The organism is Thermomonospora echinospora, assembly GCF_900108175.1.
In the GTDB taxonomy this organism is placed as follows: Bacteria; Actinomycetota; Actinomycetes; order Streptosporangiales; family Streptosporangiaceae; genus Thermomonospora; species Thermomonospora echinospora.
In genome coordinates, this window is sequence record NZ_FNVO01000006.1 from 1 (window position 1) to 56,916 (window position 56,916).

Here is a 56,916-nt window from a genome sequence, read left to right on the forward strand (position 1 = left end):
AAACCGTCCGCAACCACGTCTCCAACATCTTCATGAAACTCCACGTCGCCGACCGCGCCCAAGCCATCGTCCTCGCCCGCGAAGCAGGCCTCGGCACGGACTGACGGCGGACACGAACAAGCCCCGGCCGGTGGACCGGGGCTTCGCGGTTCATCGCTCAGGTGCGCACGGACACGGGGGCGGAGCCTCCGCCTCGGGGGCTCCGGGGGGGTCGCCCCCCGGGCAGACCCGAGCGGGGCGGCACGGCGAGCACGCCTCCCCGCCCCGCGTTCAGGCGGACTTCTCCCGCGGCTCGCGCTTGGTGCGCTCGCGTGGGACGAGGGTGGGGTTGACGTGCTCGAGGACGGCCTCGCGGGTGATGACGACGCGGGCCACGTCATGGCGGCTGGGCACCTCGTACATCACCGACAGCAGCACCTCCTCCATGATCGCCCGCAGGCCGCGGGCGCCGGTGCCGCGCAGGATGGCCTGGTCGGCAATCGCCTCCAAGGCGTCGTCGGTGAACTCCAGGTCCACCCCGTCCAGCTCAAACAGCCGATGGTACTGCTTGACCAGCGCGTTCTTCGGCTCGGTGAGGATGGAGATCAGCGCGTCCCGGTCCAGGTTGTGCACGTTGGTGATCACTGGGAGGCGACCCACGAACTCCGGGATCATCCCGAACTTCAGCAGGTCCTCCGGCATGATGTCGGCCAGGATGTCGGAGGCGGCCTCCGCCTCGGCCTTGGAGCGGATCACCGCTCCAAAGCCCATCCCCTGCTTGCCGATCCGGGACTCGACGATCTTCTCCAGCCCGGCGAAGGCGCCACCGCAGATGAACAGCACGTTGGTGGTGTCGATCTGGATGAACTCCTGGTGCGGGTGCTTGCGCCCGCCCTGCGGGGGCACGCTGGCGGTGGTGCCCTCCAGGATCTTCAGCAGCGCCTGCTGGACGCCCTCCCCGGACACGTCCCGGGTGATCGACGGGTTCTCGCTCTTGCGGGCGATCTTGTCGACCTCGTCGATGTAGATGATCCCGGTCTCGGCCTTCTTGACGTCGTAGTCGGCCGCCTGGATCAGCTTCAGCAGGATGTTCTCCACGTCCTCGCCGACATAGCCCGCCTCGGTCAGGGCCGTGGCGTCCGCGATGGCGAACGGGACGTTGAGCAGCTTGGCGAGAGTCTGCGCGAGCAGTGTCTTGCCGGATCCGGTGGGGCCGAGCAGCAGGATGTTGGACTTGGCCAGCTCGACCGCGTCGTCACGGGAGCTGTCCCCGGACTGGATCCGCTTGTAGTGGTTGTAGACGGCCACCGACAACGCCTTCTTGGCCGTCTCCTGCCCGATCACATAGCCGTCGAGAAACTCGTAGATCTCCCGCGGCTTGGGCAGGCTGTCCCACTTGAGGTCGGAGGTCTCCGAGAGCTCCTCCTCGATGATCTCGTTGCAGAGATCAATGCACTCGTCGCAGATGTACACGCCCGGACCCGCGATGAGCTTCTTGACCTGCTTCTGGCTCTTCCCGCAGAACGAGCACTTGAGCAGGTCACCGCCGTCGCCGATGCGTGCCACCCAACCGTCTCCTTTTCGTGGGGCCGCCCGCCTGAGAGCATGCGGCACGGTGTCTTGCCTGGCGGTCGGCGGCGGGCCCGCCCGGCGTCCGCCGGTGGCCGCGGCTGCTGCCGCGCCGGCGTACGGCCGGGCCGCTCGTCACCTCGCGCTCGTACCTATGATCCCTTGTGGCGGCGGGTCCACGGTACGGGCGGCGACCGGTGCCCGCTGGCATCCGCATCGCCGACCACCTCGCTCGCTCGTCGCCTCGCCGGTCATCTGCGTTCCGAAGGCTCTCGACGTCGAATTCGACGTTACCGCCTCCGGAGGACTTGGTGAGCCCCCCGCCCGGAAGTCTCCTGCGAAGCGGCGGTTCCGGGGGTCTCCCGGGCCCGCCCGGAGCCGCCGGGCGGGCCCGGCCCGGTGGGGCCGGCCTGCTCGGCCGCCTTCAGGACGACACTACCTCCGCACGGCGCTTCCTGCTGACGAAGACATCGTCCACCAAACCGTACGACTTGGCATCCTCAGCGGTCAGGATCTTGTCGCGCTCGATGTCCCGGCGGACCTCCTCCAGCGGCTTGTTGCTGTGCCGGGCGAGGATCTCCTCCAGCTGCTCGCGGATCCGCATGATCTCGCGGGCCTGGATCTCGATGTCGCTGGACTGCCCGTAGGTGCCCTCGGTGGCCGGCTGGTGGATCAGGATCCGCGAGTGCGGCAGCGCCGCCCGCTTGCCCGGCGTCCCGGCCGCCAGCAGCACCGCCGCGGCCGAGGCGGCCTGGCCGATGCACACGGTCTGGATGTCGGGCTTGACGAACTGCATCGTGTCGTAGATCGCCGTCATGGCGGTGAAGGAGCCGCCCGGCGAGTTGATGTAGATGCTGATGTCCCGGTCCGGGTCGATGGACTCCAGCGTCAGCAGCTGGGCCATCACGTCGTTGGCCGAGGCGTCGTCGATCTGCACCCCGAGGAAGATGATCCGCTCCTCGAAGAGCTTGTTGTACGGGTTCATCTCCTTGACCCCGTACGTGGTGCGCTCGACGAAGGACGGGATGATGTAACGGCTCTGCGCGGGCGCCACGCCGCCGTCCGCCCGCATGCCCGGCCTGATCAGGTCGCTCACTTGTCTGCCTCCGCTAGTCCGCTTCGTTACCGATGATCCGGCGCCGGGCGCCGGATCATCATGAGACAGGGCCCTCGGAAGGCACCTGGTTGGCGCTGCGCACCACGTGGTCCACGAAGCCGTAGTCCTTGGCCTCCTCGGCGGTGAACCAGCGGTCCCGGTCGGAGTCGCGCTCGATCTGGTCGAGCGGCTGGGCGGTGTGCATCGCGATCCGCTCGGCCAGGGTCCTCTTGACGTACAGCATCTGCTCGGCCTGGATCTTGATGTCCGAGGCGGTGCCGCCGATCCCGCCGGACGGCTGGTGCATCATGATCCGGGCGTGCGGCAGCGCGTACCGCTTGCCGGGGGCTCCCGCGCACAGCAGGAACTGCCCCATGGACGCGGCCAGGCCCATGCCGACCGTGGCGACGTCGTTGGGGACGTACTGCATGATGTCGTAGATCGCCATGCCGGCCGACACCGAGCCGCCTGGCGAGTTGATGTACAGGTAGATGTCGCGCTGGCCGTCCTCGGCCGACAGCAGCAGCAGCTCGGCGCAGATCCGGTTGGCGATGTCGTCGTCCACCTGCTGGCCCAGGAAGACGATCCGCTTGCGCAGCAGCTGCTGGAAGAGCTGGTCGCCGAGCGGCAGCAGCTGAGCCTCGGCCACGCGCGCGACGGCCGGCTGCGGCTCAGGGAAAGTCGGAGGCATGCTCACCGGGTTCCTCCGGTCTGTGTATCGGGTCAACTGATTGGACACTAACGCGCCTCGCCTGCCGCTTAAGCCGGGAGGGCGGGCTTTTCGCTGGGGGCGTACCCCGGCCTTTCCCGGGAATGCGGACGGGCCGGGACCCGCGAGCGTGTCGCGGGTCCCGGCCCGTCCGGCGTGTCGTGCGCGGGCTCAGGACTCCGGCTTGTCCTTGGCCTCCTCGGCCTTGTCGGCGGCCTTGTCCTCGGCCTCGGCGGCCTCGGTCGCCTCGGCGGTCTCAGCGGCCTCCTCGGCGGTCTCGGTCCCGGCCTCGGCGGCCTCGGCGGTCTCGCCGTTCAGCTCACGCTGGATGGCCTCCAGGTCGAGCTCGTTGCCGGCCTCGTCGGTGATCTTGACGTGCTCGACCAGCAGGTTGAGGGCCTTGCTGCGCAGCACCTCCGACACCAGCGCCGGAATCTGGCCGCTGTCGGTGAGGTGCTGGGCCAGTTGCTGCGGCTGCACGCCCATCTGCATCGCCTGGGTGACGACGTACTCGCTGAGCTCCTCGTTCTCCACGCCCAGCTCCTCGTCGAGGGCGAGCTGGTCGAGCAGGAAGCCGCCCTTGACCGCCTGGCGGGCGGCCTCGGCGATCTCGGCGTCGAACTCCTCGGCGGTCTTGTCCTCGTTCGCCAGGTAGGCGTCCCGGGTCAGCCCGCTCCACTGCAGCTGCTGCTCCAGCTGCTCGTTGCGGCGCTGGATCTCGTCCTCGACCACCTTGTCGGGCAGCGGGATGTCGACCCGCCCCAGCAGGGCCTCCAGCGCCTTGTCGCGGGCCTGGCCGATCTGCTGCATCCGCTTGTTGCGGCCCAGCCGGGTGCGCAGGTCCGCGCGCAGCTCCTCGATGGTGTCGAACTCGCTGGCCAGCTGGGCGAACTCGTCGTCGGCCTCGGGCAGGTTCTTGACCTTGACGCTCTGCACGGTGACGGTGATCTCGGCCTGCTCACCGGCGCGCTCGCCGCCCACCAGGGTGGAGGTGAACGTCGTGGACTCGCCGGCGCTCATCCCGGCCAGCGCGTCGTCCAGGCCCTCCACCGAGGAGCCACTGCCGACCTCGTAGGAGTAGCCGGTGGTGGAGGCGTCCTCCACCGCCTCGCCGTCGATCGCGGCGGCCAGGTCGATGGAGACGAAGTCGCCCTCCTGCGCCGGCCGGTCGGCGGCGGTCAGCGAGCCGAACCGCTCGCGCAGCGTGTTGAGGGTCTCCTCGATCTCCTCGTCGGTGACCGCGGCCTCCTCGACGGTCACCTCCAGGTCGTCGTAGTCGGGCACCTCGAACTTCGGCCGCACGTCCACCTCGGCGGTGAACGCCAGCTCCTTGCCGTCGTCCAGGGTGGTGATCTCCACGTCGGGCTGGCCGAGCACGAAGATCTCGGTCTCCTCGACGGCACGGCCGTACAGCTCCGGCAGGGCGTCGTTGACCGCCTCCTGCAGGACCGCGCCACGGCCGACGTACTGGTCGATCAGCGGGGCGGGCACCTTGCCGGGCCGGAACCCCTTGATGCGTACCTGCTTGCTGATCTCTTTGTACGCCCTGTCGAGGTTCGGCTTGAGCTCGTCGAACGGTACCTCGACGGTGAGCTTGACCCGCGTGGGGGTCAGCTCCTCGACATCGGTCTTCACTGGGGTCGGTCTCCTTGTCCGGCACGGTCACAGGCGCGGGTTCACATTCCGGCCGCGGCGTCTCGACGCGTTGCCGCCGGTTCTGACGCCCGGGGCGCGGGCACGCCGACGAGCGGCTCCTCGCGCCTTCGCGCGCCAAGTCTATGGTGTCCGGACGGTACGCGCTGACACTCGGTCCGCCGGTGCGGCGCGCCGCGCCCTCAGAAGTTGGAGATCACCTCGGTGAAGATGTCGCCGATGGTGTTGGGGTCGGAGGAGTCGTAGGACGCCCCCTCGGTCGCCTCCGCGATCCGTCGCAGCACGTCCTGGTCGGCGTCCTTGCCGTAGCCGATGGTGAACACGCGCACCCGCTCCTCCTGTCCGGCGCCGAGCCGGCCGATGAGGGTCTCCAGGTCGATGCCGCCGGGCCGCTCGTTCTTGCCGTCGGTCATGACGACCACGGCGTTGATGGAGCCGCCCTCGCGGGCGGCGGTCATCTTCGCGTGGGCCTCGGCGGTGGTGTTGTACAGGCCCGTGCCGCCGCCGAGGGTGAGGCCGAGCAGCCGGCCGCGCAGGGTGGACCGGTGCGCCTGGTCCATCGGCCCCACCGGGACGAGTTCCTGCCAGTCCCGCTCGCCCTGAAGCTTGGCGGAGAACATCCACAGCCCGACCTTGTCCTGCCCGCGGAACTCCGCCAGCGCCTCGGCGGCGGCCTCCTTGGCCAGGTCCCCCTTGCTCTTGCCGGTGCCGGGGACGCCCTGCTCCATGGATCCGGACCGGTCGATGACCAGCAGCACGTTGGCCGGCTTGCGCAGCTCGGCCCAGGTCTTGAGGGTCAGGTCCAGCACGTCGTCGGACGGCAGCGACAGCGTGGTCCGCGGCTCGCCGGGCAGCAGCCCGTTGTCCCGGGTGACGTGCCGGCCCGGCCGGCCCCGGTGGTCGCGGAAGCCGTGGTCGGTGAACTCTTTCTGCACCTGGTCGGTGTGCAGGAACTTCAGGAATTCGTCGGCGGCCCGCTTCTTCTCGGCGTCCATCCAGCTCAGCGGGACGAACGGATGGTCGGAGTAGATCGTTCCCTCTTTGGGGTAGATCGCCGCCAGCGGCACCTTGGGCTTGGGGTGTTTACCCAGTTGGGCGGGGTCGAGCCCGGGATTGCCCTGGTTGTAGTTCCAGACCGAGTCCTCTTCGACGGTCACGGCCGAGATGTAGGACAGCGCCTGGCCCCGGTCGTCGGCCCGTTGCAGGTTGGTCAGAAACGTCAGCGACGTGTGCCCGTAGTGCACGATCGCCTTCTCGATGTCGGCGACGAACTTGCGGTTGTCGGCGGAGGTGATGTCGGCCTCGGTGAGGTCGGAGGTCGTGCCGGTGGCCGCGAAGTACGCGCCGACGGTGGCGTGCAGGCCCGAGGTGGACAGGTTGGGGTTGGTCTTGCCGAGCCGGAACGCCCCCCACTCCGGGTGCCCGTGCCGCTTCCAGCTGTCCGTGCCGGTCGCCAGGTCGGCCAGGTCGGCCCAGCCGATCGCCTTGTCCGGCCAGCCGATCGCCTCGGCCATCGGCCGGGGCATCGCGATGGTCAGCGGCGAGGTCATGATCGGCGGGAACTCGCCCTCCGGCACCGGCGAGGTCCGGTCCTGGCCGGCCATCCGCAGCCGCAGCATGGCGGCCCACACGTTGGCGGCCGGGCTCCAGATGTCGGGGCGTTTGCCATCGGTGCTCTCGTCCCAGCCGCGGGCCAGCGCCAACATGGCGGTGCCGGAGTTCTTGGAGTCGACCTCGACCTCGACACACTTGCCGCCGATCTTACGGTCCTCGGAGAACCGGTCGGCGGCCCGCTGCAGCAGGCCGACCTTGTCCTGGGAGGCCGCCATCCGCAGCCGGACGGTGCCGGCGCAGTCGCCGCCGCCACCGCAGGCGACGGCCGTCGTGGCGGCCAGCGCGGCGGTCGCGGCCAGGGCCACCGGCCCGCGGGCGGCCCGCCGCACGCCGCCTCCGCGATGGGCCCGCGCGGCCCCGTCTGGTTCCCGTCCGCCACCGCGGAACCTGCCGAAGACGTCCACCTCAACCTCCCGACCGCGACCGCCCGCACGGGCGCCGATGCGCGCCACCCTATGGCGCAAGATCACCTGGACAAGGCAATTCGCCACACCCCGTGACGAAGGCGAAATTCTCTCGTTCGTTGGACGGGCGGAAGCGGCCGCCCGTTTCCCTGAACGTTCCACTATCGGCCGTGTCGCGGCGGTTTGCCCACGGCGATGTCGGCGGTGCGAACTCCTCGTTACTGGGGCGTGACATGGCGGGGTTTCGGCCCCTACTTTTACGGGATGGACGGGACGCTTGCGGCCTTTGGGGCCACCGGGTTGTACTACGTCGGTTTCGCCGTTTTCAAGGTCGCGGCCGACCGAATGGAACCCGTGCGCGGCCACCGTGTCCACCACATGGCCTGGGTGATCCTGCGCAGCTGGATCTTCCTGGGCGGGCTGGTGCTGGTGCTGGGCGGGCTGAGCCTGCAGATCATCGCGCTGGGCGAGCTGACCCTGGGCGTGGCCGTCCCGATCTTCGTCTCCGGGCTGGTGCCGCTGCTGCTGATCGCGCTGACCGTGTTCGGGGAGCGGCTGACCCTGCGTGAGTGGGCGAGCCTGCTGCTGGTCGCCGCGGCGATGCTGCTGCTCGCGCTGTCCATCGAGGCCCCCCACCCGATCGACGCCGGCGAGGTGGAGCCCTGGCGGCTGGCCGCGGTGGTGGTCCCCCCGCTGGCGGTGTCGCTGGCGCTGATGGCCCTCGGCGACCGCCGTCCCGACGGGCGGCACGCCCGGCCGGTGACGGGCATCGCCTACGGGATGAGCGCCGGCTTCCCGATCGGCACCGCCGAGTTGGCCATCAAGGGCTGGGGCGACTCCACCGCCCCCGGCCTGGAGATCCTACGGACTCCCTACCCCTATCTGACGGTGCTGGCCGCGGCGCTGGGCTTCGGCATCATCATCGTGGGCTTCCAGCGCTGCCGGGTCTCGGTCGTCGCCACCGTGATGACGGTCAGCGCCAAGACCTACCTGCTGGTGATGGGCACGATCCTGTACGGGGAGCCGTGGCCGGACGAGGCGGGCCAGGCCGCCCTGCGGGTCCTGGCGCTGGCCCTGGCGGTCGGCGCGGTGCTGCTGTTCCCCCGCCACGACGACCGGGCGCATTCCCGGCACTCGCCCGAACGGGACGACGGTGACCCCGAGACGCCCGACCCCGGTCAGGCACCGGCGTCGGCGCTCCAGGGGCCGCCCGTCCCCGATCCCCGGGGATCGGACGCACCCGGGCCTCCCCGGACGCCGCCGGCCGGGCCTCAGCGGGTGCAGGCGCCCGAGCCCCAGTGGTTGCCGGCGCCTGAACCGCAGCAGGCGGCCCAGCCCCGGCAGGCCCCAGAGCCGCAGCGGGCACCTCGGCCCCGGCCGGCGCCCGAGCCCGCCCCCGAGATCAGGCGGCCGTACCGGCCGGGGCCCCAGCGGCCGCCGGTGCCGGAGTCCAGGCAGCCGTCCGCAGCCGAGGGCGGGCGACCGCACACGCCGAAGTACGGGCGACCACGCACGCTGGACCACGACGCGCCCGGCGAGGAACGCCCCTGATCCCGCGACACGCGCGCATACGCATGTAAAAGCGCATACGAGAGGGGATCCCGGAAGCGCCCCGCTCCGGGATCCCCTCGTCCTCGTACGGCCGGCGCGGCCCGTCGGGTGTGGGCCGCGCCGGTCCGGATGGGGCCGTCAGACCTGGCCGGCCTTCTCCAGCGCCGTGCAGCAGGTGTCGACGAGCGCCCGGGTGACCTCGTACGGGTCGCAGTTGGCGTTGGGGCGGCGGTCCTCCAGGTAGCCCTTCTGGTCGACCTCGACCTGCCACGGGATGCGCACCGAGGCGCCGCGGTCGGCCACGCCGTAGGAGTACTCGCTCCAGGGCGCGGTCTCGTGCTGGCCGGTCAGGCGCTCCTCGATGCCGTAGCCGTAGACCGAGATGTGCTCCTTGACCCTGTCACCGAGCGCCTCGGCGGCGGTGATGATCGGGGCGTATGCCTCGCGCATGGCCTTGGTGGAGAAGTTGGTGTGCGCGCCGGCCCCGTTCCAGTCACCCTTGGCGGGCTTGGGGTCGAGGGTGGCGGCGACGTTGTACTCCTCGGCGATGCGGTACAGCAGCCAGCGGGCGATCCACAGCGCGTCGGAGACCTCCACCGGGCCCGCCGGACCGACCTGGAACTCCCACTGGCCGGGCATGACCTCGGCGTTGATGCCGGAGATCGGCAGCCCCGCCGCCAGACAGGCGTCCAGGTGCCGCTCGACGATCTCCCGGCCGAACACCTCGTCGGCGCCCACGCCGCAGTAGTACGGGCCCTGCGGGGCCGGGAAGCCGGTCTCGGGGAAGCCCAGCGGCCGGCCGGCCTGGAAGAAGGTGTACTCCTGCTCGATGCCGAACAGCGACTGCTGGTCGGCGAAGCGCTCGGCGACCGGCAGCAGCCGGGCGCGGCTGTTGGTGGCGTGCGGGGTACCGTCGGGCAGGTAGACCTCGCACAGCACCAGCCGGTGGTCGCCGCCGCGGATCGGGTCCGGGCAGGAGAAGACCGGCTTCAGCACGCAGTCCGAGTTCTTGCCAGGCGCCTGGTTGGTGCTGGAGCCGTCGAAGCCCCAGGTCGGCAGTTCGGCACCGTCGGCGAGGATCTTGGTCTTGGACCGCAGCATGGCGGTGGGCTGGGTCCCGTCGATCCAGATGTACTCGGCCTTGTAGGTCACGTCGGTCCTTTCCTGGTGGTCGGCCGCACAGGTTCCGGCCAGGAAAGAGACTAGAAATCGGTCTTTTCGGACATGTTGCTCTTATGTGAACGGCATGTTAACCAAATTTTGTACAGGCAATATGTGGCCGCGGTCACATCGGCGGCCCGGGGCGTGTCGGTGCGGCCTCGTGCGCGGCCGGGCGGGAGTCCGGGCGCCTGGGCGGTCGAGGTCACAGGCGCCCGGACGGTGGCGGCGCCCTGGCATCCGGGTAGGGCGTCGCTCACCAGTACGCGCCGCCCGGCGCCCGGGGTTCAAAACGCCGGTGATGGGCGTTCCCGGACACCACCGGCGACCCCGGTTCCGGGGGCTAAGACGGGTATGGATGCCGCATGGATGGCGAAGGCTCCCCACCGCCGGCGGACCGGCCCCTGCGCTGCCTGGTCACGGGGGCGAGCGGTTACATCGGCGGACGGCTCGTCCCCGAGCTGCTGGCGGCCGGGCATAAGGTGCGGTGCATGGCCCGCAGCCCGGACCGGCTGCGCGGCCATCCGTGGTCCGGGCGCGTCGATATCGTTCGGGCCGACGTGCTGGATCCGGACGCGACCCGCGCGGCGCTCGACGGCATCGACGTCGCCTACTACCTGATCCACACGATGGGGTCGGGCCACGACTTCGCCGAACGGGACCGGCGGGCGGCACACGTCTTCGCCGAGGCCGCCGCGCGGGCGGGGGTCGGCCGCATCGTCTACCTGGGCGGCCTGAGCTCCGGCGGCGAGTTGTCCCCGCACCTGCGTTCGCGCGGGGAGGTCGGCGACATCCTGCTGGAGTCGGGCGTGCCGACGGCGGTACTGCGCGCCGCGGTCATCATCGGCTCGGGCTCGGCGTCCTTCGAGATGCTGCGTTATCTGACCGAACGGCTGCCGGTCATGGTGACGCCCCGGTGGGTGGACACCCGTATCCAGCCGATCGCCATCCGCGACGTGCTGCACTACCTCGTCGGCACGGCGACGCTGCCCCCACACGTCCACCGGGGCTTCGACATCGGCGGCCCGGACGTGCTCACCTATCGGGAGATGATGCGGCGCTACGCGGCGGCCGCCGGGCTGTCGCGGCGACTCATCGTGCCGGTGCCGGTGCTGTCGCCCCGGCTGTCGAGCCTGTGGATCGGGCTGATCACCCCGGTGCCGAGCACGATCGCCCGCCCGCTGGTGGAGTCGCTGCGCACCGAGGTGGTCTGCCACGAGCACGACATCGCCGCCTATGTGCCCGACCCACCGGGCGGCCTGATCGGCTTCGACCAGGCGGTGGAACTGGCCCTGCGGCGGATCCGCGAGGCCGACGTCGCCACCCGCTGGACGTCGGCCTCGCTGCCCGGCGCGCCCAGTGACCCGCTGCCCACCGACCCCCACTGGGCGGGCGGGAGCCTGTACGTGGACGAGCGGGAGCGTCGCACCACCGCCCCGCCCGAGGCCCTGTGGCGGGTCGTCGAGGGCATCGGCGGGGCCAACGGCTGGTACTCGCTGCCGGTCGCCTGGCGGCTGCGCGGCCTGCTGGACCGGATGGTCGGCGGGATCGGCCTGCGCAGGGGACGCCGCGACCTCCACCGGCTGCGCGTCGGTGACGCCGTCGACTTCTGGCGGGTGGAGGAGGTCGAGCCGGGACGGCTGCTGCGGCTGCGCGCCGAGATGCGGCTGCCGGGGCTGGCCTGGTTGGAGATGTCCGTGCGGCCCGTCCCCGGCGGGTCGGTGTACGCCCAGCGGGCCGTCTTCCATCCGCACGGCCTGCTGGGTCACCTGTACTGGCGGTCCATCGCCCCGTTCCACAGCCTGATCTTCGGCCGCATGCCCCGCAATATCGCCAGAACCGCCGAACAGGCCGCCTCTCTCCCGTCCTCCGCCCCCACCGGTGGCCCACGGCCGCCGGATCAGCCGCGCAGTGCGGCCAGCTCCTCCTCCAGCCACCCTGGGTTGCGCCGGTAGTAGCCGAGCTCTCCGGTCCCGGGGCCTCCGGGCGTCCACTCGGGGCTGTTGAGCAGTTCCCAGACCGATGCGTCGATGTCCTGCGGCCCGCGTCCCAGCAGCTCGCTGACGATCACGGCGGCGTCAACGGCCCGGACGCGTCCCGCCAGCGCCCGCCGGACCGCCGCCATCCCCTGCTCCGCCAGCAGGCCGCGGCACTCCTCGATGCGAGGTGCGAGCCATCCCGCCCGTCGGTAGTACTCCGGGCCGGGCGGATCGACCGGCTCGGTGAAGGCCCCGGCGAGCCGGTCCAGCAGCCGGTCGTGCATGCCGTCCGGGTCGATCGGCAGGTCGGGGTACTCCTTGCGGAACTCGTCCCAGTCGACCGACCTGACGGCTTCGGACAGGTCCCCGATCCCTGGCGGGCGGCTCGCGTAGGCGGTGTCGGCGGCCACCAGTGTCTCCCGCAGCAGCCGGGCGTCCAGCGGTGTCGTCCCTTCCGGCGACTCGGCCAGCAGCATCGCGTCGTACACATCCTTGGCCTGCGGGTGCATGTCGGTCAGCAGCCAGAGGACCTTCCAGGCCAGGGAAAGCCCTGGGGTCGCCGTCAGCAGCACCGGCGGCTCTCCCCCGTCGGAACGCGGGAGGGTGGTCGGCTCCGGGGCCCTCGGCAGCGGCTCGCCGAACACGAAGTCCAGCTGCACCGAGCCCGGCGGCAGCCCTTCGGCCCGCCACGGCAGCACCAGCCGCCGTCCCGGCACCCGGTCGTAGGTCCAGATCTCCTCGCTGACCGCGCCGTTCGCCTGCACCTGAACCCCGCTGTCGCCGAGGTGCCCCGGCCACGACAGTTCCTGGGAGCGATGGGCGATGTCGTCGAACATGCGTTGGGTGCGCCCGTCGTGGATGTGCCACGAGCGTGGCACGACCACGAAGTCCAGGTCGCCCGGCTCGCGCGCCGCCGGGCCCAGCCAGGCGGCCAGCAGCACGCTGCCGCGCAGCACCAGGTGATCGGCCCAGCGGGAGTCGGCGATCGCCGCGAGAACGTGGTCGAAGGCGGCGCGGCGGGCCGCGTACCAGCGGGCGCCCACCCGCTCGTCACGGAACTGCGGCTCGCCCGCCCGCATTGCCTTGACGTGCTGCTTCAGGGCAGGGTCGAACACCGGCCGCTGCACCACGCCCTCGCCAGGCACCGGACGCAGCGTCCTGGGCAGGTCCAGCCGGCGGCGGGTCGCCTCGTCCGGCGCCACTCCCGGCACCCGGCCCGTCGCCGGCCACGGGCCGAACCCGAAGTCCTGCCACCGCGAAGTCATGTCCCCATTTCCCTCTCGTCGATCCAGCCGTCGTCCAGCGACTCATCGCCGTCGAAGACCACGAACTCGCGTTCCACCTCGGCGATGCGGTGGTGCCGCTCCCGCAGCGCCGCGACCAGGGCGGCCAGGCGGCGTTCGGCGGCGGGCGCGCCGACCAGCCGGCAGCGCTGGGTGACGAACCGCTCGGCCACGCCGTCGGCACGGACCCGGCGCGCGTTGCGGGACAGCCGCGCGGCGTGCGGCGCGACCAGGGCGGTCAGCGCGGCGGCGTCGAACCCGGGCTCCAGCAGCAGCTTGAGGTGGTGCTCGAAGTAGCGGCCCGGCCCCAGTTCCGCCGCCTCGGCGTCGTCGGCGGGGACGCCCCGGTTCCAGGGGGCCGCCTCCACCTTGGACCGCGTCACCTCGAAGCCGTCGGCCCGCAGCGCCGCCGCCGTCCGCCCGGCGGCGGCCATGACCTCGGCGAGCGTGCCGGTGCCGCGCAGCGTCAGCATTGGCTGGGAGACCACCCGGCCGCGGTCCAGCACGATGTGGGCGAATCCGTGGCCGTGGGCGGCGGCCCAGCGGGCCAGCGCCTCCAGCCGCCGTTCGCCGCACCGGACGGTCAGATGCGTCTCGAACTCTCCCGTGAAATCCACCGTGCGTTCCCTCTCGTGGTCACTGCCGATGATCACACCGAGGACACGCGGGGGCACCGGGTTTTCCGTGCGGACGGGCCGGGGCCCGGCCGGTCACGAGGTCGTCAGGAGGGCGGTGAGGGTAGCGCCGAGCGGGGCGTCGAGGGTCACCAGGGCGTGGGCGTCGCCCCGGGTCGGCCCCTGGTTGACGATCGCGACGGGGACGGCGTGCCGGGCGGCGTGGCGCACGAACCGGTAGCCGGACATCACGGTCAGCGAGGAGCCGAGAACGAGCAGCAGGCCGGCGCGCTCGGTCAGCGCGTAACACTCCCGGACCCGCCAGGGCGGCACGTTCTCGCCGAAGAACACCACATCGGGCTTGAGCAGGCCGCCGCAGCCCACGCAGTCCACGATCCGGAAGGCGTCGATCCGGTCGTCGTCCAGGACGGCGTCACCGTCGGGGTTGATGGCACCGGCGTCGGCCTCCCAGCCGGGGTTGGCCGCGCGCAGGCGCCGTTCGAGGTCCTGGCGGGGGGTGCGCTCCCCACAGCCGAGGCAGATGACGCGGTCCAGGGCGCCGTGCAGTTCGATCACGTCGCGGGCGCCGGCGGCCTGGTGCAGGCCGTCGACGTTCTGTGTGATGACCCCGGCGACCAGCCCGCGGCGCTGCAGTTCGGCGACCGCGCGGTGACCGGCGTTGGGGGCGGCGCCGGTGATGTGCCGCCAGCCCAGGTGGCTGCGCGCCCAGTACCGCCGGCGCGCCGCCGCGCTGCCGACGAACGTCTGGTACGTCATCGGGCGGGCCCGCCGCCTGCGCCCGCTCTCCCCCCGATAGTCGGGGATCCCGGACTCGGTGGACAGTCCCGCCCCGCTCAGCACCACCACGTCGCCGTCCGCGACGAGGTCGGCCAGCATCTCGATCCGAGGGCCGGTGAGCCGGAGCGGTGCTCCGGATCCGCCGCCGAGGCCGTCGTCCACGAGCTGAGTCACCTCTCCATGGTGCCCGACGTCCGCACCCGCCCGTCCCGCGCGGCGGGGAACGTCCACGGCGCCGGCCCGGCCCGGGCACCCGTGGCCGCGCGAGGGCGGCATGTCACGATGAGATCATGACGACACCACCGCTCACTCCCGACGAGTTGCTGACGACCACCCGTGCCGTGCGCAAGAGGCTGGACCTGGACCGGCCCGTGCCCATGGAGCTGGTCCGGGAGTGCCTGGAGACCGCCCTCCAGGCGCCGTCCGGCAGCAACAAGCAGGACTGGGAGTGGATCGTGCTGACCGATCCGCAGCTCAAGGCCCAGGTCGGGGAGTTCTACCGGCGGGCGTTCGAAAAGTACGCCGCCTCCAGGTCGTCGGCGGCCAAGCTGTACCAGGACGATCCCGCCCGCGCCGCGGTGCAGGAGCGCGTGGGCAGCAGCGCCGCCTACCTCGCCGAGGTCATGGGGCAGGTCCCGGTCCTGCTCATCCCCTGTCTGCACGTGCCGTCGGGGCGGCTGGCGGAGGGCAACCAGGCCGGGCTGTGGGGCTCCTTGCTGCCCGCCGTGTGGAACTACATGCTGGCTGCACGCGCCCGCCGTCTGGGCACCGCCTGGACGTCACTGCACCTGGTGTACGAAAAGGAGGTCGCCGACCTGCTCGGCCTGCCGCCCGAAGTCCGGCAGGGCGCCCTGGTCCCGACGGCGTACTACACCGGCGACACCTTCCGCCCCGCTCCCCGGCGGCCGCTGGACGAGGTCCTGCACGTTAACGGCTGGCAGGGCAAGGCTTGAGTCCTCGGCACCGCCATGGCCCGCGTTACCCCCGACGCGTTAGGAGAGCCCGGTGAACGATCCGGCCAGAGCAGGTGTCATCGCACGTCATCGCATGAGATCCGCCCGCATGTCGGGCAGCGGTCGCGCGAAGGCCCGCCGTCACGCCTGGAGGGCCGCCGCCGCGGGACTGGTGTTCGTACCGGTGCTGGGGGGCCTTTCCGGCTGCGGGGACGAGGCGGCACCAGAGACGGCGCCATCGGGGGCGCCATCGGCCGCCGAGTTCGACGGCCGGGCGGAACGGCTCGGTGTCGCGGTGGAGATCATCTATGTCATCGACCTCAAGGGCTACCACCGTGCCACCGGAGCCATGGGTGTCTACGGCAACGACGGGTTCCAGGACATCTACGTGTCGGACAAGGGCGATGATGTGCGGCTGACCGTTGAGCGGCGTACCCTCACCGCCGCCAACTGCCCGGCCCTGCCGATACCGGCGGCCCAGACTCCGGGCGGATCGGTGCAATGCACGCCGGACGGTGACGGCTGGCGCCGCACGAGCGGGGACCGGCAGGAGTACGCGGTGGTCGATGGCGGTCACCTGGTGCGGGTGAGCGGCCGTGTGGGCGCCACCACTTTCGACCTGCTCCGGGACGCCGCGAAGAACGCGCACCCGGCCGACCCGGAGCAGCTCGACAAGATGCTGCCGCCCAGTGAGCCCGGCGGCCCGCCCGGAGAGACCCCCAGCGGCCAGGTGACGCCTCCCCCACGGGGAGACCTGCCTCCCCACGGCGACGGCGCCCCCGACAACCACGTCGGTCCCGGCGGCTGACCCCGCCGTTCTGTGTCGTGGCCTGGAGACCCCGGTCCACGACCGCCTGAGGTGTCTTCGGGTGTGCGTGACGGTGGAGTCCTGCGGCCGTTCCCGGCCAGACGGAAGGGCTTACGGCGGGCTTACGGGCGGGGAAAGGCGGGCATACCCGCCTATATGAATCATATTCACCTTTGCTGAGCGGCCACGCTCATCATGGGCCCGGCGTCCACCCCCGAAGAGGTGCCCATGTCCCGCCGAACCGTGCTGTTCACAATGGTCGCCGTCCTGGGCCTGCTCATAGCCCTGGTAGCCAACACCGCCTGGGCGCTCCCCCGCCCCGCCGAAGCGGCCGCCCCCCACGCCCCGCTTACCGGCACCACCCCCTCAGGCGAGGTGCGCGGCTACCTGGACGCGCACAGCCACCTGATGTCGTACGAGGGGTTCGGGGGCCGCATTTTCTGCGGCAAGACCTTCGACCCGGCCGGCATCGAGGCGGCGCTGCGCGACTGTAGGGACCACGAGCCCTACGGCATCCCCGCCTGGTTGGAGAACTTCACCCGCACGGGCAGCCCGCTGGGCACCCACGACACGGTGGGCTGGCCGACGTTCCGGGACTGGCCCGCCCACGACTCGCTCACCCACCAGCAGACCTACTATCGGTGGGTCGAGCGGTCCTGGCGGGCCGGCCAGCGCGTGCTGGTCAACCATCTGGTCTCCAACCGGATCCTGTGCGAGGTCTACCCGCTCAAGAAGTACGCCTGTGACGAGATGGGCGCGATCCGGTTGCAGGCTCAGCGCATCCGTGAGCTGGAGGCCCACATCGACGCGGAGAGCGGCGGCCCCGGCAAGGGCTGGTTCCGCGTCGTGCGCGGCCCGGCCGAGGCCCGTGACGTCATCGCCCGGGGCAAGCTCGCCGTGGTGCTGGGCATCGAGACCTCCGAGCCCTTCGGTTGCAGCGGCAGCGCCGACCGGCCGCGCTGCACCAGGGAGCAGATCGACCGGGGCCTGGACGAGGTGCAGGCGCTCGGCGTCAGCTCGATGTTCGTCTGCCACAAGTTCGACAACGCGCTGTGCGGGGTCCGGTTCGACTCCGGGACGTTCGGCGGCATCCTCAACCTCGGCAACGTGCTCAGCTCCGGCCGTTTCTGGCAGGCCGACACCTGCACCGGCGCCGCCCACGACAACACGATCGAACCGTCCGGCGACCTGGCCGCCCTGCTGGCGGGCCCGTTGCGGGCCCTGCGTCCGCTCGGCGTCACCGTGCCGCTGTATCCCAAACCCCCGCACTGCAACGTCAACGGGCTCACCGACCTCGGCGCCCACATGGTCAGGGGCATGATCGAACGCGGCATGATCGTGGAGATCGACCACATGAGCGTCAAGGCCGCCGACCGTACCCTGGGCATCCTGGAGGAGGCGGGCTACTCCGGGGTGATCTCCGGGCACAGCTGGACCGACGAGACCTACGTCCACCGGATCTACCGGCTGGGCGGCATGATCACCCCGTACGCCGCCACCGCCGACCGGTTCGCCGCGCAGTGGCGCAGGGACCGGGCGGCCCGGGACGGTCGTTACGTCTTCGGCTACGGCTACGGCCTCGACGCCAACGGCATGGGCGTCCTGCCCGGCCCCCGCCCCGGCAACGCCGCCGACCCGGTCCGCTACCCCTTCACCTCGCCCTTCGCCCCGGACGTCACCCTCGAACGCGCGCACACCGGCACCCGCGCCTGGGACGTCAACATCGAGGGCGTCGCCCACTACGGGCTGGTCCCCGACTGGATGAAGGACATCCACAACATCGGCGGCGACGAGATCATCGACGATCTGGCCCGGGGCGCCGAGGCGTACCTGCAGATGTGGGAGCGCGCCACGTCCCACTCCTAACCTGCCGCTACGCGTCGTCCGGGGCGCGGCGTGGGACGCCCTGCGGGACACTCCGCGGCGGCGGGACCTGTCCGGCGTCCGGACCGGCGCCCAGGCCGGCGGCCAGACGGGCGGCCAGGCGGCGGGAGTCGGGCCAGTGCACCTCGTAGGCCCATCCCGCTCGTTCGAAACAGCGGATCAGCCCGGCGCTCGCGTCGAGCTGTCCCTTGAGCACCCCGTGGCGGGCGCAGGTGGGCTCGGCGTGGTGCCAGTTGTGCCAGCCTTCGCCGAAGGTCAGCATCGCCACCCACCGGACGTTGCCGGAGCGGTCCCGGGTGCCGAACTCCCGGTTGCCGAAGGTGTGCGCGATGGAGTTGACCGACCAGGTCACATGGTGCACGACGGCATAGCGGACCAGGCCGCCCCAGAACATGGCGGTCCAGAAACCGGCCCAGGACATCGACCACAGCCCCCCGGCCGTGGCGGGCAGCAGGAACGACAGCGCCATGATGGCGGGGTAGGCGGCGTCGAGCCGCCTGATGTCCGGGTCCGCGAGCAGGTCCGGCACCCAGTGCCGTCGGCTGGAACGGCGGCGGGCGGTGTAGAACCACCCGACGTGGGCGTGCGCCAGCCCGCGCAGCAGGGCCGGCCAGTCCTCGCCGTACGCCCATGGGGAGTGCGGGTCGCCGGGTCGGTCGGCGTACTTGTGGTGGCGCCGGTGCTCGGCCGCCCACAGCGTGACCGGGCCCTGCAAGGCGAGACCGCCGGCCAGGGCCAGCCCGACGCGCAGCGGCCTGCGGCATTTGAACGAGCGGTGGGTCAGCAGCCGGTGATAGCCGACGCTGATCCCGAAGATACTGATCACGTACATGACGCCGGCGATCACCACGTCGCGCGGGCCGATGCCCCACCCCCAGGCGGCGCCGACCGCGGCGGCCAGCGCCAGCAACGGCAGCACCACCAGCACGACCAGGTAGGCGGTGCGGCGGCCGGACGAGATGGCGACGGTGCCGGCCGTCTCGGGCTCCGGACGTGCGGGCATGCCGTCTCCTCGGCTCGGGGCGGGGCGCGGTCCGCCCGATTCAACGGCACGGTCCGGCGGGGGCGGTAGTCACCTCGAAGCCAGGGAAATACTACTGATCGTAGTCATATCCATACTTTCAGCGCTCAACTCCTTGTGAGCGACGCTACCGATGGCTAGCTTCCAGATACCCGGCGTCATGGCCTGATCGGCTGCGGTCCGGTGACGGCCATTCATCGACCCCGAGTGGAGGCGCGGCTGCATGAACCCGTCGGATCAGATGACCGCGGACGGCTATCTGGACAGGTACGAGGCGGCCGCCGAACGCGACCCCCTGGGCGGCATCGCGCTCCTGGCGGGATGGCTGCGCACCGACTGGCGCCCCCTCTTCGCGGAGCTGCGCGCCCACCGCCCCGTCCTGGTCACCCCCGCCTTCGCCCTTGTGACGCGCTTCACCGACGTCACCGACGTGCTCTCCCGCGGCGAGGTCTTCACCGTCAGCGGGTACGCCCCCCGCCTTGAGGCGGCGCTGGGCGGGCCGGTCATGCTGACCCGCGACGGCACCCCACTGAACTGGCGGGAGAAGGCCCTGATGCAGGTCATGCTCCCGCCCGACGACGTGCCGCACGTACGCGAACTGGTCGGGCGCACCGCCGACGAGGCCCTGGACGCGGCTCGGCCCCGGGGGCGGATCGAGGCGGTCGGCGAGCTCTTCCGGCACATCTGCATGACGGTGTGCGCGCAGTACTTCGGCTTCCCCGGGCCCGACGCGCAGACCCTGTCGCGATGGTCGAGGGCGGTGATGACTGATGCCACCGCCAATCTCGCCGGGGACCCGCAGATCCACGCCGCGGCGGTGCGTGCGGGCGGGGAGATGATGGACCACCTGCACCGCCTGCTCGCCGAGCGCCGCGCCCAGCTCGCGGCGGGACGGCCGCCCGCCCCGCAGGACGTCTTCGGACGGCTCGTCCGCACCGTGCTGCCCGAGGAGCTCGCGTTGGACGACCGGCGCGTGGCCATCAACGTCGCGGCCCTCCTGCTGGGCTTCGCGGAGAACGCCTCGGGCTCCATGGTGCACGTGGTGCAGCAGATCCTGCGGCGCCCGCAGGTGCATCGCGCCGCGGCCGAGGCGGCCCACGACCCGGATCCGGCCGTCTTCGACCCCCATGTGTGGGAGGCGCTGCGCTTGGACCCGTTCCTCAAGATGATCCCGCGCACCTGCGCACACGACCACGTCCTGGCGGCGGGCACCCCGCACGAGACGAGGGTGCCGGCCGGCACCCTCGTCCTGGCCGCGGTCGCCTCGGCCATGTTCGACGAGGCCGTCGTCGCGGAGCCGGAGGAGTTCCGCCTCGACCGCCCGCGGCATGTCGGGCTGCACTTCGGCCACGGGCCGCACGCATGCCCGGGCGTGCACCCCGGCGCCGCCGTGATCTGCGAGACGGTGCGCCGGCTGCTCCGGCGGCCCGGCCTGCGGCTGCTCCCGCCACCGGACGGGCTGGTGGTGCGCGACCGGGACGTCTTCCCCGACCGGTTCCCGCTCGGGCTCGACCAGAAAGGATCGTGAGGATGGCTGACGGCGGCACCGAGGCCAAGGGGACGGGCGACGGCGGCACCGAGGCCGGCGGCACCAGGGTCAAGGCGCGCGGCATCGCCACCGACGGGGCGGTCAACCGCCTGCGGTTCCTGGCGCTGACCCACGGGCGGCCGCTGTGGCGGCTCGCCGAGTCGGTCACGCCGGTGCGGCGCCGGCTCAACGCCGCCCTGATCGACAGCGCCGTCCGCGAGATGCCCGGCCGCCCGGAGCCGCTCAGCACCCGGTCGGACTACACCTCGTGGTCCTCGCTGACCGACCGGTCCTTCATGGCGCGGCACCTGCCGCCGGTGCCCGGCGGCGACGCCGACGCCGGGCGGCCGACCCCGGAACAGGCCGCGGACCTGTTCACCCGGGGCGAGGAGATGATCCCGTGCCCGCGGTCGACGGTGCTGTTCGCCTACTTCGCCCAGTGGTTCACCGACGGGTTCCTGCGCGGGGACACGCGGGAGCCCCGGGACCCGCGCGTCAACACCTCCAACCACGAGATCGACGTCAACCCGGTCTACGGGCTCGATGAGGAGGCCACGGCCGCGATCCGGGCCTTCGAGGGGGGCCTGCTGAAGAGCCAGCTCGTCAACGGCGGGGAGTTCCCCCCGTACCTGTGCGAGCAGGGCAAGATCAAGTCCGAGTTCTCGGCGCTGAGCGCGGCCAAGTTCGACGTGCTGGACGACGCCCGGCGCGACACGCTGTTCGCGACCGGCGGCGACCGGGGCAACGTCCAGGTCGGCTTCACCATGTTCACCGTGCTGTTCCTGCGCGAGCACAACAGGGTGGCGCGCCTGCTGGCCGCGCGCCACCCCCGCTGGGACGACGAGCGGCTGTTCCAGACGGCGCGCAACATCGTCATCGCGCTGGTCATCAAGCTGGTGGTCGAGGAGTACATCAACCACATCACCCCGTACCACTTCCGGTTCCTGCTGGACCCGCGGCTGACCACCAGGCTCGCCCGCGCGCCCTGGCACCGGCAGAACTGGGCCTCGGTGGAGTTCAACCTCGTCTACCGCTGGCACAGCCTGATCCCGTCCACCCTGATCGTCGGCGACCGGGAGCTGCCGCTGGCCGCGACCCTGTTCGGCAGCGCGCTGATCCCCGAGGCCGGCCTCGGGCGGCTCTTCGAGGACGCCTCCGAGCAGCGGGCCGGCCGCATCGGCCTGTTCAACACCGACCCGGCGCTGCGCGAGGTGGACATGGCGAGCATCGCCGGATCGCGGGCCCTACGGCTGGCCTCCTACAACGACTATCGCGCGCACTGCCGCTTCCCGCGGGTGCGGCGCTTTGAGCAGATCTCCGGCGACCCGCGGGTGAGCGGCGCCCTGCGGGAGCTGTACCGCGGCGTGGACGACATCGACCTGTACGTCGGCCTGTTCGCCGAGGAGCCAGGCTCCGCGAAGGCCATCCTGCCGCCGCTGCTCACCAAGATCATCGCCATCGACGCCTTCTCGCAGGCGCTGACCAACCCGCTGCTGGCCCCGCGGGTGCTGTCCGCCGAGACCTTCTCCCCACTGGGCATGGAGATCATCGGCAGCACCCGGACGGTGTCGGACATCCTGCACCGCAACGTTCCCGAGGACCCGCAACCGCGGTTCGTGAGCATGACCTGGCGAGGCGCCCGGTAACCGCGCCGCGGCCCGGCTTCGGTGAGGAGTTCCCATGAGCACGGACGCCGTTCCCGACGACGACCGTTCGGCCCGCCTGCTGCTGCGCACCGCCGCCCGTGAGCTGGCCGAGATCGCCACCACGCTGCGCAGTGCCTCCGTCCACGCCACGGCCGCCGCCACCGACGGCGCGGTCGGCGGCGCGCTGCCCCGGGCGCCCGCCGCCGGCCTGCGGGCCCAGCGCGCCGTGCTGCGCGCGGTGACCAACCGCCGGGGGCTGGGGTACGCGGTGGCCGGCGGCACGGCCGGTGCCCTCGGCGCCAAGCTCGGCGGCATGGTCGGCGCACACAGCCTGGCCGTCCGGGTCATGACGACCTCGCTGCGGCTGCGCATCGCCGCCGTGACCCTGCAGAACCCGGAACTGGCCGCCGATCCACTGCTGCGGCGGCTCAGCGAGGCGGTGGCCGCCGACCGCGAGATCGAGTCGGTCCGGGCGCTGTGCGCCCTGGTGCGGGACCGCGGCACGGCCCGCGCCCTGTCGGCGATCGCGCCCGTCTTCGGCGAGGTCCTCGCCCTGCGGGCGCTGCTCGACCAGAACCCGCTCAACGACCGCACGGCCTGGCTGATCGCCAGCGGGTCGTCGGTCGCCAGCGCGGACCCGATCACCGGCCTGAGCAACCGGGCGATCGCGGTCCTGGACGTCGGGGAGGGGGCGGCCCGCCGGGTCGCCCCGCGGCCGGACGAGGCCGCCCGGCTGCGGTCGCGGGGCTCGCTGCTGGACTTCCTGGCCAACCTCTGCGCCGTCGGCCCCACCGGACGGGCGCTGGTGCAGAGCGTCATGGGCCCCGACGGGATCGAACGCCACGTCGTGCAGGTGCCCGGTATGCGGATCGGCGACCCCGACCACGAGTCGCCCGGCGATCTGCTCGGCGCCTTCAGCAGCACGCTGCTGGACAGCGCGCCCTTCAGCCGCGCCCTGGCCAAGGCCATCGACGACTTCGGCGTCCCCGCCGGAGCCGAGATCGCCATGGTCGGGCACAGCGCGGGCGGCGCCGCGATCATGAACCTGGCCCAGGACGCCATGTTCTGCGCCCGTTACACCCTCACCCACGTCGTGGCGATCGGCTCGCCCGTCGACTTCAAACGGCCCGCCTCCCCGCACACCTGGGTGGCCAGCATCACCAACCAGCACGATCTCGTTCCCAGCCTGGACGGGCAGGGCGCCGGCAACTGCTTCGACCTGCATCCCGACTGGTACGTGGTGGACTACACCGACCCCACCCACCTGTTCCCCGCCTGCCACAGCCTTGAGCACTACACGGCCAACCTCGCCGAGGACCTGCCCGAGGCCCGTGAGCACATCGAGCGGGAGCTGCGGCCCTATCAGGGCCCGGTCACGCGCTCACAGCTCTACCAGTTGTACGACCGCGAGGCGCCCGCCCGGCGCACGATCGAGACCCGCCGGGTGACGACCGCCGGCGGCCCCGTCGAGCTGCCGATCAGGTGCTACGAAGGACTCGCGCTCACCGCGTACTTCACCGTGGACGCGCAGGCCGCGGCGAGGCTGCTGGGAGACCGGGGGCGGGCCGTGCGCATGGGCGGCCGTGCCCTCGCCGCGATCCACGCCTTCGACAACCGGCGGTCGAGTCTGGGCGAGCACCGCGAGGTCCATCTCGGCATCGTCGTCGACGACCCGGGCGGCCGGCAGCCGCTGCGGACCTGGCGGGAACTCCTGGCGCGGGCCGACCGGCGCGCTCTGGGCACCCATTTCGTCGCCTCGGCGTTCACCGACGACCTGGTGTGCGCCGCCGCGAGCGAGGTGTGGGGGCACGCGGCCTTCGTCGGCGATCTGCGGGTGGAGTGCGACGCCGGCCGCCTGCACGTGGAGGTCGGAGCCCCACGCGATCCCGCCATGGCGCTCAGCGGGCCCCTCGGCCCGGGGCTTCCGATCACGGCCCGGGATCTCGTCGTCTACTCCCACCGCGGCGGCATCCCGTTGCGCTCGCATATCGAGGAGCGGGGAGGGCGGCGGGCGCATCCGTCACCGGGCGCGCGCCTCACGGTCGGCACGGCGGACCATCCCGTGGCCCGGCACCTCCGCGACCTGGGACTCGACGGTGCCCGGCCGATGCTGTGCCTGGTCTCCCCCGCCCGTCGCAGCCGGCGCGACGCAGGCGTTCCCTGGCCGGCCCGTTGATCCCGGAGGCCCTCATGCCCGTGCGTCCCGACGCCATCACGGCCCATGCGCAGACCCTCGGCGCCGATGCCGAGGCACTGACCGAATGCGCCACGCGCCTGCGCGCCCTCGCCGCCCGGCTGCGCACCCACAAAGCCACCCCACCCTGGCTGTACGACACCGTGAACGCCCACATCACCGCCTGCGTGGTGGCCTCGGCCGACCTGGCCGAGGCCTCCGCCCGCCTCCGCGCCTACGCCGCCCTCACCGCCGAAGGGCCGGACGACGGCCCTGTTTGAACCACCGATCCCGAAACGTCACCGCCATATCGTCCGCCCGGGCTGCGGCCGTCCGGCAGCGGGACGTTCGGTTTCCGGTGCCGTACAGGGCCGGTAGCACCGGTGGAGCGGTCACGAGCCGGCCGGGTCACGAACCGGCCGGGTCACAAGAAGTGCCGGGTCACAAGGAGTGGGGACCGAACCGCCCCCAGGCCACCACGGCGGCCAGCGCCAGCAGCACCACGTTGGCGCCGATCATCGGGAACTCCTTGCGGCGGGCGTGGACGATCGCGGCGCCGATCATGAGCACGACCAGTCCCAAGGCCGCCAGCGGCACCAGGACCGGCGCGATGCCGAGGGCGGCGGGCAGGATCAGCCCGATCGCGGCGAGCACCTCCAGGGCGCCGATGGCCTTGATCATGCCGTCGGGGAAGTCCCCGGCCCAGCCCATCCCGGACGCGACGAGCCTCTCCCTGGGCTGGGCGAGCTTCATCAGCCCGGCGGCCAGGAAGGCGGCGGCGAGCAGGCCGGCGATGATCCACAAAGCGATGTGCATGGGAGGTCCGTTCCCTCCGGGGCGAGGTGAAGGGTCAAACGCAACCTAGACATGCACGCTTGAAGCGTCAAGTGAAGAGGCGACATGTCACTTGATGTCTCAAGTTAAGGTGAGAACGTGGACGTACCGCGGGAGCCGCGCTGGCTGAGCGAGGAGGAGATGACCGCCTGGCTGGCGCTGGCCAGCGTGCTGATCAGGCTTCCGGCCGCCCTGGACGGGCAGTTGCAGCGCGACGCGGGCATCAGCCACTTCGAGTACCAGGTGCTGGCGGGCCTGTCGATGAGCCCGGAGCGCACCATGCGGATGAGCGAGCTGGCACAGCTCGCCGACGGGTCGCTGTCCCGGCTGTCCCACGTGGTCAGCCGGCTGGAAAAGCGCGGCTGGGTCCGCCGCACGCCCGACCCGGCCAACGGCCGCTACACCCTGGCCGTCCTCACCGACGACGGCTGGGAGAAGGTCGTGGCCACCGCTCCCGGCCACGTCGAGGCCGTGCGTACCCTCGTCCTGGAGCCGCTCACCAGGACCCAGATCCGCCAGCTGAGCGAGATCGGCAGCCGGATCGCCCGCGCCGTCGACCCCGACGGCGACTGCCCCACCACCCGCTTCCGCCGATAACGACGACCACCGTATTCACGTAGGCGAAGACCAGGGCTGCGGACCCGTCCCCTTGGCCGCGCACCGCGGCGGGGCTCCCCGCACGGCCGGGTCCGGTGATCGGTCGCAGAGCCGTACGGGTGCCTGCAGCCGAGGAGGGCTCGCGGCGACTTGCGTGGAGCTTTCCACGGTCGGCAGGAAGTCAGGGATACTCCGAAGATGATCATCCTCAGTAAGGGCGCGAACACCGCGTTGTCGGTGTCCGATGTGGTCGTCACCGTCCGCTGGTCGGGAGCGCAGGAGGTGGACGCCTCCGCGCTGCTCGTCGGTCCGGACGGCAAGGTCGCCTCCGACGACGACTTCGTCTTCTACAACCAGCCGGAGGCGGCCGGCGGTGCGGTGCGGCACCTCGGCGGCACCGGAGAACAGCGCCTGCGGGTGCGGCTCGCGGCACTGCCCGGGCCGGTGGAACGCGTGGTGCTCTCGGCCTCGGTGTACCAGGGCACGTTCGGCGCGGTGACCGGCCTGGAATTGCTGGTGAACGACGCCTCGGGGAATCCGCTCGTCCACTACCCGGTGGAGGGCGCGGCGAGCGAGACCGTCCTGGTGCTGGGCGAGCTCTACCGGCGTTCCGGTCAGTGGAAGGTCAGGGCCATCGGCCAGGGCTACGACACCGGCCTGGCAGGGCTCGCCACCGACTACGGCGTCACCGTGGACGACGCACCGGAGGACGACGCACCCGCACAGACCCCACAGCCCGTACCACCTCAAGCGACGGTGCCGATGCCCCTACCGGCCCCGCCTCAGCCCTCTACCGGATACCCCGCACCGCCGCCGCAGGTGACGGCACCGATGCCCGTACCGGCCCCACCCCCCGCCGGATACCCGGCGCCACCCCAGCCTCCGGCGGTATACCCAGCGCCGCCCCCGCCGCCCGCCGGATACCCAGCGCCATCACAGCCACCGGCGGGATATCCGGGTGCGGCGCCGTCCCCGGCCGACGAGACCTTTCTTCCCGTCGACATGCGCCAGCGGATCTCACTGCGCAAGCAGGCCGTGGGCGTGGCCCTGCAGAAGAAGGGCCTCACCGGAATCCGCGCCAGGGTTGCGCTGGTGCTCGACGCGTCCGGTTCGATGGCCGGGCTGTACGGCCGGGGTACGGTCGGCAGGGTGGTGGAGCGGATGGCACCGGTCGCCGCCCAGCTCGACTCCAACGCGACGCTGGACAGCTGGATCTTCGCCAGCGGCTTCGCCCGGCTCCCGGGGTTGCGGATCCCGGAGCTGCCGGCCTGGCTGTCCGCCCATGTCCCGTCCCGGCTGCCCGCCCGGATCACGACGGATCCCTCGGGCAGGCCGGTTTCCAGGCTGAGCCTCAGGCGGAACCGGTTCAGAAGTCTCGGCTACGGCAACGACGAGCCCAGGGTGATGGCCGACGTCATCGACCACTACCGGTCCGAGCCGACCGGTGAACCCACGCTGGTGCTGTTCTTCTCCGACGGCGGGGTCTACCTCGACGACGCCATCACCCTGCTGCTGCACGAGTCCTCCACACTGCCGATCTTCTGGCAGTTCGTGGGGCTGGGCAGGGCTGACTACGGAATCCTGGAGGACCTGGACACCCTGCCCGGCCGTACCGTGGACAACGCGGGCTTCTTCAGCGTCGATGACATCGACCGGCTCTCCGACGAGGAACTGTACGAACGGCTACTGACCGAGTTCCCCCGCTGGATCCAGGCCGCCCGTAACGTCGGCATCCTCCGCTGAGGACCGCCGGCAGACGACTCACCGGTTCGATCTCAGTGATCTCAGCGGTCTGTGCGGGGATGACCTGCCGAGGAAGCCACGACGCCTGCGGCGTTCCCGATGGCCGGGCAGGCTGCTCGGCAGGCCGGCCGGACGGTGACCGTCGGCTGGTCACCGTCCCCCGGACAGCCCAGCCTTCGCCCAGCCATCGTCGTGTCAATGCGGGTCGAGCTGCCCGGCCTTGATCGCAAACACGAACGCGTGCCGCTCGTCCATCTCGAAGCCGAGAACAGGACCGTCCGGGTCCTTGGAGTCCCGAGCCGGCACCATCGCGTTTCCTGGGGCGACCTCGACGCATTCACCGCTGTTTCCTGCGCTGTGGCCGCTCTTGCACCACATGCCAACCTCGGCACAGTTGTCTCGCCTCATGCTGCGACTGCTCTTGCGCCAGGAGATCCAAGAGAGGTCCGCGTCGATCATCCGGGCTCCTGGAACCGTTGGTTCATCTCACATCGTTCGCCACTTGCGCTCAGAAAGTCACCCTCGGCAGGAGCGATGTCGGGCCCGCGTGCGCTGCGGTGCTCTTGGCCGTTCCGGTCCCTCTCGCGAACCGGCCGGGTCCCGACGACCGCCTCCGGTGAACGGTCGGTCCGGTCGGATGGGCACCGGAGGCGGTGTGCGGTGTCAACGCCCGTCGGCCGATTCCTCCTGGTCGGTGGAGTGCAGGTGCTTGACCAGGACGCCTCGCGGCGGCACTCATGGGTCGCGATCACACTGATGACCCGTCGCCAGGGACGAACCGGCGGCTGATGCCCTGCCCCACCGGAAAGGCCGGGCAGCGAGCAGCACCGGGTCCCAGGACCGTGCCAGGCTGTCCGTGGACTGCTCAAGCGTCGGAGACCAGGCCGGTCCTGGGATTTGATCATGTCCTGTCGCTTGGCATCATGAGGCTCGTGAGTCACAACATCTCGTACTCCACCGCGGACAAGGCCAACGTGCTCGCTTTCCTGGGCAGCGCGGGCGACCTCACGGCGAAACAGCAGCGCCGGCTCGGCATGATGCGCGAGGCCGCCCGAGCCCGTCAGGACGATCTCGATAACCAGGGTGTTGACTGGGGCCTGTCCATCCCCGACGCCCTTGAGCACCTCATCGCGGGGCGTCTGGACTCGGACGCCCAGTATGCGGGCAACGCCTACCATGCGGCGTTGCAGCACATCATCGACTACAACGGCTCCGACCCCGACCATCTGTGCACCATGTCCAATCCCGCCCTGTTCTACGGGCTGGTGGACAAGCAGATGCGTCCTTTGGGCGTGCCCGCCGACCTGCTCCCCTACGGCTTCCTGTACGGCGGCCCGCCGGCGGAGTTCCCGTTCCTTCCCGGCTCGATCGATGGCTATCCGGCCATCGGCCACCTGCCGTTGGCCAAGGCCAAGCCCGCCGCCGACGCCTACCGCGCCGTCCTGGACCAGATGGACGCCGATTTCCGTTACGACGTCCAGGTGCTGATCGACAAGCTGGAATTCGAGCACGGAGAGTGGGAGCAGGCCACCAAGAGGCTCGACTGGTACACCCAGGACACGATCTTCTTCAGCCTCCGTTGACCGACCACGGCGACTCCCAGGCCGTCTTTCACCCACTCCGTTGATCACCTGAGGATTGAAGACGGCCTGTCAGGGACGGGCCGTAATACCGCAGAAAGGCACCGCGGCGATACGTTCACCGAGGTGGACGGGGGTGCGCCTCGGGTGAGGCGTGACGGGTGCGTGGTGCTGAATGCTCAGCGGGGACGGCACCGTGCCGCCCTTAGAAGTCACCTGGTCCCGGCTCGGGGTCCAGGTCTTCGACGTTCAGCGACAGGATCTCCTCGGCACCGGGCCGCCGTTTCGTAGAGCATGCGCCATGGCACCCGTTCTCGCAGGGCGTGGAAGTCGTCGGCGAACAGCATCTCCAGCCGGACAAGCCGGGGAACGCGACAACGGACACGGCGAGCAACCTCCCGCAGGCTGATATGACACGTAACGCTGCCGAGTCACCCCCACCGCGGCGATCAGCAACCTGGGCAGATGCGGCCAGGCAGCAGCCATGTGACAAGTAATGCAAGTTCTGTGTCAGCGGGAGCGGATACTACGTGACCGCCATGGGCTTCCTCACCCCGTCGGCAAGGAACTCCTGGAGCTCGATAGGTAGCGGTCTTCGGTCGTCGCGCTGATGGTCGGGCATTGCGGTGGCCTGGGTCGTCGGGTCGGTGTTATCTGGCGCGCTCAGGCCAAACGTTCACGTCTGGGGGCACAAGGCGGGGTCTTTGGAGCGATCCATGTGCGAGTCGCGCCGAAGGGTGCGAGCATCGCCGGGCGACCTGGAGGTGAATGACTTGAGTGAGCCCACGGTCCGGCCGAACGAGACGACGGTGCCGTTGCTGCCGTGCGCGTCGGTGGAGGAGACCTTGGCGTTCTATGAGGCGCTGGGGTTCAAGGCGACCTACAAACAAAGCAAGCCCTATGTCTATCTGGCGCTGCAGTGGAGCGGACTCCAGCTGCACTTCGGCCCAGCGCCCAAAGGCCTGGACCCTGCCCGGGAGGAGTCCGGAGGCTGCCTGGTCATGGTCGACGCCGTGGCGCCCTATCACACGGCGTTCGTCACGGCGATGCGCCAGGTCTACGGGAAGGTCCTCAGCTCCGGCCTGCCTCGGATCACCCGCTACCGGCCCGGCGCGTCCCGGTTCACGCTGACCGACCCGTCCGGGAACTCGATCATCTTCATCCAGCGCGACGAGCCCGCCGAACTGGAGTACGGCGGCTCCAAGAAACTGACGGGCCTGGCCAGAGCGCTCGACAACGCCCGGATACTGCGCGAGTTCAAACAAGATGATCGGCAGGCCTTCCGCGCACTCAAGTCCGCCGTGCGCAGGCACGGCGCGGATGCCTCGCCGGTAGAGCAGGCCATCGCCCTGTGCCACCTCATCGACCTGGCCATAGTCATCGATGAGCCCACCGACCCCTGGCTCACCGATCTACGCGGCCTGGAACTCACCACCGACGACAGGCAGCGCATCGAATCAGAACTCGGATATCTGGTCGGGCTGCAGGAGTGGCTCCCCCCACAGTAAAGCGGCCCTTGGGGAAGCAAACCCGACCAGGCGGTCAGGTCGCACCCGCCCTGGCCGTGAGCGTGACGGGCACGGCGCTGCGCCCGAACAAGGTGTAGCGCCGGCAGATCTCGAAATCACCGCCGGCGCTCAGGGCTCACAGTTCAAGGACGGCTCTGGCTCCGGTCAGGCTCCAGCGGCGCCAGTGATACCGGACCGGTCACCGACCGGGTAACGGCACGCTCCCTCGATGACACCGGTGGCGACCGGCCACCCGTTGGTCAGAGCCTGGCCGTAGCAGGAAGGCAGCATGGCCGGCCAGCGGATACAGGCGTCGATCAGCCCAGACCACAAACACCCAGCTCAGCCAGTCCCTGAAAGAAACTGCACCCGACCCGGACTGGAGAACTCCAGGGTGACGAGCATCGATCCGGCTTCAGTCAGAGGAAGGCGGGTCGCCTGGCCGCGAGTGCCGTACAGCTCCACCACATTGCCGAGCCGCTGACCACCACCCGCACTGGCCGAACACAGCCGGAACTGCGGGGGACGTGTCCGACAACCGGTGGGAGCACCGGGGCCGGGGCCAAGCGGCACAGGTTCGCCCGAACGAACGCTTCAGCCGACAGGCCGGCCCCACCACTGATCGGACACCCTCACTGCGGGCCTTTCAAACGTCGCGAGGACTACCGCCTGGCCAAGGAGGGCCGCTTCCTCCGTCGGGTGGTCAAGAGCGCAAGCACCTACCGGATCGCCAAGGTCGACCTCGCCCGATGCCTGGGCCGGGGTCCAACCGCCTCACCAGGAGGTCCCACCGGGTTCTGATCATGACATCTGTTGAACGGTGATCACGTTCAATCCCAGTGACAAAACGCTCAGAGGCTTGATCATCTCTGCGATGATCAAGCCTCTGAGCTGGGACTTCGCGTCGGGGTGGCGGGATTCGAACCCACGGCCTCGTGCACCCAAAGCACATCTGTCGTTCAATCTGACTTCTGAACGGATCTTGGATTCTTGCTAAAGTCACAGGTAAATGGCCCGTTCTGCATGCCGCGTGGTCACACACAAGATCAGGCCATGGTGCAAGATCCACGGTCAAATGACGGTCAGACGATCAAGGGGTGATCGGGTGGGCCACTCGCGCAAGCGGACCGGCAAGGACGGCAGGCCGAGGTACACCGCCTACTACCTGGACATCAAGGGCCAGGAACGATCGGCGGGCACCTTCTCCAACAAGAAGGAGGCCGACAAGGCCTGGCAGCAGGCCGAGGCCGAGGTCGCCAAGGGCCGGCACGGTCACGCCGGGCGAGGACGGCAGACCTTCCAGGAGTACGTCGAGAAGAAGTGGCTCCCCAACCACGTCATGGAGCCGCAGACCCGCCAGAGCTACACCGGCATGATCAACAAGCACGTCCTGCCGGAGTTCGGCCCCATACGGATGGTCGACATCGCCCCCGAGCACGTCCGCGCCTGGGTAGCCAGGATGCAGGCCGACGGCGCCTCCCCGCGCCTCATCCAGTACTGCAAGGGCTCCATCCTCAACGCCATCTTCACCACGGCGTTCGACGACCAGGTGATCTTCTTCCACCCCTCCCGCGGAGTGAAGACCCCCACCGTCCTCAAGAAGCCCCGCAAGATCGTCACCACCGCCCAGTTCGACAAGCTCTACCAGGCCCTCCCCACCGCGGACGCCCAACTCCTCGTCGAGACCGCCATCGAGAGCGGCCTCCGCTGGGGCGAACTCACCGAACTCCGCGTCAAGGACCTCGACTCCGAAACCCGCATCCTCACCGTCAGCCGCGCCGTGGTCGAACTCAGCCCCCGGTTCCACCCCGAAGGCAAGCGCTTCCTGGTCAAGGACTATCCCAAGGACGGCGAGTACCGCCGCTTCAAACTCAGCCGCCAGATCGTCGACAAGCTCACCGCCCACATCCAGTCCGAGCGCCTCGCCGAGAATGACCTACTCTTCGCCCACCGCCAGGACGACCACCCCAAGACCCGCCGCCCCCACATCGCTCTCGACGACTCCGACCTCGGCCTCACCGAGCCCAACGAACACGGCCGCCGCTACCGCCACGGCACCATGACCGCCTACAACCTGGCCAAGTGCCGCTGCGCCCCCTGCAAGGCCTCCTACGCCACCTACCGAGCCAACCGCCGAGCCACCGGCAAGGACTCCCCTCGCCAACCCCGCCTCTGCGACACCGACGGCCACATCCCCCGAGACTGGTTCCGCCGCCAAATCTGGACCCCCGCCCGCCAAGCCGCCGCCCTGGGCTTCACCCCCCGCTTCCACGACCTCCGCCACGCCCACGCCTCCTGGCTCCTCGCCGGCGGCGCCGACCTCCAGGTCGTCAAGGAACGCCTCGGCCACAGCACCATCGCCACCACCGAGAAGTACCTCCACACCCTCCCCGACGCCGACGAAACGGCACTGGACGCACTCTCCAGGATTCGAAGCAGGCAATAACCGATCACTGCCGACGAAGCCGATCACAACGATCAATCACATCGACGAGAAGCGGTCATCCGATATGCACTAAATGACCTGACATTATCCGGGCAGTCACTTGTGGCCAATTTTTCCCTACATGTGCGTAAACCCATCACTCCGTTCGAGCGTCGGGTTATGCTCTCCACCATCCACGACAAAGCCCTCCGGGCTGGGACCTCGGAGGGCTGGTCGTCGAGATCAGGGATCATCGACCGGCAGGTAGTTGCAGCACCTACGCCGGTCCAATCTACCGGGTGGTAGTGCCTTGACGTCAAGGCACCACCGCAAGGCCCTTCTTGATCTCGGCGACGTGTCACCGTTCGTCGAGAGGAGAGCACCAGAAGTGCGCATCGGACCAAAGGCGTTGGCGGGCACCGTGATCGCCCCCGCCGCCGCCATTACCTACGAACCACGGTTCTGGATCGTGGTCGCACTCCTCGCAGCCGTTGCGATCTCCATGATCGGTTGGCATCTACAACGAGGCGGAACCATGCGTCTGGCGCGAACGCCCCGAGGGCACATGTCACTGACCTTGCGGTCGCCTTCACGCCGACGCCCGTAGCGACTGCGGCCCGAGAGCTTCGAGCAGGGCGGACATCAACCCGAGTTTCCAGCAGCTCGCTGCGGGAGTGACAACGGTGCTCCGATGTCCGCCCAGGTCAGCGGAGGGCGGCTGTGCTGAGCTGCGAATGGGCCACCTCACTGGAGCGTAGCAGCGGTGGGGACAGCAACCGCGCCGTCCCTCGCCGGTAGAGAGCGGCCGGGCGGCCGAGTTCCTGGACACGGTGTTCTCCCGTGGGTTCCACGAACCCGTCCGTCCGGGTCACCTTCCGCCGGAAGTTGCTGGGATCCAGCTTGAAGCCCCAGACCACCTCATAGACACAGCGCAGGTCGGCGATGGTGAACGGTTCAATGCAGAACGCACTGGCCACTGTCGTGTACTCGAGTTGGGACCGGGCCCGCTCCAGCGCCTCGCGCAGGATCACATCATGGTCGAAGGCCAACCCGGCCTCCTCCTGTAGCACCTGATCCACCGGCCTCCAGTCGGCGGATCTGGCGTCAGTGCCGGCTCGTGCGACCGGCATGTCGGGGGTCAGCGCCAGATAGGCCACGGTGATGACTCTGCCCCGAGGGTCACGCTCAGGGTCTCCGTAAGTCCGAAGCTGCTCGAGATGCAGTTGGCTGCCGTCCACCCCGGTCTCTTCCTGCAACTCACGCAGCGCCGCCGCGTCCAGTCGCTCCCCCACGCGGATGTATCCGCCCGGCAACGCCAGTCGACCTTCGAAGGGCGGCTGACCACGTTCGATGAGCAGTACTTGCAGGCGATCTTCACGCACAGTGAAGATCACTAGGTCCACGGTGACCAAGACCTGCTCGCGAGCCCTGCTGTCCGATCTGTTGATCATCACCCTCCTTACTAAAAGTCCTATTGACCTTAAGTCGACCCACCACTTAAGGTCAGTCCTACCTTAACCAGTCGAGCGCGAGGAACACCATGCTCACCGCCCCGACCGGCCTGAACGGCTCCAAGGTGTCGTTCAGCGAACCTCCCGATGACCACGTCAACCCCGACACAGCGGCGACCAGGCACCTGTGTGCCGGGGTCTACCTCGACCGGACTTTTCGCAGCCAGGTGCTATGCCGGGTGTACGGCGATACGCGCCATCGCGTTGCTCCTTCCTATGGGTTCGATCTGATCCCCGTCGTGGATCACGCCTGGCGTTCCTGGTGGCTGGACACCGTGCACCAGGGCATCGTCCTCGCCGTACTGGCAGCGGGCTTCGCCATGAACCGTCCGATCGTCGTGACCGTGATGTGCTGGCTCGCACTCATCTTCCTGGCGCGGATGGTGGCTGGTGCTGTCCCGGACGTCCTCCGGCTGAAGTCTCAGCGACTGGCTGACCGATTGCCCCACCGCCCCTGGCAGAACCGCAGGCAGACACCGATCGGCCGGCAACTAGAAGAGCAGAAACGCCTGGAGCACCAGGAACGGCTGCTGCGGATCGGGTCCGGAGGTTGCCTGGCGTTGCTGTTCGTCTCACTGGTGGCCGCTAGCTGGGCGGACAACCATCCCGCGGACGGGATCAAGGCCGCCTTGCGGATGCTGCTTCTTCTCGCCCTCTCCGCGGCCGGCACCGCAGCCCTGAGGCAGATGCTCCTGAACCGGATACACCACGCCTCCACGCTCCGGCCAGGCCGCCTCACCCGTCGGCAGAAGGTCATCGACGAACAGCAGGCGCACACCTACGTCATCTACCACCGCCCCAAGTCGGAAGAGGACGAGACGTGGACCGAGTTCGACCCGTTCAAGCGGAAGCCGAGCATCTTCGTGGGCAGCGGTCAGCTGGTGCACCGGTGGCTGCCGCCCTTGGTCGTCCCGCTGTTGCAGGCAGCCGGCAAGGGAATGCGTGATCGGGAGTACGACAATCCACCCTTCCGCCCTCACGAACTCGTCGACCATCTGCGTAGCGCCATGCTCACCGTTTCCGACCCCGCGGACCCCCGTCGGCTGCGCCTGCAAGTCCGTGACCGCATCTTTCTCGATGAACGGGACGTTCCAGAAAAGCGAGACTTCCTCTCCAGGAAGGTGGGGGCGGCTTGGATCCAACAGGTCATCGACGATCCCCATAACGACGCCCAGCACTTCCTGGAAATGCAGGTGAGCTCCTGCGGGGAGCTGGTGACAACGGTCTTCCTACGGGTGGCGGTACGAGGCCGCTCCCTCAGCCTCGACTTCGCCGCCTGCTCACTGACTCGCACACCGTACGACTACCGGGTGCTCGATCTCTTTGCGGAGAGCGGTCGCGGGGCCGTCGTCCGCTCAGTACTGCGGGCATTGTGGCGGCTACCCGAGGAGACCGCCGGAGTGTTCCGGCTCATCGAGCTACCGCTGATCCTCGGACTGGCCGTACTGGCCGACAAGGACCGCACGCTGCGGCCTCGGCGCAAGCTTCTCATCGGAAGCCGGTACAGCGTCAGAGAGGAGAAGTCCCTTCCGTGGAAAGATTCGCGGTTCGATGAAACCGCAATACACGACGAGATCAAACTCGTCGAGCAGCGCTTGCTCAAGGCGGCCGAGGACTTCCTAGAGTTCCGCGGTGTGGACACCTCGGCCTTCAAAAAGAAGGCCGACAGCATCATTAACAACAGCGGCGTACTCAACATGGGCGGACGCATGGAGATACACCACTCGGTGGCTGGCGCCAACGCCCAAGTCCAGATGCCCGCCCACGCGGGCACGTCACAGCAAAGTGGAGGCTGACAATGAAGCCGGACGATGACATCGGGCGATACCCGGGCACCGTACACAACGAAGGGGTGGCGAACTTCGGTGGTTCCACCGCAATCCATCACTCGGTCGTCGGCCGCAACGCGACCGTCAACATGGCGCCCCAGGCCGATCGGTCGGCTGATGACAGGGCCCACTCTCCGAGGTGGGACATCGGTGTGATCACCATCATCGGGGTCGAGACCAACGCGGTCCGGGTTGCCCTCGGCCTCCGTCCCGAGCGAGTCGGGGGACTGAGCTTCGACCTGGGCGAGGTGGACGTTGACGGCGACCGCCCGGTTCGGGTGGTCGCGACCAGGACGCTCGCACAGGGCCAGCGGTCCACCGTGATGGCATTCGACCATCTGCGCCGTCACTACGATCCCAAAATCATTGCTCTGGTGGGCATCGGAGGCGGCATCAACCGGAAGGTCGCCGTGGGCGACGTCGTGGTAGCGACCCGTGTCGTCTACTACGACCTGCGCAAAGAGCTTCCACTGCACACTCAGCGCCGGGGCGAGGAGAAGGAGGCCCCTGCCGCCGTCGGACACGCCGCCAACGCCTTCTTCACCGATCACGGTGAACCGGCCCGCTGCACCGTCACCGACCCCGGCGGCACGTCACGTACCCACCAGGTCTTCGGTGGCCTCATCGGTTCAGGCGACGCAGTGATCGCCGACCACGGCTCGGAGATCGTGAGCTATCTGGCCGGCTTCAACGACAAGATCCTCGCCGTGGACATGGAGGCGGGCGGACTCAGCCAGGCCTGTCACGAGCAGTCGGCCACGTCCGGCCTCCTCCAGGGCTGGGTGGTCATCCGCGGCATCTCCGATGACGCCGGAGCGGACAAAAACGACGACCACCAGGCCGTCGCAGCCTGGCACGCGGCCACGACCCTGCGCCGAATGCTGCCCTACCTGATCACCCTGGACACCTAGCCAGAGCCCACGGCGGCGATCCAGATCCTCTCCTGCCCTACGGGCCGATGAGGTTAGCCTGCGCAAATTCCAGGTGTCCGCCAGTCGCAAGCTGTGGGGTGGGGCATCACGATGCGGATTGCTCGTGATGATCGCTGTGTGGGAGCGGCGGCCGACGCAGCTCCCACACAGGGTCGTCTGGAGTCGGACGTCCCGTAAGCCGGCGTAGAGGCGGCCCAGCCGATGCGAGACGTCCTCTGGCGACGTTGACGAAGTCCCGTCGTCGAGATTCGATCTTGTCTCGGAGCCCAAACCAGTCACCCTCACGGGTCATACCCGCCTTGATCTTGAGATGGACCGGCCACATCTCCATATCGATCGCATGTGCGGCTTCCACGATGTCGTGATCAGCGACCAGATTCACCATCGCCAGAGCCTCGTTCCACGGCCGCCAGTCGATCAGAGTAGGAAGCCCGGCCATCGGCCTCTCCATCCGTACCAGATCAGGGTTGATCCGCTGACCATTCGCGGCAGCAAGCTCGATCAGCACGTTGGAGGATTCACGCAGCACCTGAGCGCAGGCTTCCATCTGACGGTCACGCGACCAGTGCCGCCGCTGCGACCGACTAGTGACCGCGCCACCCACCAGCACTCCCAGGAGGGTCGTCAACACGGCACCGACAGTAGTTACAATCAAGCTCCATGGCAGATCCATGAATCGCAGCTTCTCACCCTACAGGTATTCACGGCACTCACCTTGAAGACACAGAACCAAACCCGATCAAACGACAGAAGGGAATGAGAGTCCATGCGCTACAAAGTCCTCAACGCCGAGAAATTTGACGCCCGGAACCACAGGAAGGGCACAGTTGGTCATGACGGAAAATGCTCTCTGCATGGATGCGGCGAACCTGCAGTGGCAACTATGACGTGCAGTGACAGTGGTGGCAGCAGTGTTGTGCTGGCAGTATGCGAACGCGGCATCGAGGAGTACGGCCTGCGCGCTCGATTCAACCTCTGAGGCTTGGCGCCGACTCGTCGTAGGCCGTGAACCAGGTCATCACCAACCTGTACGCAACTTAATACGCGCAGGCCGAGACCGGTCAATGGTGAGCACTTCAGCCTCTTCCAACAGCACAGCCACCCAGCCTGCGGTGGCTCGCTTAATATATTTCTTCAGATGCTCGTCAAGACTTCCCTCTCGGCTGCCCAAAGAATAGGAGCTGCCGATCAGCACCCAGCCCTGTCCTCGCAGGAAATCCGGTACCTCCTCCAGCGCTCGCCACGGAAGCGGCGTCCATGCTTCCTTCTCACCGAGGAGCAGAACCAGCCCATCCGAAGTATACCGAGCCACAGTGAACTGGCCGCGACCTGACGGCGTCACCAGGGAATCGCCAGGAGAAATAGCTGCACGAACCACGTTCTCAACCAACTTCACCGCCACACCAACCCCCTTACTCGAGCGATCTCTTTTCTCTCGAACCACAGACCCGGAAGCCATCTACCCCTTTGCCGAAGAGCTCATACATCACATATTATGAGCGAAGGGCGTATCACAGACAGCGACTACATCAGGCGTGATGATGAAGTCGACACGAAAGTCGTGAGCGGACTCGGGCAGCGGTCCGTCCACGACTTGAAGGACGTGGACAGTAGTCACGACGACTGCACCAGGGCCGATAAGATCGGATTCTCTGACCAAGGCGAACTCAATGTCGGAGTAGCCGGCGCCCTTGCCAAGGCGAGCACCATCGCGGTTGACGGCGACTGAGCCGCAGACGAACAGGTCTATGGGGCGAATCGTGTCCACGTTGACCTTGGGGGCCACGGTGGCTGCGACCTTGCTGGTGGCGGCTTCGGAGGGTGGTAACGAGAGCTTGGTCGGGTCGAGTTCGTAGAAGGGGTGTTCGTCGGCCAGGTTGGGGACGGCCATGTAGACGAGCTTGCCTTCCTCCAGGGCGCGGATCCGTACGGGGAGTTGGGCGCGGTCGGGGTTGCACATGATGACCTGGGCGGACTTCCAGGCGGGCAGGGTGGCGAGGAGGTCGGCGGCTCGTTCGGAGCCGATGAAGTCTGGGATGTGGCCGTGGACGCCGGGCTCGCGGACGGCCTTCTCGCGTTCCAGCAGGTCCCAGATGCGTTCGCGGACTTCCTGCTTGGCCTGCTTAATGTCCATAGGGGATTGGTACGTGGTCAGGCGGCTGACATCAAGGCCAGCAGACGATCGGTGATCTCCTGGACGGGGCGTTCGCGGCGCCAGGGGTGGAGTTCCCGGCCTGCGGTGAAGACCAGGTTGAGGCCGCCTCCTCCCCTGGTGCCCTCGACCACCGTGATGGCCTGGTGGAGGCTGGCTACGGCCTCGTCGAGGTTGCGGAGGCGGATATGGGCGAGGCTGAGGTTGCCGAGCACGATGGCGTCGGACTTGCTTCCGTCCTGTGGGAGGGCGGCCAGGGTACTCACCGCAGATGCCGGGCTGCCGAGGTAGAGGTGGCAGGAGCCGGTAAGCCGCGCGTGATCGGTTGGGGTGAAGAACTCACCTGCGGGGTCTGCGTCGTCGGCTCTAACGAAGTGAGACTGAGCGGCTTCTAGGGCTGCATGGCATCGGCCGTGCTCGCCCAGCATGGCGTGGGCTTCGCCGACGTGCATGAGGGCTATGCCGGCGAGCGACGGGCTGGTGTCCGCGACTGTGCGCGCTGCGGACTTGGCGAGGCCCAGACCGTTGTGAGAGTCGCCGTGACCGTAGAGGGCTACGTAGCTCTTGCGCAGCTGGGCGTGTGCCTCGGTGAAGCGGTCGCGGATCTGGCGGGCGGCGGTAATGGCCTCGTTGAAGTAGCGAAGGCTCGTCGCGTGGTCGCGACGCTGGCAGGCGTCCCACACGAGCTGGCCCATGAGCGTCGCTGATTCGGCTTCGACGGCGAACAGTTCGCGTCGTACCCGGTTGGAGGCGGCGTTCTGCCGTAGGTAGGAGACCTGGCCGTGGCACTGGCCTGCAGCGGCCAGGAGCAGGGCCGACGGTACATGGTCGTACTCGTCGGTGAGGGCCTGCACTCGTTGCCATAGGTGAGCCGTCGTGATGAGATCAACGCTGGCCGGGTTGCTGAGTACCTGGTCAAGGTGCTCGTTACCGTCCCCATCGGCCGGCTCCACCTCGTCGAGGAGGTCGGCCAGCTCCTCCAGCGTGATCCGCAGTTCGGCGGCGAGCTTGGGACGGATGTAGGGCAGCGGGCTGGTTTCGGCTCGTTCCCAGCGGCCGACCGTGGAGCGTTCGATGCCGAGGAGGTCGGCAAGCCGTTCCTGACTGTGGCCGAAAGCACGCCGTCGCTGGGCGAGGCGGTGTCGCTTGAGTGCCATGCGCTGGCCTCCTGACGTCCAGGCCGTTCGATGACGACGGTCTTATGCCTGTCTGGGCTGGTCAAGTCACCTGATGCGCCACAGGTGCCGCACCGGTGCCGGGTTCGTGCTCTGGCTCGCGCCGTTCTCACGCGGTTCGGTTGTCACATGACGATTGCAGACGGACACGGATCGTGATCGCTATGGGCTTATCACGGCCATCCGTCGCCTCGCCCGGAGACGGAGGAATCGGTATGCAGGGCGACCCCCCACCGCAGCTACGCGACATGGCCGACTTCGCATGCCTGCCCAGTGCCGCCCGCTGGGCGCGCAAGCACACGGTCGGTGTGCTGCACCGCTGGCAGCTGTGCCACTTCGCCGACACCGCGGAACTGCTGGTCTCAGAACTGGTCACGAACGCCTACCGGGCATCCGGGGTGGACGTGGAGCGCAACGGCTACGCGGCGCTGGCGAGAGTCCCGTGCATCAGCATGCGGGTGGCCTCGGACCGCCGGTCGCTGCTCATCGAGGTCTGGGACGCCAATCCAGAACCACCCGTCCTCAAGGAGGCCGACGTCCACGCCGAGGGTGGACGGGGCCTGCTCCTGGTCGACTCCCTGGCTGAACGGTGGAACTTCTACTTCCCCCTGGCCGGCGGCAAGGTCGTCTGGTGCGAGATCGCGGGGAGGGACGCCCCCTGATGCGATGATGCTGCGGCCACGACAGGCGACTCGCTCTCCCGACCCAGTAAGTCCGAACGCCTGGACTGACATACACCATGAACGGCACCTGGTAGCAGGCGCACGAGCAGCAAGCGCTCACTGGCAAGCGTGTTAGCCCGAGAATCGCCACAGCCGTCAAGGTCAGACGTGTAGCTTGGTGGTTCGTGCCGCTCCGAGACGCGCTGACGGCACCTACCTACGAACCTCCCGTTCCATGGATACGGAAGCGAGATTCCGTGGCCGAGAGCACGAGCCCAGAATTCCAGATCCGCTTGCCCAACGGCGGCCCCATGGCACGCGGACGCATGCTGGACGAGATGGGCACCAACGGCAGCCAGAAGTTCGTGGTGTTTGCCGGGTCGCCCGCCCGCAGGGATGTGGTGCCCTCGTTCCCCGTCCGGATGCAGTCCTCAAGCAGGTTCCGAGAGCAGCTGATCGCCGAAGGCGCGATCGTGGAGTCCACAACCTATCCGGGGTGGCTGGAGACGACCCGGGACATCGTCTGCAACTCCCCCTCAGCCGCCGCCGAGATCCTGGTCGGCAGGAGCGCCAACGGGTTCCAGGAGTGGAAGACCGAAGATGGGCATCCACTGGCCGACTACGTCGCCAGAGTGGCCTGGGGTGCCAGACGCACGTGGCTGGTCCGGGGTTCCAACGTCGCCGGGGTCGACCTGTTCGAGCGGGAGTGGCGCGGCGAGCAGCGGGTGAGTCTGGCCGCGTCCCGGCTGCGCGCGGGCGTCGAGCCGGGCGTCAGCAAGAACGATCTGCGCGGCTTCGTGGAGGAGGACTACGAGTCCACCGCCACGTACAGCCAGAGAATCCAGCTCGTCGATGAGATGCACGCCTTCTTGTCGCGGATGAAGCACGGGGACACGGTCTGCACCGTCTCCGGCGGACGGCTGTACATCGGCGAGATCACCGGTGACCCGGTGCAGGTCGACTCCGAGGATGGGCGGTCGAGCCTGAGGCGCCCCGTGGAGTGGCAGGACATCGGCTACCCCTACGACGAGTTGCCGGAGGAAGTGCAGCAGAAGCTGTCCGTCCAGCACGACGTCGCCGACATCACCGCCGTCCAGGATCTGATCGACGGGCTTGGCCTCAGCGAGCAGGAGCTCATCGACGAGGCCGAGGTCGAAGGAGAGCCCAGGGAGAAAATCCCCGCGCTCGTGGCGCGCCGTGAGATGGAGCTGCCCGAGCCCACCGCCGAACTCGCCGACGAGTTGCTCGTCCATGACGTGGCATGGCTGCGCGAGGTGCGCGACCTGCTGCGGGACGACCGGCAGCTCGTCCTGTACGGACCGCCCGGCACCGGCAAGACGTACCTGGCGCTCAAGCTGGCCGAGTTCCTCGGCGGCGGACCCGAGCAGGTCAAGCTGGTGCAGTTCCATCCCTCGTACTCCTACGAGGACTTCTTCGAGGGCTTCCGCCCCAGGGAGGACCCCGGCAACCGGGAGGTCGCCTTGCGCCTCACCGCCGGCCCGCTGCGCGAGCTGGCCGACCTGGCCTCCCGCGAGGGCAACCGGCACATCCCGCACTTCCTCATCATCGACGAGATCAACCGGGCCAACCTGGCCAAGGTGTTCGGTGAGCTGTACTTCCTGCTGGAGTACCGCAACAAGTCGATCCGGCTGACCTACTCCCAAGAGGACTTCGCGCTCCCGCCGAACCTGTTCGTCATCGGGACCATGAACACCGCCGACCGGTCCATCGCCCTCGTGGACGCCGCGATGCGCCGCCGCTTCGCCTTCGTGGAGCTCTCCCCCAGAACCGAGCCGACCGCCGGGCTGCTGCGCCGCTGGCTCGACCGCGAGAAGCATGACCCGGAGCCCGCAGACCTCCTGGAGGCGCTCAACGCCCGTATCTCCGACCCCGACTTCCAGATCGGCCCCTCGTACCTGATGAAGAAGGGCGTCTACCGTGACGGCGGACTGGAGCGCACCTGGCGGACCAAGATCCTCCCGCTGCTGGAGGAGCACCATTACGGGGAGGGTGTGAACGTCGAAGCCCTCTACGGTCTGAACGCGCTGCGCGCCGCCTCCTCATGATGCCCATCACCCTCGTCGAGCACGGGCCTGCGGTTTCACATCCCCTCGACGACGCTCTCGGCCGTGCCCTGGCGGCTTCCCGCCTGGTCAGTGCCGCGCCCGAGGCCGGACGCCCCGGACACTGGCAGATACGCGCCAAGGGCAAGGTCGGCGTGGCGACGGTGACCGCTCCCGCAGGCGGCGCGGTCACCGTGTGGATCAGGCCCAAGGTGCCCATCGCCCGGCTGCTGTTCCTACTGGGGTACGCACTCAACCCCAGGGGCTGGCGAGATGAGGACGTGGCGCTGGACACCGATGACGAGCTGCTGCCGGTCATGGCCCGGCTTTTCGAACGGCAGGCAGAACGGGTGCTGCGACAGGGACTACTGCGTGGCTACCGCATCGCCGAGGAGACCTCCACGCTCGTCCGCGGCCGTATCCGCGAAGCGGACCAGCTCCGCCGCCATCACGGCAGGCTGGTCCCCGTCGAAATCGTCCACGACGAGTACACCTCCGACATCACCGAGAACCGTCTCCTGCTCACGGCCACCGAACGGCTTCTGCGACTGTCCCACGGGGTGCCCGCCGACGTACGCGGCGGGCTGCTGCGGCTGCGCACGCGTCTGGCCGGCATCGCCCCGATCAAACGCGGCCACGAACCGCTCGTCTGGCGGCTCAACCGGCTGAATGCCCGTTATCAGCACGCCCTGCGTCTGGCCGAGATCGTCCTCGACGGCTGCTCGGTCGAGCAGCGGCCCGGCGGGGTGACGGTGAGCGGCTTCTTGTTCGACATGTACAAGGTGTTCGAGGACTTCGTCACCATCGCACTGCGCGAGGCCCTGCCCGGCGATGGTCACTGCGAACTTCAGTCCAACCAGCACCTCGATGAGCGCCGCGAGATCCGTATGATCCCCGATCTCGTACACCATGCCGTCGACGGCACTCCCCTCGCCGTGGCCGACGCCAAGTACAAGGTCGAGAGGCCGAAGGGTTATCCCGACGCGGATCTCTACCAGATGCTCGCTTACTGCACAGCGCTCAACCTGCGGGACGGGCATCTCATCTACGCCAAGGGCAACGCCCCACACGCCGCCCACCGCGTCCGGCACGCCCGCATCACCATCCACCAGCACACCCTTGAGCTCAACCAGCCGGCAGCCGACCTGCTCACCGAAATACAGGCATTGGCACAGCGGCTTGTGCCTGGCTGACTCGGGTCACTTCGGTACGTACCGTCCTCGCTCGTTCTTCAGCAGCTCGACGGAGTCGACCGGTCGTTCCTGTGGTCGATCAACCAGGCCGCCGACCGGCCTGATCTGGCGGTGGTCCTCACCGGGGATCCGGAACGTTCACATCGGCGTGCGACCAAGCGCGGCACCTATAGCCGGCTCCAGCGCGGGGGCCTGCGTCTGGCCGCTGAGGAGAACCGTCTCTTCCTGGCCGTGGCCCGGGAACTCGGCGTTGCCGGCTGGCCGATGCTTCACCATGACATTGGTGAGGACACGCCTGAGCAAGTGGTGTCGATCATCTTGGCTCGGCTGCTGGATCACTCCTGGACTGCGCGCACCAGCGAGTCGTAGGTCTCCTCCGTGTGCTCGGCATCGATGCCCAGCCTTGCGACGAACGCGGCCAGCTGCCGCTGCGTCTCGATGGCCGAGGCGTCATCGGGGATCATGCGTTCCAGCTCCAGGAAGGTGCCGACGCCTTCCAGATCGTCCACGCAGATCGTGATATCGCCGACCGTGGCGGTCCGCCGGGTCTTGGCGACCCGGACCGTGGCGTAGAAGCCCATGTTCACGATCGCCTGGTGCATCTGCTCGCGGTCGGCCACCTCGGTCTCGTACTCCAGGCAGGCTTGGGCGTTCTCCCCCGGCTGCTTGAGCGCGAAGAAGTCCCGCCCGTCGACGGTGCGGAGCCGGACGAAGGAGACGCCCAGCTTGCTGTCGCCGAACCGCCAGCCCACCGGCGCGTAGGCCTGATCGTCCTGGTGGGTCGGCTCCCCCAGTTCGATCCCCTGCGCCTTGAGCGCGACCAGCAGCGACTCCACGTCCCGCACCCGGAACTTGACCTCGACCTCGCGCACGCATCCCCCTTGATCGGCCTACGAAGTGCGAGGAGCAGCCTTGCAGCCGGCGGGCGGACCGGCAACGCGCTTGACCAGATGCAGTGTCGTCTCGGTAGTAGACGGGCCACGACACGTCGATACGGCTGGACATCCGCCCTTCACGACACGGCTCCCACGGCATCCAACAAAACGGATTGGCATCACGTATTACTTGAAGAGATTTCCTCAAGCCACTCAGACGGAAAACCTTCGCAGGCTCCTTGACGAGCGCCCCACAGGGAGCAAGATGGGACCTACGTCATGACAAATCATGGGCCGATCACGACCCATTCTGCAAACCCTATACGTCGGACCGGGCGCGGTCCCATGGCGAAATCCAGAGGTGTTGCCAATGAGCGGCAGCGAGGACCAGGACGAGCGGAGGCGAGCACACCGACAGGTGAGGAAGCAGGGGCAGCGACGAAAGCGGATCATGCAGGTCCGGGTCGGCGACGAGGACCTGGCGGTGATCTCGGCTGGCGCGACCAGGGAAGGGCTTACCCGGAGCGCGTTCGTCATCAAGGCGAGCCTGGCCCGTGCACGAGGTGACACGACACAAACTGATCCAGTGCTGCGCGATATTCACGAGGAGCTCAAGGACGCCGCCCGTAAAGCGAACAGCATCGGAGTGAACTTCAACCAGGTCGTCAAGAAGCTCAACGCAACCGGGCATCCCACTGGAGACATCCCCGCCTACTCAGAAGCGGCTTTCCAGGCGGTACGAAGACTGGACGCGGTCGCCGTGAAGCTATGGAGGCATCTGCGGTGATAGGGAAGGTGACCCGAGGTGTCCGTGCCGCCGGACTGATCTACTACCTGTTCGGGCCGGGCCGGAGCAACGAACACGTCGATCCCCATCTGGTGGCCGGCTTCCGCCATCCCTCCGCGCTGGAACCCGGCATCCGGCCGAGTGGCAGGAGGGACTTCCGCCATCTGATCTCGGTGCTGAATCACCCACTGGAGGCGCTCCACGGAGCATCGTTCGAGCAGCCGATGTGGCAATGCTCGATGCGGGCCGCACCGACTGATCGGATCCTGTCGGACGCCGAGTGGGCCGACGTCGCCGAGGAGGTCATGCACCGGACCGGAATCGCTCCTCGCGGGGACGAGCACGGCTGCCGATGGATCGCAGTCCGGCACGCGGACGATCACATCCACATCGTTGCGACGCTCGCCCGCGAAGACGGACGACGCCCTCGGCTCTGGCGAGATCACATGCGGGTCCGGGAAGCCTGCCAGGCCGTCGAGGAACGGTTCGGATTACGATCGACCGCTCCGGCGGACCGGACGGCCGCGCCCCGGCCGAGCCGCGCGGAGAACGAGCAGGCCGCCCGGCGAGGGTGGGAGGAGCCGCCGCGGACGGCGCTACGGCGGACGGTCGCCGCAGTTGCGGCCGGGACGTGCTCGGAGAAGGAGTTCTTCGGCCGCCTGGAGGAGTGCGGAGTCCTGATCCGCAAACGGTTCAGCGTCCGCAACCCCGGCCAGATCACCGGCTACGCCGTCGCCCTGCCGGATCGCCTCAGCCGTGACGGCAAGCCGGTCTGGTTCTCCGGCGGCAAACTCGCCCCCGACCTGACGCTCCCGAAACTCCACCAGCGGTGGCTCCACGCACCGCCCGGACCGGGAGATCCAGCTAACCCTCTGGCCAGCCGTGATCGACCCGGTTCGCGGCCGGTCTCTCCGGATCTCACCCACTCCGAACGAACCGAGCTGTACCAGCAGGCCGCCCAAGCCACCGCCAAAGCGGCAGAGACATTCCGAACGACCACCGACCCGCGGGTACGAGCCGATATCGCCGCAGCGACCGCGGACACCCTGCGGACGGTCGCATGGCTGACAAGCAACCGGCATCTCATCCGGGCGTCCGACTCCTACGACCGGGCGGCCCGCGAACCCTACGGGCGCTTCCCCGCTCCGACACCCGACGGATATGCGCTCCGTACGGTCGTCAGAAGCCTCACCTGGACGATGAACCCGCTCGCCCGGCACACCCACCACGCGACCCTGGCCATGGCCGGATTGGTCCTCAACCTGATCGAACTCATCGGCGCCGTCGCCATCCACCTCCGGACCCAACGGCGCTTCGCCCAGGCCGACGCCGCCCGTTCGGCTACGCACGCTCTGCGCACCACTCCACTCTCTGATTCCCTGGTGAGCCGGCCCACCACGCAGACGATGGTCAGCAAGAGGGCGCCAGACCTGACAGCCAGCCCCGCGCAGTTGGCCGCCGCCAACTTTCCCGTCCCGATCTTCGGAGGCCCTCATACGGCCCTTGACCCCGGCTCTCCCAGTACGTCCCACTCCCACAGCCAGTCGCATCGTTCATCCCCCCGACGGTGACGCCTGGTCGTTCGATCCCACTTCCACGCTGTGCCGGCCACCACAACCACCACCGGCCATGCCTCCGACAACACATGAGGTGAGATCGCCGAGACCTGCACATCAGCGGAGGAGTCCCGATCAACGACGTTCAAGGTCCTCACGGGCGGAGCGGCCGACGCCGAAACCTTTCCGGCTCGTCGTCAACCCTCGTCCGGCTGCGTTGGAGATATTGCTTCATACGCGGCGAGTTCTTCAGGGCTGCCGACGAAGGCCGGTCCACAACCGGGTGGGAGCCGGTCGACCACCATGGCGATGGCTTGCTCCGGCGTTGCCGCCAGCCCCACCGATTCACTCCGGAGAGGTCCTTCCACCCAGTAGCCGCCTCCTTTGGCCCGTGCGACGTAGGGGATGTCCCAGGTCCATCGAGGGTTCGTGCAGCGGCTGAAGTGCAGTTCTCCCATTCCCGTCCACGGGAACAGTTGCCGCAAGCGGGGCTCAGCGTAAGCCGCATCCAACAACTCGGCAGGGATACGTCTATCAGCACGAACATCCCGCCATGCGGCCTCGACGATGTCACGGCCCGATGGAGTCGAGTTCACGAAGTCATTCTCGCCATGCATACCCTGCGTACTACACCCATGGGCGTGACCGGTGGTGGTCGAGCCTGCTGAAGGAAGGCCATCCTGTGCGTCCGAAGCAGGCAGCAGACCGCAGGAGTGTCCGACCTTCAGCTGGGCCGAGCTGCCGAGTGATGCGTTCGTGCAGGTGAATTGACGTTGCGTAGGCGACGCCAACGCGACTGCCACCGTTTTCCGGACACCCCACCGCCAGGAGGTGCCGCCCTTGTCGGTGCCTTGCCCTATCGTGCTCCCGGTGAGCGATCAACAGCTGTTTCCGGCAGAGCTGGCAGACCTCTTCGAGGACGGAGCCGGTGCACGGACACTGTCGGTTCCGTTGCCTGCCGGCCGGCTCGTCAACACCGATGAAGGTGACGGCCCTCCGGGGCTGTGGATGACCAAGGAGGCCGCTGCGGCCGGGTTGTGGGTCGAGGTTCACGCAGAGCACCACCGGTCGGGACTATGGCCGCTGCTGCTGGAGGCTCTGCACGATGACGAGGAGTTCAGGCCCTGGGGGTCTGGAGAGCTCTCGCTGAAGCGGGTCACATCGCCGGATCTTCACGACCCCGCCGACGTGCTCATCGACTGGTGGGATGAATACGCCCACTCCGATGACACGACCGCCCCGTTCCAGCGTTGGCCGGGACTCGCCCCTGGCAAGCCACCTGCAATCGACCCCGACGAGGTCGCGTGCGAGTACGCGACCCGCCTGCAGTCCTGGTCTCCGTCCATGCGCCTGGGCCTGATCGCCGCGGATCGGGGCGCGGACGCCCTGGCCGCCGCCGGATGGACCGGCCCGCTGAACCACACCAACGACACCGGCGAGATCGTCACCGTGCTGCGCAGTTGGGAGGACCGCTTCGGCGTCCGTGTCGTCGGCGCGAGCTTCGCCGACCTCTACCTCAGCGTCGCCGCGCCGCCGGCCACCCTGGAGGAAGCGATACACGTCGCGGCCGAGCACTTCGCTTTCTGCCCTGACAACATCTGGCAGAACAGCCACCCCCACACACTGATCGGATATGCCGAACGCCTCGTCAAACGCACCTCATGGTCGTTCTGGTGGGACTGAGCCCGAGCTAACAAGGGTGTGGCCGCCCTCCCTGACTGGTTGATCAGGCGGCGGTACGCTCCCCCGGTCACTCTGCCAGTGGCGCGACCCGATGCCACCCTCGTCGACTCGCTGGAATCGTCGGACGGCGATGCCGGTCCGTACACCGTTTGTGCCCGTGCCGTGATCGAGTCGGCGCGGGCACATGCCCGCGCCTGGGACCACGGTGAGGTGGGCACTGGCCATCTGCTGCTCGGTCTCGCCGACGGTCAGGGCCAAGGGATGGCAGGCGTGATCCTCCGCAGGCCGGCGCTTACACCCGACGTCATCAGGCTGCAGGTAAGGAGGCGATGAGCTTGGGCGGCCAGCCCGCTCCAGAGAACGTCCCGTACTCCGCCGAGGCCCGTCGCACACTGAACCTCGCGCTGCAGGAGAACCCGGAGCTAGGTCCCGGTCAGATCGGCACTGATCATCTGCTGCTGGGCCTGCTACACGAAGGCGGCTTCGCGGCCGGCGTTCTGGCCGCCCACAGCATTGGCTACGAGCAGGTGATCTCCGCCCGCGACAAGCTTCGCCCCACCCTCTGCTACGGCTGTGTCGAGTACGGCGTTTACGAGCTGGACACCGTGACCGGCCCGGAGACCGCCTTCCCCGGGTGGCTCCTGGATCTCGACCACCAGGTCGCCCCATACAGCAGCGGAAAGAGGCTGCGGTCGACAACCAGGACTACGAGCGAGCGGTCCTGATACGCAGTACCGAAAAGGACCTTCTCAAGCGCCGGGCGGCCCTCATCCGGCAACGCTCGGACGAGTTCGACCTCGTGACCGCGATCGACGAGAGCATCTGGCTGCGTGCGCAAGTCGCCAGCCTGCGCGGCTCGCTTCGCCAAAGCCACGATAGAACGCACGGCCAGGACGAGGGCGGCGGCAACGGCTTCCCTCGTCCTGGTGCGGAGTGAGCCCGGCGGTACACACCGCGCCCAAGTTCTCCGCCTTGCGCTGACCGGACCACCCACCTCGGCCGACAACCTGGAGAGATCAGTGTGCTACGCTCAGTGAGCGCAAGTATTGCCAAGCAGTCTCAAACGGAGTCATACGAAGCGATCGAGCGCGCGACACCGGCACACGCGGACTACTACACAAGGGGAAGAAGGGATGCCATGGAGGAGACCTCGGGACGTGACCCTGATGTGCTCACCACCAGGGAGCTGGCGGTCAAGCTCGGTCTGTCGCCGCAGACCGTCCGGCGGATGGCCAACGCCGGGCAGATCCCGGCGCTGAAGACCGGCAAGGACTTCCGCTACTCCTGGACCGCGGTCCGCGAAGTGCTGCGACAACCTCACATCCAACGGAGGACCAGCACTGATGACCCACGACCAGCCCGAGAGCCGACGGCGCGATGACGACGCCACCGCCGGCCTCGCCCAAGACCTGTACGAGCAGGTCCGGCAGCTCAACCACGCCACCGCCGGGGCACCCGGCCTGACCCGCCCGTCCACCGCCTACACCATCCTGGGGAATCTCAGCGCATCCGCCTACGGCCTCGATCAGACCTTCGTTCAGCTCGGCCGCTTCCTTCGCCGCGAGCTGGACGGCGGGCGCCTCGGTCATGACCGGGGCCACCACCCGGCACAAGCCGTCCAGGACGCCTGCGATGCTCTGTCCGAGGCCCGGGACATCACCACTCGGCTCGCACGGTCCCTCGGCAACGCTCAGAGCGCCATCAACGCCGTTCACGGCCCCGTCCACCCGGCCGCAGCCCTCGCAGGCGATGACTTTCCACTCTCCGTCTCCGAAGCGGTGAAGGCCGGCCCGGCGGACGATCGAAGCGGCCCCTCACCATCGCCGTCCACCAAAACGGCCCGCAGCGCCAGGAAGGGGATCTGAGCATGAAGCCGTTCAGCGATGCCGAGCTTCGGGCGCTCCCCTGCGTGGTCGGCGTCGAGACCGCCGCCAGGGCGCTCGGCATCAGCCGCACCCTCGCGTACCAGCTCGCCAAGGAAGGCGACTTCCCCTGTCAGGTGATCCGGATCGCCAGCACGTACCGCGTGGCGACCGCCGACCTCCTACGGGTGCTCGGCGTCACCCGCGAAGCCCCGGAGGACTCCGAACCGGTGTCCCGCAGTGCCGCCGGATGAACAGTGATCACGTCAGATCCCACGGTCGAATGACGGTCAAATGATCAGAGGCCTGATCGCCGTCTTGGCGATCAGGCCTCTGAGCTGGGACTTAGCGTCGGGGTGGCGGGATTCGAACCCACGGCCTCGTGCACCCAAAGCACGCGCGCTAGCCAAGCTGCGCCACACCCCGGCCCGCCGTCGTACGACACCTCGTGGGCGGTGACGACGACCGCAACCTGTGAAAGTGTAGTGGGGATCGACCGCCATGCCATCCCGATTACGAAGGCCGGGAGCCAGTGGCCCATCCCACGCGCGAACGCTCCCGGAGAGCCTGTACGCTACGCAGGTGACCGAGGGCCGGGAACACCGGCGGCACCTCGGTGCACGCGGGCGTAGCTCAATGGTAGAGCCCCAGTCTTCCAAACTGGCTACGCGGGTTCGATTCCCGTCGCCCGCTCCACGTTTTCCCAGGTCAGCGGCCTGATCATCGCACAGATGATCAGGCCGAAGATCATTTGTCACTCATGTGTCACTGGGATCCGGCGCCACGATTGGACATCGAGCGTCATGCCGGGGGCTCCGCCGGCACCTTCTGGATCATGTCGGGACGGCCCTCGATCGGCTCGTGGATCTTGTGACGAGAGTCCTGCCTCGTGGTCATCGGGACCAGGGCCGGCTTCTGCCGGTCTCGTCCGGCGAGCCTCAGCGTCGGACATCACCGGTATTCGGGCGGGGCGAACGAGACAGGCCGGCGGCGGGCATGCCAGGTCATGCCGCTGGGCCGAGCGTGGCGGTCACGGTGTCCTCGGCTTGGCGGGGATACGTGGGCGGTACGGGTTCGGTGACCCCTTCCGCCTCGTCCTCTTCCGTTTTGTCGGAGACCACCGTGCCGGGACTGTTGCCGTAGGACGAACGGACATGCACGGTCACTCCGTGCCGGCAGGCGTATTCCACGCTGGACAGCGACAGCACCTTCGCGCCGGCGGCGGCCATCTCCCGCATCGTCTCGTAGGTCAGATGACGCAGCAGCCGGGCCTGTGGCACCAGTCTGGGATCTGCGGTATAGACGCCGTCCACGTCGGTGCAGATCTCGCACACGTCGGCTTTCAGGGCTGCGGCCAGTGCGACCGCCGTGGTGTCGGATCCGCCGCGGCCCAGGGTGGTGACCTCGTCGGTTTCCCGGCTCAGGCCCTGAAACCCGGCCACCAGCACGATGGTGCCCCGGTCGAGGAGGTGGCGTACGCGCTCGGGCCTGACGTCGATGATCCGGGCCTCACCGTGGTCCGAGGTCGTGATCACACCGGCTTGCGGGCCCGACAAGGAGCATGCGGGCGCACCCAGCGCGTGGATGGCCATCGCGGTCAGTGCGTTGGAGACCTGCTCACCCGACGCCAGCAGCATGTCCAGCTCGCGTGGGGGCGGAACGGGGTCCACTTCCCGGGCCAACCGGAGGAGTCCGTCGGTGGTGTCGCCCATGGCGGACACCACGACGACGATGTCGTGACCCGCTGCGTGTACCGCGACGATGCGTTCGGCGACGTACTTGATCCGCTTGGCGTTCCCCACCGAGGAGCCGCCGTACTTCCGGACGATGAGGGCCATCAGATGACACCTCGCGGCGGGCCGTTCCGGCCGGAGCGGGAGGAGGAGGTCCGAGGGCTGCACGCGGAGACGGCTTCCACGAGGATCGCGCAGGCCGTGTCCACCACCTCGGCGGTGACGTTGAGCGGGGGCAGGATCCGTACGACGGCGTCCTGTCGCCCGCCGCGTTCGACGATGAGCCCGTGCCGCAGGGCGGAGATCTGGACCTCGGACGCGACCTTGGTCGCGGGCCGGCCGTCTTCGGGGTCCGCCAGCTCGATCCCCCACATCAGACCGCGGCCGCGCACCTGACGGACCCACGGGGCGGCGGCCGGCCCTGCGAGCCGGTCTGCGATCTGCTCGCCCCGCCGAACGACGTTGCCCAGCAGGTCATCACGCCGCACGATGCGGATCGCCTCGACGCCTGCGGCGAACGCCAGCTGGTTCCCGCGGAAGGTCCCGATGTGCGCGCCGGGTGCCCAGGTGTCCAGCGCCGCGTCGTACAGGATGACGGCGACCGGTAGACCGATTCCGCTCAGCGCCTTGGAGGCCACGATGACATCCGGCTCGATGCCGTACTGCTCGAACGCGAACCAGGTGCCGGTGCGCCCGCAGCCGGTCTGCACCTCGTCGACGATGAGGGGGATGCCGAGGGAACGGGTCAACGCCCGCACCCGCCGTACGAAGTCCGTACCGGCGACGATGACCCCGCCCTCGCCCTGCACCAGTTCGAGAATGACCGCAGCGGGAAGCGGGATGCCGCCGTTGCTGTCGAGCAGCGCCCGTTCCAGCAGGGCGGCGTCGTCGGCGGTGCCGTACGGAAAGAAGTGGACGCCGGCCATCGTGTTGGGCACCGGTGCCTTCTGGGACACCAGGCCGCTGAGCGCCATGGTGGCGTGGGTGCTGCCGTGGAAAGCGCCTTGGAAGGAGATGACGTCACCACGGCCCGTCGCGATCTTGCACAGTTTCACGGCCGCCTCGACGGCGTTGGCCCCCGTCGGCCCGCAGAAGTGCACCTTCATCCGCGTGCGCAACCGCGGTGCGAGCATGGACAGCTGGGCCTGGGCGAAGGCGTCCTTGGCGGGCGTGGGGAAGTCCAGACCATGCGTGAGGCTGCCGAGCTGCCGGGCCACGACCTCGACGAGTTCCGGGTGATTGTGGCCCAGTGAAAGCACACCGGCTCCGGCGAGGAAGTCGATGAAGACATTGCCGTCGACATCGCGTACGAAGCTTCCGGCGCCCTCGGCCAATGCGATGGGCAGGTGCCGGGGATATGTGCGGGCGCTGGACTCCCACCGTTCCTGGCGTGCGAGGAGGCGGGCGGAGCCGGGTCCGGGCAGGTCGCCGCTGACATGAGGTGACGTCATCGGGGCGGACTGGAGGGATGTTGACGTTGTCACGGGATACCTCCGTGGTGGTGAGTGGCGGCGGGCTGTCCGCCGCGGCGGGGGGCCGCCGGAATGCCCTGCCAGCGGGTGCCATCAGGTAGCGATTCACCTTTCATGACCAGGGACATCGCATCCAGTGAGGTGCCGGCGCCAAGCCGCGCGTCGTACAGGACGACGGAGCGGACGCCGACCGAACCGGCTGCTCCGACCGTGACCCGGGACATCTTCATCACCCGGTCCTCGAACAAATGGGTCTGCAGGGAGGTGAATTCACCGATCGCGGCGTCATCGCCGACCGAGACCAGATCGAACTCGGTCAAGAACGTCGTGGAGAACCAGACGCGCCGGCCGATGCGGGCGCCGAACAGGCGCAGGATCACCGCTGCCCAGGGAGTGCCGGTGAGGAGGTTCATCAGGACCGGCACCACGAGGTTTTCGTACAGGCCGGTGCTCAGTTCGGTGCGCCGGACCCAGACGCTCCACAGCGGCTCGACACGCGGCCGGTAGCGCCCGATGACCAGCCACTTGAGGAGCACCGCGACGAGGGTGCAGGCGAGGGCGGCCCCGAGCAGCAGGGCCGGTCCGAGAAGGCATACGGCCGGCGGCGTGAGGACCGCGGCCAGATGCGCCCAGGCGTACAGGACGCTCAGGGCGCCCAGTGCGCCGATGGTCGCCGGGAGGGTCACCCGGAAGTACTCGATGGCCAGGCGTGCCGCGATCAGTCCGCGGGTCGGGGCGTAGGTCAGCTGCTCGGGAAAGTCCCGGCTGGACTCGCGCCGGGGCAGGAAGATCGCCGGTGATCCCAGCCAGGTCGTCTCGGGGTCGGCCGGTCTCGGCGGCGCCAGCGAGTGGACACCCAGGAGGCTGTTGTCGCCCAGCCGGTGGGATCCCGGCACCAGCGCCGCGTTGCCGACGAAGCTCCGCTGCCCGATCTCCGCCCGGTCCAGGGCGATTCGGCCTCGATGGAAGACCGCGGGCCCGATGACGCTGACGTCCGCCAGGAAGCTCTGCTCACCGATGACGAGCATGTCGGGGTCGACGAAGTTGACGGTCGCCACCTCGGCCCAGCGCCCGATCCGCGCGCCCATCCGGCGCAGGAACGGCACAAGGTAGAGGGTGGAGTACAGGGCCTGGGTCATGGTGAGGCTGAGGAGCATCAGGCCGTCGCTGATCCACTTGCGCATCCCGAAACCACTGCGCTCCGGATGGACACCCGCCCGGGCGGCCGGCATCACGGTCCGCTTGATCAGGAGAACGAAGGCGCAGGTGGCCAGGACGACCAGGGGTCCGGCCGCCGCCACCGAGGCGCAGGCCCACCAGATGCCGTAGTGCAAGGCGGTGTATTCGACCATCGTCGAGGCGGCCCCGAAGATCAGCAGCGGTATGAGCACGAGCAGCAGCGCCCCCGCGCCGTACCCGGCCAGCACCCGGGCCGGCCAGGGGCGGTCGTCGGCGGTGGCGGCCATGTCCTGAAGCAGCGGCGGGGGTGCGTCCTGGCGGGTGGCCGGAGAGCCGGCCCAGTGTTCATCCGGCGGTACGACGACGTCTTCGGGTACGAGCGACTGCTCGCCGACCGAAGCGCGGTCGCCGATGACCGCGCCGGGCTGCACGACGCTGTTGGCACCCACGAAACCGCCGGATCCGATCCGGACCGGCGCCAGCCGCAGCCAACCGCCCTCAACCGCGTACGTCTGGAGGCGGGCACCGTAGCCGATACTCGCACCGTCGCCGATCTCCAACAGGGAGGGCGGGGCGAGGACGGCCTGCAGATGACAGCCCCGGCCGATGCGGGCGCCGAGCATCCGCAGGCAGGGCGCAAGAAGCGGTGAGCCGCCCAGCAGGCGTAGCGGCGTCATGGTGAGCACCTTGCTGTGCAGCCAAAACCGCAGATAGGTGACGCCCCACAGCGGATAGTGCCCCGGGCGCACACCGGCCATCAGCAGCCGGCAGGCCACCAGCGGCAGCGGGAGCATGATGACCGCCAGCCATGCCGCTTCCAGCGCGATGAACGCCGGCAGCGGCATGTGGACGAGGCCGTCCATGACACTGCCGGCCGCCGGTGCCCCCATGGGGCCGTGCCAGGCGGCGAACTCCCGGTACAGCAGGATGACCAGCATCAGGCCGGGCAGCAGCAGCCACGTGTAGAGCCCGGCCAGTTGTGCCACACCGCAGGCCATGACCCGTGCGGTGGAATGGTGTCGGGGAACCGGCGCGGCCGCGGCGCCCGGCGACCGCTCCGCCACCGTCCCGCCGAGGCCGCTCTCGATGAGAGCGGCTTGGCCCCGGATGGTGGGATGGGCGTACAGATCCCCCATGGCCACGCC

Annotated in this window: 51 protein-coding genes and 2 tRNA genes (1 of these 53 only partly in view); 30 read left to right on the forward strand and 23 right to left on the reverse strand. The window is 69.0% G+C overall.

Annotated elements, in window-relative coordinates:
* On the forward strand, positions 1-104 hold a 104-nt coding region (locus C4U03_RS15760; protein WP_146087402.1), incomplete at its 5' end, for a LuxR C-terminal-related transcriptional regulator.
* A 166-nt stretch (positions 105-270) separates the two neighbouring features.
* Here the strand turns inward: C4U03_RS15760 and clpX are convergent.
* The 5 genes from clpX to C4U03_RS15785 form a co-directional block, all read right to left on the reverse strand.
* Positions 271-1,545 (reverse strand): ATP-dependent Clp protease ATP-binding subunit ClpX, encoded by a 1,275-nt coding sequence (clpX, locus tag C4U03_RS15765; protein ID WP_103938545.1) that lies wholly within the window; start codon positions 1,543-1,545, stop codon positions 271-273.
* A gap of 427 nt (positions 1,546-1,972) precedes the next feature.
* Positions 1,973-2,620 carry an ATP-dependent Clp protease proteolytic subunit gene (locus C4U03_RS15770; RefSeq protein WP_103938831.1) on the reverse strand — a complete coding sequence of 216 codons (648 nt, stop codon included), beginning with the start codon at positions 2,618-2,620 and terminating at the stop codon, positions 1,973-1,975.
* Positions 2,621-2,702: 82 nt separating this feature from the next.
* Positions 2,703-3,335: an ATP-dependent Clp protease proteolytic subunit gene (locus C4U03_RS15775; RefSeq protein WP_103938546.1), complete on the reverse strand. Its 633-nt coding sequence runs from the start codon at positions 3,333-3,335 to the stop codon at positions 2,703-2,705.
* 189 nt (positions 3,336-3,524) lie between these two features.
* Positions 3,525-4,988: a trigger factor gene (gene tig / locus C4U03_RS15780; RefSeq protein ID WP_103938547.1), complete on the reverse strand. Its 1,464-nt coding sequence runs from the start codon at positions 4,986-4,988 to the stop codon at positions 3,525-3,527.
* A 200-nt stretch (positions 4,989-5,188) separates the two neighbouring features.
* A complete protein-coding gene (locus C4U03_RS15785; RefSeq protein ID WP_103938832.1) occupies positions 5,189-6,949 on the reverse strand; it encodes a substrate-binding and VWA domain-containing protein in 1,761 nt (586 codons plus the stop codon).
* Between the two features lie 339 nt (positions 6,950-7,288).
* Here C4U03_RS15785 and C4U03_RS15790 point away from each other — a divergent pair, with 339 nt between their 5' ends.
* A complete protein-coding gene (locus tag C4U03_RS15790; RefSeq protein ID WP_146087403.1) occupies positions 7,289-8,575 on the forward strand; it encodes a hypothetical protein in 1,287 nt (428 codons plus the stop codon).
* Between the two features lie 138 nt (positions 8,576-8,713).
* Here C4U03_RS15790 and glnII read toward each other — a convergent pair whose 3' ends face one another.
* Entirely contained in the window at positions 8,714-9,727 is a 1,014-nt protein-coding gene (gene glnII, locus C4U03_RS15795; protein WP_103938549.1) for a glutamine synthetase, read from the reverse strand.
* Between the two features lie 371 nt (positions 9,728-10,098).
* On the opposite strand from glnII, the gene C4U03_RS15800 reads away from it, so the two are divergent.
* On the forward strand, positions 10,099-11,688 hold the full coding sequence (locus C4U03_RS15800; RefSeq protein ID WP_103938550.1) for an SDR family oxidoreductase: 1,590 nt from the start codon (positions 10,099-10,101) through the stop codon (positions 11,686-11,688).
* Here C4U03_RS15800 and C4U03_RS15805 read toward each other — a convergent pair.
* From C4U03_RS15805 to C4U03_RS15815, 3 genes are all read right to left on the reverse strand, one after another.
* Positions 11,634-12,977, reverse strand: a complete 1,344-nt coding sequence (locus C4U03_RS15805) for a nucleotidyl transferase AbiEii/AbiGii toxin family protein (RefSeq protein ID WP_103938551.1) — start codon at positions 12,975-12,977, stop codon at positions 11,634-11,636. The two genes, C4U03_RS15800 and C4U03_RS15805, sit on opposite strands and share 55 nt — an antisense overlap.
* Positions 12,974-13,612: a hypothetical protein gene (locus tag C4U03_RS15810; RefSeq protein WP_103938833.1), complete on the reverse strand. Its 639-nt coding sequence runs from the start codon at positions 13,610-13,612 to the stop codon at positions 12,974-12,976. The genes C4U03_RS15805 and C4U03_RS15810 overlap by 4 nt, the downstream gene beginning before the upstream one ends.
* Before the next feature lie 93 nt (positions 13,613-13,705).
* Positions 13,706-14,506, reverse strand: a complete 801-nt coding sequence (locus tag C4U03_RS15815) for an NAD-dependent protein deacetylase (RefSeq protein WP_103938834.1) — start codon at positions 14,504-14,506, stop codon at positions 13,706-13,708.
* Between the two features lie 191 nt (positions 14,507-14,697).
* On the opposite strand from C4U03_RS15815, the gene C4U03_RS15820 reads away from it, so the two are divergent.
* The 3 genes from C4U03_RS15820 (at position 14,698) to C4U03_RS15830 (ending at position 18,034) form a co-directional block, all read left to right on the forward strand.
* Positions 14,698-15,360, forward strand: a complete 663-nt coding sequence (locus C4U03_RS15820; RefSeq protein WP_103938552.1) for a nitroreductase family protein — start codon at positions 14,698-14,700, stop codon at positions 15,358-15,360.
* A 109-nt stretch (positions 15,361-15,469) separates the two neighbouring features.
* A complete protein-coding gene (locus C4U03_RS15825) occupies positions 15,470-16,168 on the forward strand; it encodes a hypothetical protein (RefSeq protein WP_103938553.1) in 699 nt (232 codons plus the stop codon).
* A gap of 228 nt (positions 16,169-16,396) precedes the next feature.
* Complete coding sequence (locus tag C4U03_RS15830; protein ID WP_146087404.1) at positions 16,397-18,034, forward strand: amidohydrolase family protein; 1,638 nt, start codon at positions 16,397-16,399, stop codon at positions 18,032-18,034.
* A 7-nt stretch (positions 18,035-18,041) separates the two neighbouring features.
* Here the strand turns inward: C4U03_RS15830 and C4U03_RS15835 are convergent, their stop codons facing one another.
* Positions 18,042-19,055: an acyl-CoA desaturase gene (locus C4U03_RS15835; RefSeq protein WP_103938555.1), complete on the reverse strand. Its 1,014-nt coding sequence runs from the start codon at positions 19,053-19,055 to the stop codon at positions 18,042-18,044.
* Positions 19,056-19,296: 241 nt separating this feature from the next.
* On the opposite strand from C4U03_RS15835, the gene C4U03_RS15840 reads away from it, so the two are divergent.
* The 4 genes from C4U03_RS15840 to C4U03_RS15855 are packed head-to-tail and all read left to right on the forward strand — an operon-like array spanning position 19,297 to position 24,701.
* On the forward strand, positions 19,297-20,601 hold the full coding sequence (locus tag C4U03_RS15840; protein ID WP_103938556.1) for a cytochrome P450: 1,305 nt from the start codon (positions 19,297-19,299) through the stop codon (positions 20,599-20,601).
* Between the two features lie 2 nt (positions 20,602-20,603).
* Entirely contained in the window at positions 20,604-22,247 is a 1,644-nt protein-coding gene (locus C4U03_RS15845) for a peroxidase family protein (protein WP_103938557.1), read from the forward strand.
* Between the two features lie 34 nt (positions 22,248-22,281).
* Positions 22,282-24,423, forward strand: coding sequence for a hypothetical protein (locus C4U03_RS15850; RefSeq protein ID WP_103938558.1), 2,142 nt, complete (start codon positions 22,282-22,284; stop codon positions 24,421-24,423).
* A gap of 14 nt (positions 24,424-24,437) precedes the next feature.
* Positions 24,438-24,701 carry a hypothetical protein gene (locus tag C4U03_RS15855; protein ID WP_103938559.1) on the forward strand — a complete coding sequence of 88 codons (264 nt, stop codon included), beginning with the start codon at positions 24,438-24,440 and terminating at the stop codon, positions 24,699-24,701.
* A gap of 160 nt (positions 24,702-24,861) precedes the next feature.
* Here C4U03_RS15855 and C4U03_RS15860 read toward each other — a convergent pair whose 3' ends face one another.
* Positions 24,862-25,236, reverse strand: a complete 375-nt coding sequence (locus tag C4U03_RS15860) for a DoxX family protein (RefSeq protein WP_103938560.1) — start codon at positions 25,234-25,236, stop codon at positions 24,862-24,864.
* Between the two features lie 117 nt (positions 25,237-25,353).
* On the opposite strand from C4U03_RS15860, the gene C4U03_RS15865 reads away from it, so the two are divergent.
* Together C4U03_RS15865 and C4U03_RS15870 are read left to right on the forward strand one after the other, a co-directional pair.
* Positions 25,354-25,851 (forward strand): MarR family winged helix-turn-helix transcriptional regulator, encoded by a 498-nt coding sequence (locus C4U03_RS15865; RefSeq protein ID WP_103938561.1) that lies wholly within the window; start codon positions 25,354-25,356, stop codon positions 25,849-25,851.
* A gap of 198 nt (positions 25,852-26,049) precedes the next feature.
* On the forward strand, positions 26,050-27,594 hold the full coding sequence (locus tag C4U03_RS15870) for a VWA domain-containing protein (protein WP_103938562.1): 1,545 nt from the start codon (positions 26,050-26,052) through the stop codon (positions 27,592-27,594).
* Positions 27,595-27,789: 195 nt separating this feature from the next.
* On the opposite strand, the gene C4U03_RS15875 is transcribed toward C4U03_RS15870, so the two are convergent.
* Positions 27,790-28,053 carry a DUF397 domain-containing protein gene (locus C4U03_RS15875; protein WP_103938563.1) on the reverse strand — a complete coding sequence of 88 codons (264 nt, stop codon included), beginning with the start codon at positions 28,051-28,053 and terminating at the stop codon, positions 27,790-27,792.
* A 473-nt stretch (positions 28,054-28,526) separates the two neighbouring features.
* Between C4U03_RS15875 and C4U03_RS15880 the strand changes: the two genes are divergently transcribed.
* The 3 genes from C4U03_RS15880 to C4U03_RS15895 all read left to right on the forward strand — a co-directional run bounded on the left by C4U03_RS15880 (position 28,527) and on the right by C4U03_RS15895 (position 33,128).
* On the forward strand, positions 28,527-29,177 hold the full coding sequence (locus tag C4U03_RS15880; protein ID WP_103938564.1) for a DUF7691 family protein: 651 nt from the start codon (positions 28,527-28,529) through the stop codon (positions 29,175-29,177).
* A 770-nt stretch (positions 29,178-29,947) separates the two neighbouring features.
* Positions 29,948-30,682: a VOC family protein gene (locus tag C4U03_RS15890; protein WP_103938565.1), complete on the forward strand. Its 735-nt coding sequence runs from the start codon at positions 29,948-29,950 to the stop codon at positions 30,680-30,682.
* A 1,105-nt stretch (positions 30,683-31,787) separates the two neighbouring features.
* Positions 31,788-33,128, forward strand: a complete 1,341-nt coding sequence (locus tag C4U03_RS15895) for a tyrosine-type recombinase/integrase (RefSeq protein ID WP_235017900.1) — start codon at positions 31,788-31,790, stop codon at positions 33,126-33,128.
* A 683-nt stretch (positions 33,129-33,811) separates the two neighbouring features.
* Here the strand turns inward: C4U03_RS15895 and C4U03_RS15900 are convergent.
* Positions 33,812-34,558: an NUDIX domain-containing protein gene (locus C4U03_RS15900; protein ID WP_103938567.1), complete on the reverse strand. Its 747-nt coding sequence runs from the start codon at positions 34,556-34,558 to the stop codon at positions 33,812-33,814.
* 89 nt (positions 34,559-34,647) lie between these two features.
* Between C4U03_RS15900 and C4U03_RS15905 the strand changes: the two genes are divergently transcribed.
* Together C4U03_RS15905 and C4U03_RS15910 are read left to right on the forward strand one after the other, a co-directional pair.
* Positions 34,648-36,414 carry a hypothetical protein gene (locus C4U03_RS15905; RefSeq protein ID WP_103938568.1) on the forward strand — a complete coding sequence of 589 codons (1,767 nt, stop codon included), beginning with the start codon at positions 34,648-34,650 and terminating at the stop codon, positions 36,412-36,414.
* A 185-nt stretch (positions 36,415-36,599) separates the two neighbouring features.
* Complete coding sequence (locus C4U03_RS15910; protein WP_235017901.1) at positions 36,600-37,358, forward strand: 5'-methylthioadenosine/S-adenosylhomocysteine nucleosidase family protein; 759 nt, start codon at positions 36,600-36,602, stop codon at positions 37,356-37,358.
* A gap of 106 nt (positions 37,359-37,464) precedes the next feature.
* Here the strand turns inward: C4U03_RS15910 and C4U03_RS39940 are convergent, their stop codons facing one another.
* From C4U03_RS39940 to C4U03_RS15920, 4 genes are all read right to left on the reverse strand, one after another.
* Positions 37,465-38,052: a hypothetical protein gene (locus tag C4U03_RS39940; RefSeq protein ID WP_146087405.1), complete on the reverse strand. Its 588-nt coding sequence runs from the start codon at positions 38,050-38,052 to the stop codon at positions 37,465-37,467.
* Positions 38,053-38,397: 345 nt separating this feature from the next.
* Positions 38,398-38,781, reverse strand: a complete 384-nt coding sequence (locus C4U03_RS39945; protein ID WP_146087406.1) for a hypothetical protein — start codon at positions 38,779-38,781, stop codon at positions 38,398-38,400.
* An 84-nt stretch (positions 38,782-38,865) separates the two neighbouring features.
* Positions 38,866-39,513, reverse strand: coding sequence for a 5-formyltetrahydrofolate cyclo-ligase (locus C4U03_RS15915; protein ID WP_103938570.1), 648 nt, complete (start codon positions 39,511-39,513; stop codon positions 38,866-38,868).
* 17 nt (positions 39,514-39,530) lie between these two features.
* The gene (locus tag C4U03_RS15920; RefSeq protein ID WP_103938571.1) at positions 39,531-40,688 is read right to left on the reverse strand and encodes a helix-turn-helix transcriptional regulator; all 1,158 of its coding nucleotides are present in this window, start codon (positions 40,686-40,688) and stop codon (positions 39,531-39,533) included.
* 233 nt (positions 40,689-40,921) lie between these two features.
* On the opposite strand from C4U03_RS15920, the gene C4U03_RS15925 reads away from it, so the two are divergent.
* The 3 genes from C4U03_RS15925 to C4U03_RS15935 all read left to right on the forward strand — a co-directional run bounded on the left by C4U03_RS15925 (position 40,922) and on the right by C4U03_RS15935 (position 44,624).
* The gene (locus tag C4U03_RS15925; protein WP_103938572.1) at positions 40,922-41,368 is read left to right on the forward strand and encodes an ATP-binding protein; all 447 of its coding nucleotides are present in this window, start codon (positions 40,922-40,924) and stop codon (positions 41,366-41,368) included.
* Between the two features lie 311 nt (positions 41,369-41,679).
* The gene (locus C4U03_RS15930) at positions 41,680-43,434 is read left to right on the forward strand and encodes a DUF4357 domain-containing protein (RefSeq protein WP_103938835.1); all 1,755 of its coding nucleotides are present in this window, start codon (positions 41,680-41,682) and stop codon (positions 43,432-43,434) included.
* The gene (locus C4U03_RS15935; protein ID WP_200827265.1) at positions 43,434-44,624 is read left to right on the forward strand and encodes an McrC family protein; all 1,191 of its coding nucleotides are present in this window, start codon (positions 43,434-43,436) and stop codon (positions 44,622-44,624) included. The genes C4U03_RS15930 and C4U03_RS15935 overlap by 1 nt, the downstream gene beginning before the upstream one ends.
* A gap of 335 nt (positions 44,625-44,959) precedes the next feature.
* On the opposite strand, the gene cyaB is transcribed toward C4U03_RS15935, so the two are convergent.
* Entirely contained in the window at positions 44,960-45,496 is a 537-nt protein-coding gene (gene cyaB / locus C4U03_RS15945; RefSeq protein ID WP_103938575.1) for a class IV adenylate cyclase, read from the reverse strand.
* 373 nt (positions 45,497-45,869) lie between these two features.
* On the opposite strand from cyaB, the gene C4U03_RS15950 reads away from it, so the two are divergent.
* Positions 45,870-46,286 carry a plasmid mobilization protein gene (locus C4U03_RS15950; RefSeq protein WP_103938576.1) on the forward strand — a complete coding sequence of 139 codons (417 nt, stop codon included), beginning with the start codon at positions 45,870-45,872 and terminating at the stop codon, positions 46,284-46,286.
* On the forward strand, positions 46,283-47,857 hold the full coding sequence (locus C4U03_RS15955) for a relaxase/mobilization nuclease domain-containing protein (RefSeq protein ID WP_160147008.1): 1,575 nt from the start codon (positions 46,283-46,285) through the stop codon (positions 47,855-47,857). Before C4U03_RS15950 ends, C4U03_RS15955 begins: the two co-directional genes overlap by 4 nt.
* Before the next feature lie 182 nt (positions 47,858-48,039).
* Here the strand turns inward: C4U03_RS15955 and C4U03_RS42960 are convergent, their stop codons facing one another.
* Entirely contained in the window at positions 48,040-48,459 is a 420-nt protein-coding gene (locus C4U03_RS42960) for a DUF6193 family natural product biosynthesis protein (protein ID WP_407701433.1), read from the reverse strand.
* 253 nt (positions 48,460-48,712) lie between these two features.
* On the opposite strand from C4U03_RS42960, the gene C4U03_RS15965 reads away from it, so the two are divergent.
* The 7 genes from C4U03_RS15965 (at position 48,713) to C4U03_RS15990 (ending at position 51,641) form a co-directional block, all read left to right on the forward strand.
* Positions 48,713-49,525: a DUF4253 domain-containing protein gene (locus C4U03_RS15965; protein WP_235017902.1), complete on the forward strand. Its 813-nt coding sequence runs from the start codon at positions 48,713-48,715 to the stop codon at positions 49,523-49,525.
* 162 nt (positions 49,526-49,687) lie between these two features.
* A complete protein-coding gene (locus C4U03_RS42965) occupies positions 49,688-49,858 on the forward strand; it encodes a Clp protease N-terminal domain-containing protein (RefSeq protein ID WP_407701435.1) in 171 nt (56 codons plus the stop codon).
* Complete coding sequence (locus C4U03_RS15975) at positions 49,855-50,250, forward strand: Clp protease N-terminal domain-containing protein (protein ID WP_103938579.1); 396 nt, start codon at positions 49,855-49,857, stop codon at positions 50,248-50,250. The genes C4U03_RS42965 and C4U03_RS15975 overlap by 4 nt, the downstream gene beginning before the upstream one ends.
* A 74-nt stretch (positions 50,251-50,324) precedes the next feature.
* Positions 50,325-50,462, forward strand: coding sequence for a hypothetical protein (locus C4U03_RS40440; protein WP_160147010.1), 138 nt, complete (start codon positions 50,325-50,327; stop codon positions 50,460-50,462).
* Positions 50,463-50,663: 201 nt separating this feature from the next.
* Positions 50,664-50,906, forward strand: a complete 243-nt coding sequence (locus C4U03_RS15980) for a helix-turn-helix domain-containing protein (RefSeq protein ID WP_103938580.1) — start codon at positions 50,664-50,666, stop codon at positions 50,904-50,906.
* Complete coding sequence (locus C4U03_RS15985) at positions 50,869-51,390, forward strand: hypothetical protein (protein ID WP_103938581.1); 522 nt, start codon at positions 50,869-50,871, stop codon at positions 51,388-51,390. The genes C4U03_RS15980 and C4U03_RS15985 overlap by 38 nt, the downstream gene beginning before the upstream one ends.
* A gap of 2 nt (positions 51,391-51,392) precedes the next feature.
* Entirely contained in the window at positions 51,393-51,641 is a 249-nt protein-coding gene (locus C4U03_RS15990) for a helix-turn-helix domain-containing protein (RefSeq protein ID WP_103938582.1), read from the forward strand.
* A 97-nt stretch (positions 51,642-51,738) separates the two neighbouring features.
* Here C4U03_RS15990 and C4U03_RS15995 read toward each other — a convergent pair.
* Positions 51,739-51,813 (reverse strand) — tRNA-Pro (locus tag C4U03_RS15995).
* Positions 51,814-52,009: 196 nt separating this feature from the next.
* On the opposite strand from C4U03_RS15995, the gene C4U03_RS16000 reads away from it, so the two are divergent.
* Positions 52,010-52,083 (forward strand) — tRNA-Gly (locus C4U03_RS16000).
* A 308-nt stretch (positions 52,084-52,391) separates the two neighbouring features.
* Here C4U03_RS16000 and C4U03_RS16005 read toward each other — a convergent pair.
* The 3 genes in view from C4U03_RS16005 to C4U03_RS16015 are tightly spaced (at most 29 nt apart) and all read right to left on the reverse strand, a layout consistent with a single transcriptional unit that may run on beyond the window.
* Positions 52,392-53,225 (reverse strand): aspartate kinase, encoded by an 834-nt coding sequence (locus tag C4U03_RS16005; protein WP_103938583.1) that lies wholly within the window; start codon positions 53,223-53,225, stop codon positions 52,392-52,394.
* Positions 53,225-54,571 (reverse strand): aspartate aminotransferase family protein, encoded by a 1,347-nt coding sequence (locus tag C4U03_RS16010; RefSeq protein ID WP_103938584.1) that lies wholly within the window; start codon positions 54,569-54,571, stop codon positions 53,225-53,227. Before C4U03_RS16010 ends, C4U03_RS16005 begins: the two co-directional genes overlap by 1 nt.
* 29 nt (positions 54,572-54,600) lie before the next feature.
* Positions 54,601-56,916 carry the 3' portion of a Pls/PosA family non-ribosomal peptide synthetase gene (locus C4U03_RS16015; protein WP_103938585.1) on the reverse strand. 1,791 nt of this gene lie beyond the right edge of the window, so the window shows 2,316 of its 4,107 coding nt (coding positions 1,792-4,107); its start codon lies beyond the right edge, outside the window — the gene reads right to left on this strand; the stop codon is at positions 54,601-54,603.

What these genes read in the sequence shown, in the direction of transcription:
- C4U03_RS15915 (WP_103938570.1), bottom strand. Translation starts at nt 39,513, where the DNA reads ATGGACATTAAGCAGGCCAAGCAGGAAGTCCGCGAACGCATCTGGGAC.
- C4U03_RS15835 (WP_103938555.1), bottom strand. Translation starts at nt 19,055, where the DNA reads ATGCCCGCACGTCCGGAGCCCGAGACGGCCGGCACCGTCGCCATCTCG.
- C4U03_RS15920 (WP_103938571.1), bottom strand. Translation starts at nt 40,688, where the DNA reads ATGGCACTCAAGCGACACCGCCTCGCCCAGCGACGGCGTGCTTTCGGC.
- C4U03_RS15875 (WP_103938563.1), bottom strand. Translation starts at nt 28,053, where the DNA reads ATGATCGACGCGGACCTCTCTTGGATCTCCTGGCGCAAGAGCAGTCGC.
- C4U03_RS15950 (WP_103938576.1), top strand. Translation starts at nt 45,870, where the DNA reads ATGAGCGGCAGCGAGGACCAGGACGAGCGGAGGCGAGCACACCGACAG.
- C4U03_RS15860 (WP_103938560.1), bottom strand. Translation starts at nt 25,236, where the DNA reads ATGCACATCGCTTTGTGGATCATCGCCGGCCTGCTCGCCGCCGCCTTC.
- C4U03_RS16005 (WP_103938583.1), bottom strand. Translation starts at nt 53,225, where the DNA reads ATGGCCCTCATCGTCCGGAAGTACGGCGGCTCCTCGGTGGGGAACGCC.
- C4U03_RS15845 (WP_103938557.1), top strand. Translation starts at nt 20,604, where the DNA reads ATGGCTGACGGCGGCACCGAGGCCAAGGGGACGGGCGACGGCGGCACC.
- C4U03_RS15805 (WP_103938551.1), bottom strand. Translation starts at nt 12,977, where the DNA reads ATGACTTCGCGGTGGCAGGACTTCGGGTTCGGCCCGTGGCCGGCGACG.
- C4U03_RS15840 (WP_103938556.1), top strand. Translation starts at nt 19,297, where the DNA reads ATGAACCCGTCGGATCAGATGACCGCGGACGGCTATCTGGACAGGTAC.
- C4U03_RS15825 (WP_103938553.1), top strand. Translation starts at nt 15,470, where the DNA reads ATGTCGGGCAGCGGTCGCGCGAAGGCCCGCCGTCACGCCTGGAGGGCC.
- C4U03_RS15980 (WP_103938580.1), top strand. Translation starts at nt 50,664, where the DNA reads ATGGAGGAGACCTCGGGACGTGACCCTGATGTGCTCACCACCAGGGAG.
- C4U03_RS15800 (WP_103938550.1), top strand. Translation starts at nt 10,099, where the DNA reads ATGGATGGCGAAGGCTCCCCACCGCCGGCGGACCGGCCCCTGCGCTGC.
- C4U03_RS15990 (WP_103938582.1), top strand. Translation starts at nt 51,393, where the DNA reads ATGAAGCCGTTCAGCGATGCCGAGCTTCGGGCGCTCCCCTGCGTGGTC.
- C4U03_RS15935 (WP_200827265.1), top strand. Translation starts at nt 43,434, where the DNA reads ATGCCCATCACCCTCGTCGAGCACGGGCCTGCGGTTTCACATCCCCTC.
- C4U03_RS15775 (WP_103938546.1), bottom strand. Translation starts at nt 3,335, where the DNA reads ATGCCTCCGACTTTCCCTGAGCCGCAGCCGGCCGTCGCGCGCGTGGCC.
- C4U03_RS15975 (WP_103938579.1), top strand. Translation starts at nt 49,855, where the DNA reads ATGAGCTTGGGCGGCCAGCCCGCTCCAGAGAACGTCCCGTACTCCGCC.
- C4U03_RS15830 (WP_146087404.1), top strand. Translation starts at nt 16,397, where the DNA reads ATGTCCCGCCGAACCGTGCTGTTCACAATGGTCGCCGTCCTGGGCCTG.
- C4U03_RS15905 (WP_103938568.1), top strand. Translation starts at nt 34,648, where the DNA reads ATGCTCACCGCCCCGACCGGCCTGAACGGCTCCAAGGTGTCGTTCAGC.
- C4U03_RS15900 (WP_103938567.1), bottom strand. Translation starts at nt 34,558, where the DNA reads ATGATCAACAGATCGGACAGCAGGGCTCGCGAGCAGGTCTTGGTCACC.
- C4U03_RS15790 (WP_146087403.1), top strand. Translation starts at nt 7,289, where the DNA reads ATGGACGGGACGCTTGCGGCCTTTGGGGCCACCGGGTTGTACTACGTC.
- C4U03_RS15815 (WP_103938834.1), bottom strand. Translation starts at nt 14,506, where the DNA reads ATGCTGGCCGACCTCGTCGCGGACGGCGACGTGGTGGTGCTGAGCGGG.
- C4U03_RS15930 (WP_103938835.1), top strand. Translation starts at nt 41,680, where the DNA reads ATGGCACGCGGACGCATGCTGGACGAGATGGGCACCAACGGCAGCCAG.
- C4U03_RS15870 (WP_103938562.1), top strand. Translation starts at nt 26,050, where the DNA reads ATGATCATCCTCAGTAAGGGCGCGAACACCGCGTTGTCGGTGTCCGAT.
- C4U03_RS39940 (WP_146087405.1), bottom strand. Translation starts at nt 38,052, where the DNA reads ATGGATCTGCCATGGAGCTTGATTGTAACTACTGTCGGTGCCGTGTTG.
- C4U03_RS15925 (WP_103938572.1), top strand. Translation starts at nt 40,922, where the DNA reads ATGCAGGGCGACCCCCCACCGCAGCTACGCGACATGGCCGACTTCGCA.
- C4U03_RS15820 (WP_103938552.1), top strand. Translation starts at nt 14,698, where the DNA reads ATGACGACACCACCGCTCACTCCCGACGAGTTGCTGACGACCACCCGT.
- C4U03_RS42960 (WP_407701433.1), bottom strand. Translation starts at nt 48,459, where the DNA reads ATGCATGGCGAGAATGACTTCGTGAACTCGACTCCATCGGGCCGTGAC.
- C4U03_RS15770 (WP_103938831.1), bottom strand. Translation starts at nt 2,620, where the DNA reads ATGCGGGCGGACGGCGGCGTGGCGCCCGCGCAGAGCCGTTACATCATC.
- C4U03_RS15850 (WP_103938558.1), top strand. Translation starts at nt 22,282, where the DNA reads ATGAGCACGGACGCCGTTCCCGACGACGACCGTTCGGCCCGCCTGCTG.
- C4U03_RS15855 (WP_103938559.1), top strand. Translation starts at nt 24,438, where the DNA reads ATGCCCGTGCGTCCCGACGCCATCACGGCCCATGCGCAGACCCTCGGC.
- C4U03_RS16010 (WP_103938584.1), bottom strand. Translation starts at nt 54,571, where the DNA reads ATGACGTCACCTCATGTCAGCGGCGACCTGCCCGGACCCGGCTCCGCC.
- C4U03_RS15985 (WP_103938581.1), top strand. Translation starts at nt 50,869, where the DNA reads ATGACCCACGACCAGCCCGAGAGCCGACGGCGCGATGACGACGCCACC.